Here is a 56,358-nt window from a genome sequence, read left to right as displayed (position 1 = left end):
CCTCCCCTTCTCTTGCGCGCCAGCTGTGTCATTTCGACCGAAGGGAGAAATCTATTCGTTAATAAAAATGTCATTAGTAGCGAAGAATCTATTGTTTTTAAACCGACACCAGTGATTCTGAAAATTAAAATTCACCTTAGGGTTGCATCTGCTTCGAGACTGCGAACCCTTGGACAATCCGACTATTCTCAATTTCTTCTCCAACCTGATTATTCGATTGATTGCCTGCCGGCTGCCGACCGTATCCTGCCGACTGCTTTCTAACCGAAATCATTAAGTTTGCGGCATGAAAATCCTCCACACTTCCGACTGGCATATCGGCCAGCGACTTTATGGCAACGACCGCCACGACGAACACCGGATGTTTTTCGACTGGCTGCTGCAATTTATCCGCCAAGAGCAGGTGGAAGCGCTGCTTGTCTGCGGCGACATCTTTGACATGGCCTACCCCAGCAACCAGGCGCTGCGCAGCTATTACCAGTTGCTGCGTGAGATTTCCGAAACCTCTTGCCGGCAAGTGATCATAACTGGCGGCAACCACGACTCGGTGGGTACGCTGGAGGCGCCACGCGAGGTGCTGCAGGTACTCAACGTTACTATTATTGCCGGCGCTCCCGCCAACCAGCAGGACGAAATTATCGAGCTTCGTGATAAATCCGGAAACTTACAGGCTGTTGTGGGTGCGGTGCCTTTTCTGCGCGACAGAGATATCCGCATTCCGGTGGCGGGCGAGTCGCACGATGAAAAAGTTGAATCCGTGCGGCAGGGCATCCTGAATCATTACCACCAGCTCGCTGAACTTATGCTGCCTTATCGTGAGCAGAATATCCCGCAGATTGTCACCGGTCACCTCTATATGCAAGGATCGCAGTTGTCGGAGAGCGAGCGCGACCTGCAACTTGGCAATCAGGCAGGAGTTAGCGCGGCGGCGTTTCCACCGACTTTCGATTATTACGCACTCGGCCACATCCACCGTCCCCAAACCATCAGCAAGTCGCCGGTGGTAGAATATTGCGGATCGCCACTACCTTTGAGTTTCAGCGAACAACACGACACCAAATTGATGCGCCTGCTGACGGTGGAAAACGGGAAGCTGTCGCACCAAAAAATTACGATCCCCCTTTTCAGGGAGATAAAAACCATCAGAGGTTCCTTTGCGGAGATAAGCAGACAGATTTCGGATTATGAATGTGCTTCTGCTCTGCCTGCCTGGCTTGAGGTGTGCATCGAAGGGCAAAATAGAGACCCAATTTTGCTGCGCGCTGCCGACGATTTTGTGGAACAGATTAACACCGAAAAAGAAAACCTGCACATCATCCGGCACACGATTACCTTCACCGACCGCACGCTTCCGGCTTATCTTACCGGCGACGACCAGCGAACCCTCGACGAGCTGCGCGAAACGGAGGTGTTCGATCAACTACTCGACCAACAAGGAATCGAAGATAGAGAGGAGTTGAAACATACTTTTGATGAATTGCTCGGGATGGTTTATCAAAGTGATAGTGGTAGTGAATAATAATCAAAGCTCAAATGTCCTATAGATTTCTAAAAATCCATCGCGCACCCCCCCCGATCCGCCAGCCGGCGGAGGAGTTGCTACCACACATTCAATGTTTGGGCAGGCTTCCCCTTTAGGGGATTGAGGGGTAGCGGAGGCATTTTCAACAAATTGTGTTTTAAAAAATAGTAGCTAAATAGTGAAAAGCAAATGAAAATCCGCTCGATAAAACTCAAGAATATCCACTCTTTCAAAGGAGAAGTGACCATCGATTTTGAAAATGGCCCGCTGGCGCAAACAGGGCTTTTTGCTATCATCGGCCCTACCGGTTCGGGGAAGAGCACGCTGCTCGACGCCATCACGCTGGCGCTTTACAATGCCACGCCGCGTGCAGGAATTTTGTCGAAAGCTTCTATCGAGAAGACCGGTGCCATCATTACGCGCCATACCGACGACGCCTTCAGTGAGGTGGAATACGAAGCCGGTGGCGAGATTTACCGCGCCCGCTGGGAGATAAGCCGCGCCCGCACCGGCAATTTGCGCGAGTATGAACTTTCGCTGGCCATGAAAGATGCGGAAGGAGTTTTCAGAAATCTCGACCTGAAACGTAAAGACGTAGCTGACCGAAATGCAGCCATAATCGGGCTGACATACGATCAGTTTATGAAATCCATCCTGCTCTCGCAGGGTGAGTTTGCCCGCTTTCTGAAAGCGGCGCCCAAAGAGCGCAGCGCCCTCCTCGAAAAGATTACCGGCACCGGCATTTACCGTCGCATTGGCGCGGCAGCCTTCGAACAGCAAAAACAACAAAAACTGCTGTGTGATCAGTTTCAGCAGCAACTGGGGAGTATTGTAATGATGGATGAAGAGACCCGGTTGCAGACGGAAGGACAGTTGAAGATTTTGCAAAAAGAAGCAATAGTTCATCGTAATTTGTCAGGAAAGATACAGCAACAGATCGAACGGAAAAAGCAGCTTCTGCTTCGCCGAACAACTTTGCAAGAAGTGCGGGAGCAGATTGAAAAATTAACACAAAAAAAGCTGGAACTGCAAGACGATGCCGGGCGACTGAAGTTGCACCAGGCTTTGCTTCCGCTCAAAAGCGACATCGACCGGCTACTGTCGCTCCGGCAGAAGTTGGTCGGAGATCGTGAAGAAGAATCCTTGACGAAACTAAGGCTACAAAAGTTGCGCGATGAAATCAAAAGCTCCAAAGATCAATATACCGTAGCAAAGCAGCAATCCGAAAATTTGAACCTTGAAGTTCAGAAAATGCAGCCGGTTTTTGATGAGGTGCTGCTGCTCGACAAGCAATTGGATACGCATCGCACCAGCTTGCAGCATATCCTAAAACAAATTTTGGAGATTGATAAAGAAACGGGTCAGGCGCAGGAGCAACAGAAAACGCTGGGCAGCACATTGCAGGAAATCGATGAAAAGCTTGCCGGCATTTCGCGATTTCTTGAACAGAATCCTGTGTTGGAAAAGCTTCCCGATGCCTTGCCCGAAATTACAAATGAAATCAAACACGCTACCACCGCAGGGGAGCTATTGATAAAACAAATCAACGAAGCCCTTCTCGGGCATCAACACACAGCGATTACGAGCGGCGACGAAAGAGAAAAACTGCTTTCATCGCAGCATGAGAAACTCGCCACACACCGGCAGCAACTGATCGACGGCATGGGCGGCAAAATTATTACCACCAAAGAAATCCTGGAGCAAATAAGCCGTCTTGAAAAACTCCTTAGCGGGATAATCAAACTGCTGCAACTGCTGGAAGAGAAGGAAACATTGCGCAAAGCTGAAATGAAAACCACGGAGGAGCTGGCGCAGATGAATGAGCAGGTGACGCTGGTAATGAAAAGCTGCGACACCAGCGGCAAAGCCATCGAGATTGCCGAGAGCCGCCTGGCGGAGCTGGAAGCAACCAAAACCCGGCAGGCACTCGAAGCCAACTACGAGCAGGCGCGGCAGCTTTTGCAACCCGGGCAGCCCTGTCCGCTCTGCGGCGCCACCGCGCATCCCTTTGCCGAAGAGCACCCGGCACATATTTCGGAGTTCGATATTTTTATTAAAAAACAAAAAGAGGAAAAAAGTGCGCTGGTCGAAAATCTTAAGGTTCAGCAGAAGCAGCTTAATCTCGCATTTTCGGAAGTAAAAACACGTGAGAATATACAATTAATGCAGCAGAAGCGGAAAAAGGAGCTTGCTGCCGAAATTGAAAAAGCAGAAGATTTGCTGCCGGATGAAGTTGCACCGAAGGATGCTTCGGCATTGCAGTCGCAGCAACAAAAGGCGGAAAAGGATTTGGCTGCAGCCAAAATAAATCTTGAGATCGTTCAGGAGTTTATCGCGCTGGAGCAAAACATCAAAACAGTTGCAGAGCTGAAGGATAAAAACAAAGCCTGGCTTTTGCAGGAGCAAAATCTTGCGCGGCTGCTGGCTCCATTCGCTGTTTATCTTTCGGAGTGTGGAAATGATTATGCAAAAATCAGCAAAACGCTCGAAAATCAGCTTCGTTATTATCGGGAAGCCATCAGATTGCAGCAGGAGAAAAAGGAAGAGAAAACGGCTGTTGATACTAAAATTGAAAACATAATAAAACGCCTGGAAGCGTTAGCGGATGCAAAGAAAAATCTGACCGAAGAGCGGCTGGTGCAGCAAACGAAGTTTACGGAGCTAAACGAACAACGAGTCGGGATTTTTGGTGAGAAGGACGTTGCCACGGCACAGCGCGAACTGACGCAAAAGCAGCGCGCTGCCGAAAGCCAGGCGGCAACGCTTGCCACGCAACTGGCGCGCAGCGAAACGGCCGAAACAAATGAAAGCCGGCAGCTCGCTAAGCTGGGCGAGGAGATAGGAAAGCAAACCAAAGAATCGGAAGCGCTGGCGGCGACGTTGCAGCCGCAGCTTGCCGAAGCAAAAATGGAGACGGTGCAGCAGGCGGCTGATGCGCTGCTCCCTGCCGCCGAAGCGCGCCGCATTGATGAAATGCTGACTGCCCACGACAAGGCTATGAGTCAGGCAGCGTTTCAGCGCAAGACGCTGGAGAAGGAGATCGAAGATTTGCAAAAAGACGACGATGCAACGCTGACGGTGGAGATGCTGGCGGACAAAAAGGCTGCTGCCGACGAGGCGCTCGACCAGAACAACCAGCGCACGGGCGACCTGCGCCGGCGCCTGGAGGAACACGACGAAAATGCAAAACGCCACAGCGTGATTGTGCAGCAACTCAAGGCGCAGCAAAAGGAGTATCAGCGGTGGGACGCCCTCAACAGGGTGATGGGCGACGCGCAGGGCATGCGTTTTTCGCGCTTTGCGCAACGCCTCACGCTGCTGCATCTGCTCGGGCGCGCCAACCAGCACCTGAAAAAGCTCTCGGCACGCTATATCCTCATCAACGAGGGCGACGAGAATGACGACGAGCTTTTTGTGATCGACACACAACACGGCGACGACCGGCGCTCGGTGAATACGCTTTCCGGCGGCGAAAGTTTTATGGTGAGCCTGGCGCTGGCGCTGGGGCTATCGGATCTGGCCGGAAAAAATACGCGCATCAACAGCCTCTTCATCGACGAAGGCTTTGGCAGCCTCGACCAGGAAACCCTCGACACGGCGCTCTCCACACTCGAACGCCTGCAGCACGAAACCAACCGAACGATAGGAATCATCAGCCATGTGGCAGCGCTCAAAGAACGCATCACCACCCAGATAGAACTCACCAAAGACGCCGGCGGGAGGAGCAGCATTACGGTGCGGGGGTGAGGGGGGGAATTGGGAATGTGTTGAGAGGGCAAGGGTTGACGGTATTATCAGAAACGGATTTCAAGCAACGTTTTTATCCATCTTTGATGCGAGTAGGATATTAGAACAATCCTAACAATTTGTTATGCCTTGGTTTTTCTTCGTTTCCCACTAAATTAGATTTATAGTAATCACAGAACATCTTACCTGATTGTTGATAATCAGAGAATTATAGATGCTTAGTCGTAAATCGAATTGTCGTGGAATATAGATTTCTCCCTTCGGTCGAAATGACACGGCTGGCGATAGAGAGGGGGGGCTGGATCGTGCGCTTTGCGCACGATCCAGCCCCCTCCAATCACACCGCAACGCTTGTCATTTCGACTGGAAAATTTGCGTAGCAAATTTGTAGGGAGAAATCTAAAAATCGCGACATGATGATTACGCCGGGTCAGGAGTTTTTTAATCAGTGCATTGTGAAAATGAAAAATCACAACTTAAATTTCAATTATTCACAAAACTTCTTAATAAAGGCTTCCACTTTTTTATTGCCTAATTCCCTTGCTTTGATGAGGTTTAGACAAGCATCTTCAATTTTACCTAATTTATTCAATAAGACTCCTTTTAAATAATATGGATTCATGTACAATGAGTCTAAACTAATTGCTAAATCACAGTCATTTAATGAGTCCTCAAAACGTCCTAATTCTTTAAGTGTTACGGCGCGATTAATATAAATAAAGGGAGTATTTGGGTTGATACTAATTGATTTGTTGTAATCATCTAGAGCATCTTCATAATTTGATAATTCTGCTTTACAATTGCCTCTATTACTATAGTAAAAATGATTGGTAGAATCCAATCCTATGGCTTTGTTATATTCTCGAATTGCACCATAATGATCATGCAAGTTAATTTCTTTTATGTGTCCCTTATTGAAATAAGCGTCCGCATAATTAGGGCTTATTTGTATGGCATTATCTAAATCCTTAAGTGCACTTTTATATTTACCTAAATTTGTCTTGGCTATACTTCTAATATTATAGGCAAAAGTTGACTTTTTATTTTCCTTAATTACTTTGTTCAGAATTTTTATTGCTTCTCTGTTTTTGCCAGATCGAATATCATTAATAGCTATGTCTATTAAATCCCTTTCTGAATTTTGAGAAAAGGATATGATTGATACAAACAGAAATAATAGAGTTAGTAGCTTTTTGAAAACTATCATTTTCCTGAGTTTTAAATTAAAATTCTCTTTTTTATAATGTGCATTCTGGTTGCATGAAGTATAAAGTACCTGTAAAGTTAAGGTGTCTCTATTTACTATCCTCTTCATTTCCGCATCTGTTAAAAGTTCCAGTATTTTTTTAAGAAGCCAAAACTAAACATAATTCCTGGGGAAGAGCATTTCATTATCAAAATTATTCTGAACTTGAAATCAAGTAATATCTTTGTGCCGTAGTCCCGGTAATTCCTCTCCCAGTTTTTTGCTGGTGATGAAGCCGGTTTTTTTGTTTTTCAGTGAATCTCTATTCCGGTTCTTTTTATCTCCTCTAAGAAATTAGCCTGATCAAAATCTTTTTCAATCAAAATAGGTTCAATTCTATCATCAACCTGGCGACGGATTTTCCACAGCAGTGGATTTATTGAAAAAAAATCCCCATCAAAACGATCGACTACGATTGCAACGTCAATATCACTGTCTGTTCTGTTGGTTCCTTTTGCATACGAACCGAAAAGGTAAATACTCTCAAATTGAAAATGGCTTTCCAACAATTGCTTGTAGTCCATGACTTTCTTTATAGCTTCTCTTTGATCCATTGCTGTAGCTTTTTAGTTTCCTGAAGAATTTCAATGCACTTTGCATCTGTGAGACTTTTTAACAATCGTTCTTTGTAAGATGGATAGCGGGCTTCTATATTCAATGGTTCGATTTGATCAATAAAATCCTGTTGCAAAACAGAGAATTTATCATAGAAACCTCCTTTCCTGGCTAAGTATGATAGATTATGAGAAAATGGGGCTGTTTCAGCTTTAAGTTTTGCGTAGTATGCTTTGAATGCCTTTTCAATTGTCTGGTGACACATAAAGCCAACGTACAAGTATCTTTTGCTGTGATACATTGCTTCGGCTGTTTCCAGATCATAATCTGAAATTTCCATCCAATAATTTACGATGTTGTCCATGACGATCTTTTGTTCAAAGATATTAAGATTCCATTAATACGAAATCTAATTTTGGCCTGCTCAAACCGGTAGGCGATCAGGGCATCTCTGTCATATTTCCGTTCGTAGGTTATGTCGCTGTTTAAAATGTATTTGATCAATCCGTGTTTTTTAGCTATAAATATTTCTTTCACGGTAAAGGGTTCCCATTCGTTCTGAAAGTCTTTGAAAGTGAAATGCAAAACATCGGAATATTGAAAGTTATTTACAACATAAATATCAATGATTTCAACCGTGGAGCTGATGGTGACATTGTTTTCGTAGCCATCGTCCGTCATTGTTTTTGATAAATAACCAAATGGGCTGTCGATGCGTGCTACGGTTTTATACTTAAAGTCATAAGCAAATCCAACATTGTCGAGCATGATGAAAATATCATCTCCAAAAGGATCGAAGCCCGCTGTAAGTGATAATGAGAATTGTGTTCCATAACTGGAAGCGAAACTTTGATAGTGATATTCGGTGTTCTGTTTATGCGTTTTAACAAAGAAATAACCGCCTTCAGATTGATTAAAATAGGATGTATTATCCGTCATTGTAAAGCTGGATGAAATGCCATTGTTATCCTGCACGATAAAATTGTCGCCCATTTCAGCGACGATCAGCCAATCTTCATTTTCAGCATCAAAATAGAGTGTTTCTTCTTTTACACAACTTGTAAGAAATAGCAAAAACAGGAATATGCTTACCCTATTCATATATCGTATAGTTTTCTTCATTTGACAAGAATATTTTAATGATTCCTTTTTCATAATTGTAGTACATGCTTTCAACATAAATTGAATCCTGGAAATAGTAATTGTCGTAGTTTGATTTTAATTTAAAAACCTGATAATAATATTCAGAATCAACTTTTACGGAATCAAATATTTCAAAATTCCCTGGGTAAAATTCATTGTTGGTTGGAATGTAAAAACCATACTTCCCAACGGTAGCGAAACAATGAAGATTTAAAGTGTCCAGGTTATCGATCTGGAATTGTAAAGTGAACACTGGATAATCAGGAATAAGTGTGATAGAATTAACCTCATAATGGTACTCATATTTACAACATTCAGAGCAGCCGCTCCACGCTTCGTGCGTTTCTCTGGTTGTGCTATAATTTATAACAAGTCCGTTTGAATGCCGGAATGAATACGTACTTCCATTTTTGTAAGGGACATATTCTAAAGCTGAATCAGGCAATGGCCCATTTTCGACCAGTATTGTATCGCAGGGCCAACAGCCACCCAACGAAAGAGTGATAATCAGATAAATCCATTTTTTCATACGTTCATTTCTCACATTTCATTTTTTGTAAACATGTCCCTAAAACGCGGAAGGATTGTGGTTAATATTGTTTGGCCGGAATAAATATTTCCTGCTTCTGAATCCATGCTCCGGTCGTCAAACATTTCCCTATGCCAGCACGATTATGAAAATTTCTTAAAAGCCGATCTTTTCTTTTCGCAGGCACGACGTAGCCCACCCTTCTTGTGTTTATTAAATTAATTTTGTGTTTTAAAAAAAACGAGCTATTCAAACAAAAATCTGTGGCAACCCGAAAGAAAAAACACATTCTCGTGCGTATCTTCAGCATTCTGTTTACGATTGTTGCAGGAGTGGTTGCTTTGTTGGTTGTGGTTGCGCTTTTGTTGAATGTCCCCGCTATCCAGACATACGTTACCGGTATCGTCACCAACACCCTGCAAAAGAAACTCAACACCGAAATCCGTGTGGGTGAGGTGAAGATAAAGTTGCCGGCGACGGTTCATCTCGGCGACATCTACGTGGAAGACCAGCAGCACGATACGCTGCTTTTCGTGCGGAGCATCGACGTCAGTGCCAACCTGCTGAAACTCATCAGCCAGGAGGTGAAGGTGCGGCGTCTGGAGATTGACCGCCTCACAACGCGCATAAAAAGAGGTGCGCCGGGAGCACCGTTTAATTTCGATTTTATCCTCGAAGCTTTTGCCGGCGACACCACCCAAACCGATACCACCAGCAGTGCCTGGACCATTGGCATCAAAAAAATTGCGCTTTCGCAAATCGATGCTCTTTACACCGACAGCACCACCGGAATGGATGCCCGATTGCTTTTGGGTAAACTGGATTTGAATTTCGATGATTTCGATTTGGATAAACCAACATTTGGTGTGGATGCGCTTTCGCTGAAAAACACCACAGCACGACTGGAACAGTGGGACGTTGCCGGAGCTTCCGCTGAAGTTCCCGCCACCGATGACACCATAAGCAGCAGCTTTCCGGAGATTGGTCTGAAATTATTGGCGCTCGACAGCATCCTGTTGCATTATCAAAATCATAGCTCCGGCATGGCAGCCGATCTCGATCTTGGAAAATTAAGGTTTGAGCCGGAGAAGATTGATCTTAACAATCAGGTTTTGGAACTTGGGACATTAAAAATTTCCAATTCCAAAGCATCGCTCGCCCTCGGGAGAAGCATAAAGTCGCCCCAGGAAGATGAAAGTGTGGGCATCCCGACGACGACGGATCCTTTTTCAGATTTATTGCCGGATTGGGACATTACACTGGAGCAACTGCTGCTTGACGATCTCGATATTTCTTACAACATTCGCAATGCACCATCGGCACCTTTTGGCCTCGACATGAATCATCTCGAGCTGGCTGATCTGAAGCTCGACCTTCGCGACGTCACGATTAACGAAACCGGTGCAGCGGCAAAACTCCGCGAGTTGCGCGGAACCGTCAACGAAAAGGTGCAGGTGAAGAATGTTTCTTTCGGGGCAGCGGTAACGCAAAACATGGTGCAACTCAACGATCTTTCCGTGGCTGTAAATCAAACCAAAATCAATGGCAGCATCAAGGCTGGCTTTGCTTCGTTTGCGCAAATCACCGATAATCCGGGAGCTATCCAAATAGATCTTTCACTAAAAAACACTTCGCTTTACACGCCGGATGTTTATTATCTGGCGGGGCTTAATCCGCGCGACTCTTTGTGGCGACAATACAATCACCTCAACATACAGTTGGCTGCCGATGCGCAGGGAGCCATCGACAAGCTCGACATCCGCAAGCTGATGATTTCGACACTGCGCACCACTTTGCTGGCTTCGGGCGAAGTGACCAATATCACACATCCTGAGCAACTGGCTTTTGATGTGCGGCTCGATACCCTGCGTACTTCGCGCCGCGATCTCTACCGCCTGCTCGACACCACCTTGTTTGCCGGATTCACGCTGCCCGACACCATCGGATTAGCACTTCAGGCGGCCGGCACGATGGATTCGCTTCAGGCAAAACTTAGGTTGGTTTCAAATTTTGGAAATCTAACTGCCGAGGGTTTTTTTGATCGGCGCAGCAAGCTGCAACGCGACACGGCTGACATCCAATTGGATTTGCAACAAATGGCGCTGAACCGATGGCTCAGCGATACCACTTTTGGAACTGCCAATTTGCAGGCTACCGTGCACGCCAATGGAATTACCGCCGATTCGATGGTGGCAGTGGCCGAAGCAACTATCAATAACCTTCGATACAATCGCTATACTTATCGCGACATTGGCCTGCAGGCCACTATGAATGGTGAGCTGGCGGAAGCGCATCTGACAAGTGACGACGTAAATGTGAATTTTACCATCGACGCATTGGCTAAGATCCGGCCCGAGGTAAAAACTGTGGAGGCGGACATCAACATCGACCTGCTAAATCTTTATGCCCTGAACCTCATGGAGGCCAAATTTGCTCTTACCAGCAATATCAATATTAGCGGCGAATTTAGTAGTATCGATAATCTGAAAGCTGAAGTGGTGCTGAAGAACACACAGCTTATCGACGAAATTTCTTCCTACACCATCGATCATATTCGGCTGCATCCGGTATTTACGCCCGACAGCACAACCTTCGACATCGACTCCGACTTTTTGCAACTTCATTATGAAAGTAACATAGCAATGTCAGAAACTGATTCGGTGTTGAGGCTGGCGATGATGAAATATCTTGGCAAAGCAGATACGCTTTCGCTGCCTGCCGATAAACATGCCGAATTTAATTTGGGTCTGCGGCTTCCCGAAGATTTGAAAGCCCAGCTACTTCCGGGGCTTCACAAGGTTGATCTCGATACCATCACCGGGTCGTACAGCAGCAACAACAACCTTCTGCAATTTACCCTGAACGCTCCACGCATCACCTATCAGAAGATTGGTGTGGATAATTTGTTTTTAAATATTAGTGGGCGCAATGATTCACTTTCGCTGAAGGCCGGCTTCGACGAGCTGCAATATGATACGCTGCGCCTACGCCAGATTATCATCGACGAGTTTATCCACGATGGCGAAATGATATCAAAAATCTCGGTTGCCGGCACAGGCATTTCGCCCGATTATCTTTTCGATAATAATATTTCTATAAAAGACAGCGCTACGCGTATTTCTTTTAATAAAAACGGGCTTGTTTTAAAAGGTGAGCAATGGAACATGACGGAGGACAATTTCCTGGAATTTGGCGCTGGGAAGATGCAGGCGCAGGATTTTGTTTTTAATAACGAAAACCAAAAATTCGGGATTATTACCACCGACACCACGCATAAATTTATGGCTGCCGACTTTGGGTTGAGCAACCTCCTCGGCATTATTCAGTGCAAAACAGAGACACAGCTGGTGCGTGGAAACCTGGATGCTGAGGTGGTGATGCCTGTCCATGATCAGTTTTCGGGGATGTTTGCTGATATTCTCATCAAAAACTTTTATTTTTTTGACACGCTGATCGGCGATTTACATTTTAATCTCAAAGAAGCCACCGATGCCCTGGCATTGCAATTTGATCTTACTAACGGAAGCAACTCCATTACTGCCAAAGGCACGATTGAGAAAAGCGACGCGCCACAACCACTCGACATCATTGCCAGCGTGAATTTGAATGACCTGAGTAGTTTCGAGGTGTTTGCGTTGGGTAATCTCAAAGAGGTGCAAGGTGGTCTGAAAGGAGATTTTACCATAAAAGGGAACACACAAGCGCCGGATGTTAAAGGGAAACTTGCTTTTATGAATGCTGAAATGACCATCGTGCCTCTGAACTTCCACGCACGTCTGGCCAACGAAACCATTTCCATCGACAACCGGGGAGTGGCTTTGGATAAATTCACCGTCGTCGATGCCGATGGCAACAAGCTAAGGGTGGATGGGCGGGTGCTCACCGAAAACTTCAAAAACTTTGGTTTTGATTTAAATATCAAAGCAAACGATTTTAAACCCATCAGCTCTACCCGCGACCAAAACAAAATGTATTACGGCTCGCTGGTATTCGATGCCGACATTGGTATAAAAGGCGACATGTTTCTGCCGGTGATTAAAGCTGACGTTACTGTAAAGGGAGGCACCGACTTTACCTACGTGTTGCCTGGCAGCCAGGTCGAAATAATCACCGCCGAAGGTATTGTGCATTTTACCGGCAAGCTGCAACCATCCGATACTCTTTTCCGCAGCGAAACGCTTACCTCCATTGCCGATTCTATCTTGCAAAAGGTGGCAGGAATGGACCTTACGGCAAATTTAAAGCTCGACCCTGAAGCCAAATTCAGACTTTTCATCGATCCGGTTTCCGGCGACTATGTGTGGGTAAGCGGCAAAGCCGACCTCAACATCAGCATCGATCCCAGCGGCACGCAAACCATTACCGGATCTTTTGAAGTTACCGACGGGGAGTATCAGATTTCGTTTTATGGGTTGGTAAAAAAGAACTTTAGTTTCGTCTCCGGGAGTACCATCGTTTTTTCGGGCGACCCGATGAGTGCGCGGATGGATTTTACGGCAAGCCACACGGTACGCACGCAGTCGATAGCACTGGTAAGCAACGAGAGTGCCGGCCTTACTGATGCTGAGAAAAACCTCTTTCGACAGCGGTTGCCTTACGAAGTATTGCTGCATATCAGAGGGCAGCTCGTAGAGCCGGAGGTGAGTTTCGAATTGCACCTGCCCGACAAATACATGGTCAGTTATCCGCAGATAGCCAGCAAACTCAACCAGATAAACTCTGGCAATAATGAATCGGAATTAAACAAGCAGGTTTTTGCCTTGCTGGTTACGGGCAGTTTTATCGCCGACGATCCGTTTGCTTCCAATGGTGGATCGCTCGAAAGCTTTGCCACTACTGCCGCGCGCAACAGCGTAAATGGTATCCTGGCCGAGCAACTCAACAAGCTTTCGAGTAGATTTATAAAAGGAGTGGACGTAACCTTTGGCCTCAACTCGTACGAGGAATATGAAGGCAGCAGCTCGCAAACACGCACGGAGCTTGATGTGCAGGTTAGCAAACGCCTGTTCGACGACCGGCTTATGATAGAAGCATCCGGAACTTTTGACGTCAGCGGCGGCTCGCAGCAATATACCGCACAATCTACCCAGCATACCTACGGCGAGTTTTCGGCCACCTACGACCTCACCAAAAGCGGTGATTATAAACTACGCGCTTATCACGAAAATGCCTACGACCTCTTCGATGGTGAGGTGACCTACGACGGCATTGCCTTCATTATAGAAAAAAGTTTTAATTCACTTTTTGGGCTTCGTGCAAATAAAAAAAAGAAGAGGGGCTGGAAGGATAATCCCAACCAGGAAGGAGTGAAAAATGAAGAGTAGAAATGCTGCCTTTTTGATACTGCTCCTTTGGGTGCTTGGCGCAATAACCGGATGTACCGGCCTGAGAAAGATTCCGGAAGGTGATTATTTGTTTACCGGCGCCGACATCCACATCGATTCCGCATCCGTTTTATCAAATAAGAAAAAAGCACTCGCGCAGACGGAAGCGTTGATTCCATCTACCAACGCAAAGCTTTTCTGGATGCGTCCATTCTTGGCCATTCATAATTTGGTGAAAGAACCAAAAAAAGAAAAAGGCATCCGCTACTGGTTAAGATACAAACTGGGCGAACCGCCGGTGCTGCTGAGCCAAATCAATGCCACCGAGTTGAATGGTGCCATGGAAAATCGTTTGATAAATCTGGGTCATTTTTCGGCCAGCTCCGACTATGAGGTGATAGAGAAAGAAAAAACTGCCCGTCTGATTTTTAATATCAACATCACCAGCGCTTATTATATCAAAAGCATGCACTTCCCTGCTGACAGCTCCAAAGTGCGAGGTGAGATACTTGAAACAAAACCGAAGACGCTGATACTGCCTGATCAACCCTACGATCTTTCGGTGTTTAAGGACGAACGTAATCGTATCGAAAATGTGCTGAAAGACAGCGGCTATTTTTACTTTTCTAAAGATTACCTGCTTTTTGACGCCGACACCTCGGTGGGCAACAAGCAGATAGCCGTCGAACTACAAGTGAAACCAAACACGCCAACGCTGGCGCGGATACCTTTTAGGATGAAAAATATTTATGTGCTCGACGACTATTCGCTCAACGAATATCACCCCGACACCACCCTTATCAAGGATTATTATTACCTATCCGACAATCATTATTACAAACCAAAAACTATTTTGGATGCCGTCTTTTTGAGTATTGACAGTCTTTATTCGCGCAAGGATCATTACAACACGCTCAGCCATCTGATGGGTTTGGGTATTTACAAATATGCCAATGCCCGTTTTGATGTAATCGATACTGTCGGTGGTTTTATGGATGCGCATTTTTATCTAACTCCCCAAAAAAGAATTTCGGTGGGAGCGGAGGTAAGTGCCGCTATCAAAACCAACAATTTTGCAGGGCCGGGACTTAATCTGAGTTTTAAAAACCGAAATACCTTTCGGGGAGCTGAAGCATTTCAGCTTAACCTGGGTGGACGCTTCGAGACACAATACAGCGGGCAATACAAAGGCGAAACCTCCTTCGAGGTGACGCTCAACGCTTCGCTTACTTTTCCGCGTTTTGTGCCATTTCATTTCGGAGCCAACCAATCGCGGCAGTACGTGCCCAAAACCACCATCTCCGCTGGCGGCGGAGTGTTTTCGCGGGTGCGATATTACGAGTTGCATTCATTCAACACAGTATTAGGCTACAACTGGCGTAGCTCCGATCGGTTTGCACAAACATTCAACCCCATCGACATCAGCTATACCAAGTTGGCAAAAAGTTCGGATGTGTTTCAGGAATATCTCGACAACAACCCTACCATCAAAAGGAGCTTCGAGGAGCAATACATCCTCGGAACGAGCTACAGCTTTACCTACAGCACTTTGCATCTGCAAAACAAACATACCTTCCTTGTCACCGAATCGGCTGACGTATCGGGCAACCTGGCACAACTAATTTCTAAAACTTTCCCGGGATTACTGGAGCTGGATGATGGACAGCACAAGATTTTTAATGTGCCTTTTGCACAATTTGCACGCCTGCGCAGCGAAGCGCGTTATTTCATAAATACCGGTAACAAAACGTCCGTTGGTATGCGATTGATAATTGCTACGGGCATTCCCTACGGTAACTCCGAAACGATGCCTTATGCAAAGCAATTTTTTGTGGGTGGCACCAACAGTGTTCGCGCTTTCCGGGCGCGCACTGTAGGCCCCGGCTGTTATAACCCATCCGACACGCTCACCAATCTGTTCGTCGATCAGGCCGGCGACATCAAGCTGGAATATTCTGTCGAATACAGGTTTCCCATCCATAGCTTTCTAAGAGGTGCAATCTTTGTCGATGCTGGTAATATTTGGTTGACAAATGCTGACGACAAGCGGCCGGGAGGGAAGTTTGAATTCGATAGTTTTTATAAAGAACTGGCCATAGGCACAGGCTTGGGGTTGCGGTTGGATTTTGATATTATAGTTGTGCGTTTGGATCTTGCTTTCCCATTACACAAACCCAACTTGCCCGAGGGCGACCGATGGATTTTCAACGATATTCATATGGGAAGCCCAAGTTGGCGCCGCGAAAATTTCACGCTTAATATTGCGATTGGATATCCATTTTAATCAGTTCTCAGCCTGCAGTCTTCAATCGGCAGGCAGCAGCATTCCAATTATTCAGGGAATATCGCCCTGCGCCATGCTCTCCGCGCCATGCTCTTTGCTCCTCGCGCCCCGCGTCTCACATCCGGTTCCCGCCTTTTTTGAGTGTAAAAGCAAAGGTAGTCCCTACACCCAGGCGGCTGCGAACGTTGATGGTTTGGTCGTGGGCATCGATGATGTGTTTCACAATTGCCAGACCCAGTCCGGTGCCTGATTTTTCGCGTGAGCGGGCGCTATGTGTGCGGTAAAAGCGTTCGAAGATTCTCGGTATTTCTTCGGCTGCAATGCCCGGCCCGTCGTCGGTCATCTCCACAAGGATATTTTCGTCGAGGTCAAAAAAACTTAAACGCGTCAGACCTGCTTTTCCGGAGGCATATTTTATCGTATTTTCTACCAGATTGACCAGCACCTGACGGATCCATTTTTTATCGGCAAACACCAAAATGGGTGAATCGTAAATAGCCGCAAAGGTGAGTTCGTGTTTGCGCTTGCGGGCTTTTATCTCCAAAAAATCAAAAACCTCAGCAGCAAGTTCCACGATGTCGAAAGGGGCAAAGTTGAGCGCTATTTGCGAAGTCTCCAGGTTGGAGATGGTCTCCAGATCTTCGACGATGGCGATCATGCGGTTGATGTTTTTGCTGGTGCGCAAAAGATAATCGCGATTGATGGCAGGGTCTTCCAGGCCACCGTCGAGCAATGTGAGCACATAACCCTGGATGTTGAAAATGGGTGTTTTAAGTTCGTGATAAATGTTGCCCAAAAACTCACGCCGGTACTTTTCATTTTGCTTTAGCTGCTCTATCTCCAGTTTACGGCTTTCGCCCCACTCCTGCACTTCCTGGTTTACCGAGTCGATAGTTTTGTTGTCGAAGTAACGCCGCTCGTCTTTGTCGCCTTTTTTGCGTTTCAGGTTGTAAATGGTTTTGTAGATGAGTTTTATCTTTTGATAAATAAAACGCTTTAGGGTGTATTGAAAGGAAATAAAAATCAGTACAAAAAGCACCGCGTCGAGCACAAGCATGGCCACGACATTGAGTGACGGGAACATTTGCCCGGCAACACTTCGGAGTATCGCGAAAATGATAACTATCAACAGTGCGTTGTAAAGCGCAAGTCTCGAAGGACTGGTTTCTTTCATCACGATTCCATTTTGTAACCAACGCCTTTGATGGTGGTGATAATTTCCGAGCCAAGCTTTTCGCGGATTTTACGCACATGCACATCTATGGTTCGGTCGCCTACAATCACGTCGTCGCCCCATACGTTGCTAAAAATTTCTTCACGCGTGAAAACCTTGTTGGGTGTAGAAGCCAACAGCAGCAGGAGTTCAAATTCTTTTTTAGGAAGTGAAATTTCCTGGTCGTCCTTTATAATAAGGTATTGTTGTCGGTCGATGGTTATGTTGTTGAGATTGATTTCTTCGACAGCTATTTCTGGTTCTTTGTAGCGTCGAAGCAACGCTTTGATACGGCTGACAAACACTTTTGGTTTTATGGGTTTGGTGATGTAGTCGTCGGCACCGGCTTCAAATCCTGCTATCTGGCTATAGTCTTCGCCACGCGCTGTAAGGAAAACGATGATGCTGCTGCTGAGTTCCGGAATGTTGCGTATTGCCGTGCAAGTCTCGATGCCGTCCATGCGGGGCATCATCACATCCAGGATAATCAGGCTGGGCTTTTCGCGAATTGCAATTTCGATGGCATCTTTGCCATTGCGTGCTGTACTCACCTGATAGCCTTCTTTTCTCAGGTTGTAACCAAGAAATTCGAGGATATCTTTTTCGTCGTCAACAAGCAGGATTTTAAAACTTTCATTTTTCATAAAAAAATAATGATGTGCTGGTAAAACAAAGCATCATGTATCGCCGGATATCGATTCGTTTTTGACAAAGGACACCAGTTTGCGGCGGCGTTAAAAATAATATTAATTTTACTCCCTCAAAATATCAGGCTATTAACAAATACTATGCAGATGAATAAACACATACTTTTTACATTCGCCATCTTCATAATATCTATGATGACTGTTAGCGCGCAAAAGTTCAACGGGGGTTTTCTGGCGGGAGTAGGCGCAGCAGAAATCTCCGGCGACCGGCTGGAAGGGCCCAACAAAGCGGGTGTGTATGCCGGTGCCTTCGTAAACCGATACTTAACCAAGCGCTCTTCGGCGCAGATGGAACTGAACTTTGTTCAGAAGGGCAGCCGCAAAAATCCTGACTCCCTCGACTTTAGCACCTATTTGCTGCGACTCAACTACGTGGAATTGTTTCTCAATTACAAATGGGATTTCGGCAGGATATTTACCCTTGAAGTGGGGCCATCACTGGGTGTGCTCATCAAAGGCTACGAGGAAGCCGATGGTTTTATCCTCACTGAGCCTCCCTTCAATGCTACTGATCTGAGTGGCAATTTCGGGCTGTTTATCTGGCTTACTGAGCATTTACAATTCAACGTGCGCTATTCCAACTCTATACTGGCGGTGCGGCCACATTATAAAGGGCAAACATATCGATGGAACCGCGGGCAATACAACGAAGTGCTGAGTTTTACATTCCATTACACGTTCTTATAGCTTCAAAAAACTTGTTCGGGTTTTCAAATTATTGACGATTTCAGTTCACTTTATGCACTTTTAAGCGCGGTATTATTGGGAAAAGCGATCTTTTTCATCCTGATAAAAGCAAAGAATGGAATGAATTAAGGTGTTTATTAATTGATGGATAAATAGATACGTGTGAAGAAAAAATAATTTTGTAAAAGTTAAACTAATTTTTCGTTAATTTGTGTGAATTTTAAAGGTGGATGTGAAAGAGTAATAAAATGGTAGAAATTTTATAGTGTATTACATTTTAAATAACAATTAACTAGGGACTTATTTTTAATTATTAACCAATTCTTCAATTATGAGAAAATTTACACTTTTCCTTGCCCTGATGTTCTTCATCGGGATGCAAGTATCACAGGCACAAACCAGGACCATTACCGGTACTGTGACAAATGCTGAGGACGGGACTACCATTCCGGGAGTTTCGGTTGTTGTTAAAGGGACAACCTTTGGAACCACCACCGACCTTCAGGGTAGGTACAACCTAAATGTACCGCCGGAAGCTCAAACGCTGAAGTTCTCTTTTGTTGGGATGCAACTCGTCGAGAGAGACATAGCAGGACAAACTGTTATCAATGTAAGCATGGAACCATCGGCTACAGCCATCGAAGGTGTGGTAGTAACCGCTCTGGGTATTACTAAGGAACGCAAAGCACTGGGATATGCCGTTCAGGAAGTGAAGAGCGAAGACCTTATGCGGTCTGGTTCATCCAGCTTATCATCAGCCCTTCAGGGCAAATTATCCGGCGTCGAAATCAAACCATCGTCGGGTATGCCAGGTGCATCATCACAGCTTATTATCCGTGGTGCACGTTCATTTTCGGGAAACAACACACCGCTGTATGTTGTAGATGGTTTGCCAATTTCATCAACGGCTGACTTCTCTACAGGCAACAGTGTAACTGGTGTCGACATCGCCAACCGTGCTGTCGACATTGACCCCAACGATATTGAGAGCATCAACATCCTCAAAGGTCAGGCCGCTGCAGCCCTTTACGGCATTAGAGCCTCCAATGGTGTGGTAATCATTACCACCAAAAGTGGTAAAGGAAACAAAATTGGCAAACCTGCCATTTCGTTCTCCAACTTTACCAGCTTTGAAAAAGTTTCACGTACACCTGACTTCCAAACCAAGTATGCACAGGGAAGCTATGGTAGCAACGTTCCCAACACTTCTTTCGCCTGGGGGCCAGAAATCACCAAACTGCCCGATGATCCTGACTACGGTGGTAACTCGCAAGGACACCCCGGAATGTATTTTGTTCCACAGCGGGAGCGTGCCGGCCTCGACCCATGGGTAAAACCGCAGGTTTATGATAATTTTGGAGATTTCTTTGATGTTGGTTTTACAACAACAACTTCTCTTAATATTAGCCAGGCCACCGAAAGAGGCAACATCGCTTTTGGTATTGGTAACACCACCCAGGAAGGTATTGTACCTTCGACAGGTATGGACAGATGGAATGCTAAGGCTGCAGGCGAAACCAAACTAAATGAAGCATGGAGAATGGGTTTCTCGGCAAATTATGCCCGGACATCTGTTGATAAACTTCCTGCTGCAAACGATGCTTCGATTTCAGGTGTGTTTGCCGCTCCGCCGAACTACGACCTTGCAGGTATTCCCACCAATCTGCCCACCGATCCTTATGCACAGATTTATTATCGGTCGCTTACTTTTGATAACCCATACTGGGGAGCAGCTCACAACGAATTTACAGAATCAACGGATCGTTTCTTCGGTAACGGATTTGTGGAATACAACCCCTACATCGCAGACAACATGACGCTGAAAACCCGTTATCAAATTGGTACCGACGTCTATACTTCGCACTATCAGGACATCTTTGAATATGGTCACAAAGGCAGCACAGGCGAGATAAATAACTATGGTGTCTCTAATCAAACCATGAACTCACTGCTTACCGTTAATTACAACTGGAAAATAAACGACGATTTTAATTTCTCAGCGTTAGTTGGTAATGAATTTAACGAAAGAAACCGTAAATTCTATGAAGATTACGGAACAGGCTTCAACTTTGGAGGCTGGGCACACATGGGTAATGCCAAAATTCAACAGTCTGACGAGTCGCAATACAAAGATCGTACAGTAGGATTCTTCGGAAACCTTTCTCTTGACTACAAAGGCATGCTGTATTTGAACGCAACAGGCCGTCAGGACTATGTTTCTACCATGCCCCGCGACAACAACTATTTCTTCTATCCTTCGGTATCATTAGGATTTGTAATAACAGAGATAGAAAGCTTGCGCGATATGCCCGTACTCTCATTTGCTAAAGTACGTGTATCGTATGCTGAAGTTGGACAAGCCGGTAGTTATTATCAGAACTTCTTCACCTCGCCAAATTACGGTGGAGGCTTCTGGGGTGCTACTCCTGTTCAATATCCCATTGGTGGTAACAGCGCTTACCTCTCCAACAATGTTCAGTACGACCCGAATCTGAAGCCACAGAACACCCAATCGTACGAAATAGGTACTGAGTTGAAATTTTTCAACAACCGCCTAGGCCTCGATTATAGCTATTCACATCAGTTGGTTACCGATCAGATATTCCAGGTTCCTGTTGCTGCCTCCACAGGCGCTTCAGCGCTGGTGATGAACGGTGGCGAAATTCAAACTAATGTGCATGAAGCCACTGTCTACGCATCGCCGGTAACTGGTCAGGGTTTCAATTGGGATTTCACTCTGAACTTCTCAAAAATCGACAACATGGTGAACGAACTTGCTCCCGGTGTTGAAAGCATTTTTCTGGGTGGTTTCGTAACTCCACAGGTTAGAGCAGGCATTGGTAATACCTTCCCTGTTATTTATGGTAGCTCATTCCTGCGCGACGAGAATGGCAAAATCCTGGTTTATGACGAGCCGGGTGCCTGGTACCATGGTATGCCACAGGATGGCCCTCCGGATGTTATCGGAGAAGTTTCTCCTGACTTCATCCTTGGTTTTTCAAACCGGTTCAGCTACAAAGGCATTTCCCTCACAGCTACACTCGATTGGAAACAAGGCGGTCAAATGTATTCTGGTTCAAACGGTCTGCTCGATCTCTATGGTGTTTCTGCCAATACAGAAGACCGCAGCAGCACATTTATTTTTGATGGAGTAAAACCTGACGGAACACCCAACGATATCGTACGTGGCGGTCCCGAAGATCCGGAAGCTTTCCAGGATTTGATTGCCGATGTACTTACCAACATTGATGAGTACTACATTTATGACAATTCTTTCTTAAAACTTAGAGAAGTAACGCTTAGCTATGCTTTACCCAAAAGTTTTATGAAGGATGTAGGACTTACCATTTCTGTATATGCCCGTAATATCCTGCTTTGGACCGAACTGCCAAACTTCGACCCCGAAGCATCACAGGGTAACAACAACATGGGAGGTGCGTTTGAGCGTTTTTCAATGCCTCAGACTACCAGTTATGGTTTTGGTATCAGCTTAAATTTTTAACCTTTAAACTCAATGAAAATGAACAAAATAATAAAATTTTTAGCCATCCCGGTACTGTTGGCGATAATGGCCGGGTGCACGCAGGATGTGCTTGAAGACATCAACGTCAACAAAAACAATCCTTTAGATGTTCCCTCAAAACTGCTCATCACCGATGTAATGACCAAAACAGCTTTTTCGATTACCGGAAGCGACTTTGCTTTTTATGCATCAGTATATGTTGAGCACAACGTAGGTATCTACAATCAGATGTATGGTGCCGAAATGCGCTCGGGTGAGCCTTCATTGGCTACCACCTACAACAACACCTGGGGCTCTGTTTACGAAAATCTTTACAACCTGAAGATTATCATTAACAAAACCTCCGAAGGTGGCGAAGAAGAAAAAAACATCCACACCAGAGGTATTGCACAAATCTTAACAGCCTACAACCTGGCGATGCTGACCGACCTTATGGGCGATGTTCCTTTTTCGGAAGCGCTGCAGCCGGGTATAATTTTCCAGCCTAAACTCGACAAGCAGGAAGCTCTGTACAAGGAAGTGATTTTCCCCTTGCTGGATGTAGCCCTTGCTAACCTGGATATAGAATCTGCCGAAAAGTTGGGTACACAGGACTTTATCTACGGAGGAAATATTGCCAACTGGAAAAAATTCGCCTGGGGTCTTAAAGCCCGCTATACCGCTCGCCTTGCAATGCGTGAACCTAATTGGGATAAGGTACTCGAATTTGCCAACAACTCTTTTACTTCTGCAGGCCAGGAGGCTAAGTTTGTCTATAACGGATCAACTACCAACAGCCCATTTGAAACCTTCTTTATCGACAGGGATTATTTTGGAGCAAGTACAAGTTTGCATGAAAAACTTATCGAGCGCGACGACCCACGCGATGATGTATTCTTCATTCCCTATCCCGGCGAATCCGATCTGAATTTTGCCCCCAATGGCGGACCTGATCAGCGCCAGGGTTACTATAGCATTTCTGGTATTATGAGCCCTACGGCTCCTACCTATTTGCTTAGCTATCACGAAATCCTTTTCCTCAAAGCAGAAGCTCAGGTACGCAAAGGCAATTTAGCTGACGCAAAAACTATCCTGGAAGAAGCTGTAGAAGCTGCCTTCGCAAAGGTAGAGGTAGGAATGGAACTGGATTCGGCTTACCGTGAGGCTCTTAAGGCGAAGTTCACTTCCAATCCACTCAAAGAGGTGATGACACAAAAGTACTTCTCCTTCTTCGAATCAGAAGCCGTGGAAGCTTACAACGACATCCGCCGCCTGAGAGCAATGGGTGATAATGTTATTGAATTGGCAAACACACTCAAATTCCCGCTGAGGTACTCTTATGGAGCCGATGATGTAACTACCAACCTGAACATTCTCGCAGCTTACGGAACCGGCGCTTATGTTTACACTGATAACGTTTGGTGGGCTGGTGGCACACGCTAAGTTTTTAATTTTAAAAATATAAATAAATAGAACATGAAAACATACAAGATTTTAGCCGTTTTGGCAATAATGGTTCTAACCTTTTCGGCCTGTGAAACCGATGTTGTTGATCCCGCAGGTCAGAGAGGCGAAGGTGTTGTGCCTTCAATTACGAACCTTGACCCTGCTTTTTTTGACGTAAACGATCCTGCAAACACCTTCATTAAGTTTGACGTGGATGCTACTGCTGAGGTAAGTGAGGTAATTTTTGTTGCTTCTTATAATTATGATAAGAAAGGTTTGGTCAGAGTTCCTGTTAGGAATACTACCATATTCCCTGCAAAAGATGTAACAATCTATATGCATGAAGTAGCTACTGCTCTGGGAATCCAACTCGATGCCATTGAGCCTGGTGATGTATTTACTATAGAAGCTTTAACGGTTCAAGAAGGAAAGACGTACAGATCAAATGCAGTAATTAATGCCGCTGCGGTTTGTGCGTATGATCCTGATATTGTTACCGGCGCTTATAAGGCTGTAAGTGATGATTGGGGTGCTGATGGACCTATCACTATCACAACTGATCCTGCTGATGAGTACATACTTTATGTAACAGGATTGGCTGAGCTTGACGGTTTAACTGAAGACCAGGGACCGCTGAAGATGATTGTAGATCCGTTTAACTTTAAAGTTAAGGCAGAAAGAACTGTACTTGCATCTATCGCCTTTCAGTATCACAACATCGCATACGAAGGGTTTGGTGTTCTTAACACTTGTGATGGAACATATCAAATGACTTTCACGATCACTGTTGATGAGGGTTCATTTGGAGCGAATGCCTTTACATTTACTAAGTTGTAAGGATCCATTTGAAATTAAGAAAAGAGGCTGTCTCAAAAACGAGACAGCCTCTTTTTTTTGCGTCAGGCATGTATATCAGTTTTAGGGTGCAAGCTCCAAGAACGCTTTACAGTAGGGAGTGATAGCCAATAGCAAAGGTGTTGTAACTGGTAATTTAGGTCTGCGGAAAATTCTCAATTGTTCTATTTTGGTTGTCGGGTAGGTAGTCTGGCAAAGTACCTCCGTCAAATTGAGGACTGAAAAACCTTATTTTTAATCAAATTCATTACTGACCGGCAAACATAATTTTCTATGGGTTTTAACCGGATACCAACCATTCCGAAATTTGAAATTATTTTTTGATCTTCAAAATCGTAAAGATGCCCGAGCGGGCGTTTATACGAAATATTCCTTTCTAATTTCTACCTTCTAAAAACTACCAACTTTTTCCCAGCTTCCCGTTCAATACTTATCCCTGTGCGTTTCTATGCCGTCCCAGTCGTGAGGCAGTCCAAAGTCGATGATGTTGCGGCAGCGGGCAATGTAAAGGGCAGCAGCATGGTCGTGAGGGTTGCGGTGGTAGATGTTGTCGAACAATTCTAACGCCGGGTCGAATTCCTTGTTTTTATAAAGTTGCATCGCCTTACCAAAATCGGCTTTTGTTTCTATTTTTAATTTCCGGGAAGGCTGGCTCTCGCCATCAAGAATTTCTAAAATATACACGGCTTCTTTTTTCCCTTTCACCTTCACCACGTCCAGAAAACGGTAGTTATAGCGGCCGGGATCCTGAATTTTGATAAGGGTATCCTGCGAGATAATAATGCCGGTTCCGTAAATTTTTGTCAATCCCTCGATCCGCGATGCCAGATTGACGGCGTCCGACACCACCGTGCCATCCATGCGACCGAGCCCGCCTACTACGCCAAGCATAAGTTTTCCGGTATGTATTCCTATGCCGCTGTCGACAGGGTTTTTGCCTTCGAGCTTGCGTTGCAGATTAAAATCGGCCAGGGCTGCACGCATCTCAATGGCTGCATCGATTGCGTTTTCGACGTTGCCCACAAAAAGCGCCATGATGGAGTCGCCGATGTACTTATCGATAAATCCATTATTACGTGCTATGAGCGGCTCCATTACGCCGAGGTATTCGTTAAGAAAATCGAAAGTGCCCTTGGGCGTCATTTCTTCGGAGAGGGAGGTGAAGTCGCGGATGTCGGTAAAGAGCACCGACATCTCCTTCTGCACCTGATCGCCAAGCTGCACTTCGGTAATGCTTTCTTTTCCTAGAAAATCCAAAAACTGTCGGGGTACAAAACGATAATAGGCCATGTTCACCTTTTCGATGTTGGCAATATAGCTTTCAATCTCGCCCGACATGTCGTTGAACCGCTCTGCCAGTTCGCCAATTTCATCGTTGCTGCGCACCACCGTGTAGTTGGTCGGCCCGCCCTTTCCGGTGCGTTGCATGTTGTAAATCAATTCCCTTACGGGATAAACAATTCCCTGAGTGGTCCATTTTACAAACATCAGGATGTAAATCAGCGAGACAAAAATGCCCACGCCAATACCAAAAAACAGCACCAGCCCGTCGATCACATTAACAAAGAAAAGATTTCCAAAATTCCCCATAGGATTTGGATTGATACTACTGCTGAGCATTGGGCTGTAACGTCCAAGTAAAATTTGCATCTGATCCTCGCTGAGCTTTGTGAGTCCCAGTTGATCGATGCGCGACAAGCTCATAATAAGGTAAACCATCACGATGGAGAGTGGCAGCAAGGTTGTCATGGCACTCGACACCCAGAAACGGTAGCGGATTTTGCCTGTATTCTTTTTGAAAACCCGTCGGCGCAGCTCTTCCGGTGAAAACAGGATGTCGATGTATTTGATATGAACCCGATGCTTCTGCCAGAAATACATAAACAATACCGCGAGCAATGCGGAGAAAAACGAGATTACCAAAAAGCGGCTAAACATAGGGACGGCTTCGGTGGATCGGGCTGACAGCACCATCATGTAAATTAGCGTGCCAGCCAAAGCTGATCCTACGATGGCGGCGTTGATCCAATGAGAGAGCAGCAGGTATTTTTTACAAAAATTAAAAAGCCTTTCAGAGATGAAACGTCCTTTGCGTTTTCGCCGGAAATAGCGCTTGAACGGATAATTAAAAATAAATCCTGCGAGAAAGGCAATCGGCAATGCAATTTTCGTCAAAAAATCGAATGAGGAGGAAATCATTTCATTTTGCAAATCTGTTGCCATCTCCCAATGTTCCTCCTGTTTTTCGGCCGCCATCGTGTCGGCAATCGTCAGAGGCGGCGAAGTTAAGGTTGGCAAGCCTCTGTTATCGATACGAACATTTCCGGCACCAAAATTAAACTCGTTGCTTTTCTCGATTAATTTAGGGAGATTTTGCAGCAATAGCAATCCGGCAAAAGGCATTACCAGCAGCAGATACATTAATACCGAAACAATGTAAATGCGTAAACCAAAAAAATGCGGGATCTTTGTTTTACTTCCCATAAGTTATATTCTATTTTGGATGATTTGTCAGGCTTTTTTACCGCGATCGAGCAAACAGTTTTTTATTGTAAAAATGAGTTCATCACTGCACACAGGCTTGGCGATGTATTCGTCACATCCTACATAAAAAGCTTTTTGCCGTTCACCGGAAAACACAAACGCCGTTTGGGCAATGACTGTAATACTGCTATTCATTTTTTTTATTTCGCGTGCCGCATCATAACCGCTGATGCCCGGCAAATGAACATCCATAAGCACCAAATCGATGTTGTTGTCTGCCGCACACATATTGATGGCTTCGGTGCCGGTGCTTGCGTGGACAATGCGTGCTTTGGTTTTTTGCAAGGCCATTTCCATAAATTTGTAGTTGGCTTCTATATCTTCAACCACCAGGATGGTTCGATAGCTCCAATCGACCTCAAAAGTGGATGGATTAAAAACATTATTCATAGTAGGTCAGGATTTTCTAGTTTTAATAAATCGATCTGCCATGCCTCGAATTGACGGCTACCATAAATTCCTTTGGATACAAATACCAAATGAAAAGTAAACAAAAATACAATTAAAACCTTATCGGCGAAAATGAAGGCTTTTTAGTGTGAGATCGCGTAGATTGTTCTTTCGCTGAGCGATCTATAAAATCTATCTTTGCTATCATTCTATTTTTTCTAAAAAATAAACCCGATGAGTACCAAAATCGAAAATCCATGTCTGTCGATATGCACCTACGACGACAAAAGTATTTGTATCGGTTGCCGGCGAACCAAAGAGGAAGCAACCACCTGGTGGCGCATGACAGAAGAAGAAAAGCAGCAGGTGATCGAAAACATCAAAACGCGCCAGAAAAATGAAAGTAACAATTACGATCATTATGCGTAAGCACAAAAGAAAAGTTGTCGGATTGGAAAATTTGCAGATCTCCTGATTCAGATGTAAAACCACCTCTGGTTAGCTAAGCAGTTGCTCGATTACTTTTGGGAAATGTTGGTATTCCAGTTGGTGAATACGCTGTGCGAGGATATCAGCTGTATCATTTGGCACCACCGGGCATCGTGCCTGAAAGAGTATTTTCCCCCGATCGTATTGTGCGTCCACCTGATGGATGGTGATGCCACTCTCAGTTTCGCCGGCATCGATAACCGCCTGATGCACGCGGCTACCATACATTTTTTTTCCGCCATAGTCGGGGAGCAAAGCTGGATGGATATTGATGATTTTTTGCGGGAAAGCATCCAGCAGGGCAGGCGGTACGAGCCATAAAAAACCGGCCAGCACTACGAGTGAAATTTTACGACTTTTGAGCAGAGAAGCTATTCCATCAGGATCGGCAAGTTCCTGCCGTGTAAAAACCCTTGTCGGAATTTGTAAGGCTTCGGCGCGCCTGATCACATAAGCATCCGAACGATTACTCAAAACCATATCCACACCAATGGAAGGATGCGTTGAAAAATAGCGGATGATGCGCTCGGCATTGGTGCCGCTGCCTGAAGCAAGGATGGCAATTTTTTTCATAATAAACTGATAATGATCAAATCATGCAATAGTTTTCAAAGAAACGCTTTTTTGTTCTTTTTAATCCAAAACGTGCTTCGGGAGTGATGCTATCGAAGGTTTGGTCACTTGTAAGAACTTGTAAATCACGCTTTTAAAAACCTTAAAAATCATCAACATAAAAAAATCATTTGGTAAGTATTTAGAAAAGTATTTCCTTTGCGCCCTGTTTAACTTAAATTTTTAAATTATGTCAGATATTGCATCAAGAGTAAAATCGATTATCGTTGATACACTTGGAGTTGATGAAAACGAAGCAACCCTTCAAGCCAGCTTCACCAACGATTTGGGCGCTGATTCACTCGACACCGTTGAGTTGATCATGGAATTCGAAAAAAAATTCAACATTGCTATCCCGGATGATCAGGCCGAAAAAATTGGCACTGTGGGCGACGCCATCAAATACATCGAAGACAACACAAAATAATCTTCCCTCCAATTATGAACTTGAAACGAGTAGTTATAACAGGGTTGGGTGCCATTACCTCGTTAGGCAATACTGTCGATGCTTTTTGGGACGGTTTGCTCAATGGAGTGAGTGGTGCTGCTGATATTACCCGTTTTGATGCTTCAAAATATAAAACGCAATTTGCCTGTGAGATCAAGGGCTACGAGGCTACGAATTATTTCGAACGCAAAGAAGCCCGCAGGCTCGATCCTTATGCACAGTACGCAATGATATCTGCCGATGAGGCAGTAAAAGATGCGGGTTTCGATCCCGAGGCCGTCGATCTGAATCGCGTAGGTGTAATTATGGCAACAGGCATTGGTGGCTTTACCACCTTTTTGTATGATGCAGCAGAATTTGGGCGCAACGAGGATAATCCACGTTTCAATCCTTTCTTTATTCCTAAAATTATAGGCGACATAGCTGCCGGGCATATCTCGATCAAACATGGGTTCAGAGGCCCCAACTATGCCACTACCTCTGCCTGTGCTTCGGCCGGGCACGCCCTGATAGATGCGTTTCATTACATCAAACTGGGCAAGAGCGACATCATCCTGGCCGGTGGATCGGAAGCAGGCATCAATCCCGCTGGCATCGGCGGCTTCAATGCCATGCATGCTATTTCTACCCGCAACGACGACCCCAAAACTGCCTCGCGTCCTTTCGATAAAGACCGCGATGGATTTGTATTGGGCGAAGGTTCTGCTACCATTGTTCTCGAAGAATATGAGCACGCCATTAAGCGCGGCGCAAAAATATACGCTGAACTGGTAGGAGTGGGCAGTACTGCCGATGCTTACCATATTACAGCACCCCATCCCGACGGGCTGGGCGCTTTGCTGGCCATGAAATTTGCCATCGAAGAGGCAGGAATGCAACTTCAGGAAGTTGATCATATCAACACCCATGGCACTTCTACTCCGGTGGGCGATATCGCCGAACCTAAAGCCATCGTCAGTCTTTTTGGCGAGCATGCTTATAAAATCAACCTCAACAGCACTAAGTCGATGCACGGTCACATGTTGGGCGCCGCTGCTGCTGTCGAAATGGTAGCCACTGTACTTACAATCCAAAACGATATTATTCCGCCAACCATCAACCACTTCACCGATGATCCCGACATCGACAACGCCCTGAACTTTACCTACCATAAGGCGCAGAAAAGAGTGGTTAATCTGGCGCTTTCCAATTCCTTTGGTTTTGGTGGTCACAACACCTCTCTGGCTGTGAAAAAATTTAAAGCATAATCCTGTTTTGGTTTTAAATCTTTATAACCGAATTAAAGGTTACTTTTCTGCTGACCGACATTTTATTTTTTCCATACGAAACATTTTCGGGTTCTGTCCCGGAAATGTTTCGTTGTATAAACTAGCTTTCCTGCACCGCAGTGTAGCTGTGCACACCAATGGTCACAAGGTTAGCAATGAGCGTCTCGAGTATTTGGGCGATGCCGTGCTAAGCTCGGTGGTGGCCGATTATCTTTTCAAAAAATTCCCATACAAAGACGAAGGTTTCCTCACGGAGATGCGTAGCAAGATCGTAAGCCGCGAACAGCTCAACAAGCTCTCGCGCAAGTTGGGACTCGACGAATTTATCCAGTCAAACCAGGATTCGCGCAACGTATTCCGCTCGATGAATGGCGATGCTTTTGAGGCATTTATCGGCGCCCTGTATCTAGATCGGGGCTATAAATTTACCCGTCGCATCATTGTGAGCCGCATCATCAAAGTGCATTTTGATATAGATGAGCTGGTAAATACCGAAGCGAACTTTAAAAGCAAACTTATCGAGTGGTCGCAAAAAGAGCACCGTGACCTGTCGTTTGATGTCGTAACAGAAGTAGGCACAGGCAACTCCCGGCAATATATTGTAGAAATAACAGTAGATGGAAAAGTTTGTGCCACCGGCCAGGATTTTTCGATAAAAGGCGCCGAAAAAATTGCTGCCGAAAAAGCATGCAATCATCTGCAGCCTGAGTAAAGTCAGGGTGCTGAGAGCAAGGCACGAAGCGCATGGGAGATTACTGATTGTTGACAGAGGGCTGCCTACTACTTCCTACCAACTATCTACTTTTTTTCACCACTCATCTCTTTTTCCTAACTTCTATTTGAGTCGCTCACGCAAAGCTTCGGTCTGCTTCTCGTAACCGGGTTTTCCCAGCAATGCAAACATATTTACTTTGTATGCCTCAACACCGGGTTGATCGAATGGGTTGACGTCAAGTAAATATCCGCTAAGTGCACACGCAAACTCAAAAAAATAGATCAACTGTCCGAGATAGTATTCGTTTATTTTGGGAATGGTGATGGTTATGTTCGGAACGCCACCGTCGAGATGTGCCAGCATAGTGGCAGTTTGTGCTGTCTGGTTGATTTCATCCACGTGTTTTCCGGTAAGGAAGTTTAGTTGATCGAGATTTTGTTCGTCGGAGGGTACTGTGAGAGGGTTGTCAAAATTTCTGACCGAGAGCACCGTTTCGAAAAGTATGCGCTCGCCTTCCTGGATGTATTGCCCCATCGAATGCAAATCGGTGGTGTTGACTACGCTTGCAGGGAATATTCCTTTGCCTTCTTTGCCTTCACTTTCGCCATAAAGTTGTTTCCAAAATTCGCCGAAATAATAAAGCCCGGGCTGGTAATTCACCATGATCTCCACCTTCTTGCCCTGGCGATAAAGTAAATTGCGCGCTGCTGCGTACTTAGCTGCCGGATTATTGAAAACCGAATCGCTCGCAATCAATTGACTACGCATATCTACAGCTCCTTTCACCAGCTCACGTATGTTGAAGCCGGCGATGGCAATGGGCAACAAGCCCACCGGAGTAAGTACCGAATACCTGCCGCCCACATCATCAGGAACAACGTAGGTAGGATATCCCTGCTCGTCGGATAGTTGCTTCAATGCGCCGCGCTCCTTGTCGGTGGTGGCAACGATTCGTTTACGTGCCTGATCGGCGCCATATTTTTTTTCGAGATGTTCTCTCAGTATTCTGAACGCCACGGCTGGCTCAGTGGTGGTACCCGATTTGGAAATTACATTAACAGAATAATCATACCGGTCGAGCAATCCGAGCAAATCGGAGAGATAATCACCCGAAAGATTCTGACCCACATAAATTACCAAAGGCTTGCGGCGACGATCATTCGGCAGCAGCATGTCGAAGTTGTTTTTGAGTGCTTCGATTACAGCGCGTGCTCCGAGATACGAACCCCCAATACCTATTACCAGTAGTAGATCAGAAATCTCAGAATGGTGCGCTGCAGTAGCCTCGATGCGTTGCAGAAGTTTCTCATCAATTTCTTCAGGCAGATCCATCCATCCCAAAAAATCATTTCCTTTTCCGGTTTTTGCAAGCAGACGTTTATGAACCGCGGTTATCTCAGGCTGCATCGCTTCGAGAGCTGATTTGTCGATGAGCTTACCGTGCAATTCTAATTTCAGCGTTTCCATATTTTTATTGTTTTCAGATTTACTTTCTTAGAAGTTCCTTTTTGGCAATGAAATAAAAAGTGCAGCCGGGGTGACTGCACTTTAAACCAAAAACCAAAATTTATGAATCAGAAATTATTTCTTACAAAAAACATAAGTCGTTCATTTTTATTAAAATGATTTATTGTGATTTACGACAAATTTTCTGTTGGCAAACATAAAAATATGAGGTAGTTTGAGCGGTTAAAGGAGGGTAACAAACGTTAAAGATGGTTAAGCAATTATTTGCGGGAGTTTGAAAAGATAACTTTGTAGGCATCAGGCGCTAAACTAACCTTTCAAAAAAAGCTGCCACAAACAAAATAAATGCTGATCGAAACTCTGCCAGATGAACCGAAATTTGATAACATTAGTCATTGTGATCGTTTCCATTGTGCTGCTAAGTCTTGCTGCAGTGCAGTTTTACTGGGTACGCAATGCCATCAGCATCGAAAGGGTCAATTTTGAGAACAAAGTAAATTCGGCAGCCAAGGAGGTGGTTTACAAGCTTGAGATAATTAAAACCTACCACACCCTTAGCCAGGGCAACCAGACGCGAAATCATTTTATCAATTATCTCTCTATCATCGACTCTCTAAGCCTGGCGCTACCCGCTGATCTTGATTCATTAGAAACCTGTGCCGACCTACACCGATTATTGCAAAAGTCGAACATGGCACAGGAAATTATTGCGGAGATTGTTGACGGAAGCCAACCATTTCAAATCGAAAACCACTTGAATATGGCGGTACTCGATTCGTTATTGATGCACGAATTGCAGATGCACAACATTGCCAACAGCTATGCTTATGGCGTTTATTCCTCGGGAAAAGGCCGGATGATCTACGAAAGTTCTGACGAGTACAAAACCGAACTACTCAAACAGGGCTTCGTCTTCACGCTTTATCCTTACGAATTTTCGCCTAAGCCCGATTACCTGATGATCTATTTCCCTTACGAAATGCGGCTGATACTCAAACAAATGGCTGGGATCATTCTCATTTCGCTAGTGCTGATTTTCATCATTATCATGCTCTTTATTTATGTTCTCAAAATCATTGTTTGGCAAAAACGCCTTTCGGAAATGAAAAATGATTTTATTAATAATATGACGCATGAAATCAAGACGCCTATCTCCACTATTTCGCTGGCCAGCGAAGCCCTGCGCGATGAAACCATAAAACGTAACGAACAGCTTGCAGATAATTATCTGAGGGTAATCAATGACGAAAATAACCGTCTGGCCGCGATTGCCGAAAAAATACTGCAGGCAGCCATCATCGAAAATGAAAATTTTCGGTTCAATCGCGAAAGAGTGAATATTCATGATATGATCAATATGGTGGTTAGTAATCTGCTCATTCAGGTTGAGGTGAAAGATGGTTCTCTGGTATTTAATAAAGGCGCCGAGAAGCCAGTGGTGTCGGGTGACAAAATGCACCTTACCAACGCCATCACCAATCTTATCGATAATGCCAACAAGTATTCTCCCCGCCGCCCGCGCATCCGCATTACCACCGCTAATTATAATGAAGGCGTTAAGATCTGTGTGATGGACAATGGCATGGGCATCAGCCACGAAAATCAGAAAAAGATTTTTGATAAACTTTATCGTGTGCCTACCGGAAATGTGCACGATGTAAAAGGTTTTGGGTTGGGGTTGAGCTACGTACAGACAATAATTGAGCTGCATGGTGGGAGGGTAACCGTAGAAAGTGAACTGAAAAAAGGCTCTAAATTTTGCATCTACATCCCATTCAGCAACAAAAGGAAGCGTGCCTCATAGTAGTCTGTGCATGTGTAATTTAGAAAGAAAAAAATAAAAGAGAGTAATCATCTAAAAAAAAGTTAATTTTACAAATTCAAATAATCCAGAAAACATCAAAATTCCATTACTATGGGAGCTGAAAAAATTAGAGTATTATTGGCCGAAGATGACAAGAATCTTGGAAACGTATTGAAATCGTACCTCGACATCAAAGGCTACGACACAACGCTATGCGTGAATGGACAAGAAGCCATGAATGCTTTTATGCATTCCAACTTCGACTTCTGCATCGTCGACGTAATGATGCCTGTAAAAGATGGTTTTACGCTGGTGAAAGAAATCCGACAAAAAAACAAACGTATCCCTGTTCTTTTTCTCACCGCCAAATCGATGCAGGAGGATAAGCTGAAAGGCTTTTCGCTCGGAGCCGACGACTATCTTACCAAGCCCTTCAGCATGGAGGAACTCCTGGTGCGCATGCAAGCCATCATCCGGCGCGCCAACGCACGACAGGGCCAAACCGCCAATAACATTTTCAGGATCGGGCAGTACACTTTTGATTACAACCGTCAGCTTCTCAAAATCAGCGGCAAAGAACAAAAGCTAACTTCCAAGGAATCGGCTCTGCTGCGACTGTTGGCAATGCACCTTAACGATGTACTCGACAGAAGCCATGCCCTGAAGGAAATATGGAACGACGACAGCTATTTCAACGCACGCAGCATGGACGTGTACATCACCAAGCTCCGCAAATTTTTGAAAGAGGATGAAACCGTGGAGCTAATCAATGTACACGGTATTGGATTTAAGCTGGTTACTAACGACTAAGCCCACCGTTGCAAAGTTGAACAATAAGCTATAACTGGCTATTGTTTTCGCTATCATCGTTTGGTTCCGGTAGCTCGCCGGGTTGTGTCTCCCGTCGTTTTTTTACGTTATAAATATCCAACAAAACGGATGTTATCTGCTCAGCGATCATAATATTACTGGAGATAAGATTGCCATACAAGGAGCCATTGTAGCCGCCCGTAAGCATGGATAAACAATGTTGAAGCGTACGACTACCAAGGCTGTTATCCTCATAAGAAAGCTACCCGATAAATCTAATTAACCAAATAACAAAACACGCAAAGAAAGCTTAAAGCACACAATGAAACTTTTTTTGACTTTTGCGGTTAAAATGAACAAGAATCTTAATTTTAATCATTTTGTTCTTAAATAATTAATTTGTAAATTTTAAAAACATGAAAAATAAGGGACTATGGATTACGCTTGGAATCATTGTAATAATTGTGCTGGTGCTCTACGGAAGCTTCAAAGGCACCTACAACAACATGGTAAAGCTCGATGAGCAGGTACAAGCGGCCTGGTCACAGGTAGTAACGGATTATCAGAGGCGCATGGATCTGATTCCTAACCTGGTGAGCACCGTAAAAGGTTACGCCGATTTTGAACAGGAAACATTGACGCAGGTAATCCAGGCTCGCTCCAATGCCACCAGCGTAAATCTGAACGTTGATAACATGGATGCTGCCACCATCGAAAAGGTACAGCAAACGCAGCAAGCCCTTTCTTCGGCGCTAAGCCGCCTGCTCGTCACCGTGGAGCGCTATCCAGAACTGAAAGCCAACACCAACTTCCTCGAACTGCAAGCACAGCTCGAAGGCACCGAAAACCGGATTGCCAATGCGCGCCGCAAGTTCAACGAAGAAACGAAGACATTCAACAGCTACATCCGGCAGTTTCCGCAGAATATCTTTGCCGGTATGTTTGGCTTTGAGAAGAAGCCCTACTTTGAAGCCGATGCCGGAGCTGAAAAGGCCCCCAAAGTCGAGTTTTAATATTTCTTTTTAAAAACCAAAAAACAGCATCATGCCTGATCACGAAACTCATGATTCATCCAGGCCAATCAATGCCGCCGACGAAGCCGCCATTAAAGCTTCAATTGCCGATGCCGAGCGAGCATCGTCAGGCGAAATACGCGTGCATATAGAGCGCGTTTGCCCCGGCAACATGATGGATCGTGCTGCCTTTATCTTCGAAAAACTCGACATGCACAAGACCGCTTTGCGCAATGGGGTGCTCTTTTATGTGGCTACCAAAGACCGGCAGTTTGCGGTAATCGGCGACAGCGGAATCAATGCAGTGGTAGAAAAAAGGTACTGGGAAAAACTTTCGGCAGAGATTATCGATCGCTTTCATACCGATGGCCTCGCCGACGGGCTTACATTCGGCATAGCAAGCACTGGCGAATATCTCAAGAAACATTTTCCTTATCAGAAAGATGATATCAATGAGCTCTCGGATGAAATATCTTTCGGATAATCCAATTAAACAGCAATTCATGAAAATATTCCGACCGATACCAATATTTGCACTCTTGCTGCTGCTGGCCTTTTCAGCCATTGGTCAGCCACCGTACGAGAACATTCCTCCACGACCCGGTCCGCTGCGTCTTGTCTACGAGAACATTCCTCCACGACCCGTTCCGCCGCGTCTTGTCAACGATTTCACCGGCACGCTGAGCATCAACAATATCGTCAGTCTGGAGCGTAAACTGGTAGCTTTTAACGACACCACTTCCACGCAGATCACCGTAGTGTTGGTGAAGGATTTTGCCGGCTATGACAAAGCTCAATTTGCTGATTTGCTGGGTGAGCAGTGGGGTGTGGGACAAAAAGGTAAAGACAACGGCATAGTGGTACTGGTAAAACCGAAAGTTGCCGATGGGAAGGGCGAAGCATTCATAGCGCCCGGCTATGGTCTTGGAGGCGCGGTGCCCGATGCGGTTGCTAAAAGAATTGTTGAGGAGGAGATGATTCCGCAATTTAGAAACAACAACTATTACCGTGGGCTCGACCGTGGCACCGACGTGCTGATGAAGCTCACCGTCGGCGAATACAGTGCTGATGCGTATATGAACCGTTTGGACGGCGGCGGACTTGGCGCATTTGTCGGGCTCATTATTTTTATCATCGTCATCGCCTGGCTACTATTGCGTGGGCGTGGTACGCGCAACTACAGCGGACGCAGCAGCAACCTGCCTTTCTGGACTGCGATGGTTTTGGCGAACCAAATGGGAAAAAGCTCTAGTGGAAAATGGGGTGACTTCCAGGGTGGCAGCGGCTCTTTTGGAGGTAGCAGCGGAGGAGGAGGATTTGGTGGCTTCGGTGGCGGCAGCTTTGGCGGCGGCGGCGCTGGCGGGAGTTGGTGAGAAGCTAGAAGTTGATTTGTTAGACGCGCAACTGTGCATCTTGTTTTTTGAAAATTGGATCGTAATAGAAATAACATTGCTACATAAAGTTGGATTAAATTTCAAATTTCGAGCTCTGAATTATGAAATTTTGTAAGCTCCATTAGAGCAACAATTCCCTTTATCAATAAGCATTCACTCCCTCAAAACCTCAGTTTTTCTTTGAGCGTTTTCATCCCGGAGCGGCTCACATTGATTTCGCGGCCATCTTTTAGCGTAAGCGAATAGGTGTCTTTGGTGTCGGGTTCTATCTTTTTTATCTGCGCCACCGCCACGATGGCCGAGCGATGTACCCGCACAAATTGCTCTGCCGGCAGGTGCTGCTCAAAGTAAGCCATTGGTTTTTGCTTGAGATAGCGGCGCGTCGGTGTATGTATCTCCACATAATCGTCGGCGGCGGCAATCCAGATCACATCTTGTATGGGAATTACGTGAACCTCTGCTCCATCTTTCACCACGATGCGGTGGAGGGTGTGCGGCACGCGGTCAGCAGCTTCGGTTATTTGCGAAAGAATATCTTGCGTTGGCTTGGCCTGTTCGGTGGCAAGACGCTGCAAGGCACGCTGCACTGCTTCCGAAAAACGGCGTTGGTTGTAGGGTTTTAGCAAATAATCGGCAGCGCTGTATTCGAAAGCTTTTAGGGCATATTCGTCGTGGGCCGTCGAAAAGATGATGATGGGTTTCTCTTCGAGTAATTCCAAAAGCTCAAAGCCATCGATTTTGGGCATTTGAATATCCAGAAAAACAAGCTGTGGCTTCAGCTCCTGAATGGCTTTCAGTCCGCTGAAACCATTTTCGCACTCGGCCACCACTTCTATCTCAGGATGCGCGGCCAGATATTTTATTACTACCCGACGGGCCAGCTCTTCATCATCGATTACAACAGCTTTGACGGTTTTTTCCATAACGGCTATTTTTTATCATTCACCGGTTCGTGCGCCGGAATGCTGATGGTTACTTTAAAATAAAAATTACTTTTCTCGATCTTTATCAGGTCGTTGCGATGGTAATGCAGGCTCAGCCGTTTGCTGATGTTGTCGAGGCCGATGCCTTTGCCGCGTCTCGAAAGATTGCCGGGCGTGTAATTGTTGCCGATGGAGATTTGCATCATTCCATTTTGTACCTGACAGGTTGTGGTAATTACCACTGCATCCGTACTTTCGTTTACGCCATGTTTGATAGCATTTTCATAAACCGGCTGCAGGATCATGTTTGGGATTTTGCATTGGCGACAAGCCTCGCTGATGTTGTTTTCGATCACCAGTCGCTTCCCGAACCGGATCTTTTCGATGTCGAGATATTTGGCAATATGTTCCAGCTCAGTATTCAGGCTCACCAGTTCCTCATGGTTTTGGCGGATGGTATAGCGCAGGAAGTCGGAGAGCTCCAGCAGCATTTCTCCGGCTTTTTCGGCGTCGGTCATGATCAACGAATGGATGCTGTTGAGGCCGTTGAACAAAAAGTGCGGGTTGATTTGCGACTTGAGCAGGTTCAGCTCCGATTCATGAATCAACTGTCGCATGGCCGATTCCTGCAAAAGCTTCTCGTGATAATTGTTGTAATAATTGGCCAGATAATACACCATGACGATAATCGCATACACCAGCAGCAGATAAACAAAGCGCCAGGGCAACGATTGAGAAAGAAACACCCCATAATCAACGTCATTGGCGAAGAGAAACGAAAGCAGATAATATCCTCCGAAAAGCCAAACCGAAACCAGGATGCCGCCGGTAACCAGATGATCGATAACCACAAGATGATATTTCTGATCGCTAATAGCAAGATAGCGCACGATGTACCAGATGCCGATGCCGGTGAGAAAAACCATGCCGGTGTAAATGGTGCTGTCAGCCGCCGACACAAGCAATGGGAAGTTGAAGAACACATAGAGGATCACAAAATGTGCTGCCGTAACAAAAGCCATCGCCAGGGAGTAAACCATAAAGTTTTTTCGGTGAGTCAGCAGCGGGTTGAGCATCTTTTAAAATGTTTTTTACAAATGAAAAATCTTCGCAATGATAGGTTAATTTTTTTGCGATTATTATTAGCTTTTAAAATGATAGTCATTTGCCCGCGCTCACCCCTTGATCCCCTAAAGGGGAAATCCAGCACACTTTTGGTGAGTGGGCGGCTACCCCTTTAGGGGGCCGGGGGGTGTAGGCAAGCGTTTAAAGAACTGAAGATTTTACGAACACTATACTTTTTTTGCGCCAATGATTAATAACTTTTTATCTCACCGCCGCCAAAGAGCACCAGTCCGCTGATGTACAGGATTTTGGTGTCGTCAATCGTAACATCCAGCCGCTTGTAACGCTTGTCGGAAATGCCACCGAAAATAGCCGTAACATTTACCTTTATCTGCCAATCGGGCGGCACAATGAGCGTAGAGCCACCAAAGATAGCGGTTATTTCCAGGTTGTTGTTGCCCGCAGCCAGCTGCGCTTGTGTGAGGTTGATTTCGCTGCCGCCAAAGATGCTGGTAATCTTGCCGCCTCTGAAATTACGGCTGGTGATGATTTTTTCGCTTCCGCTAAATATGCTCACCTCGTCGATGTAGTCGCTGCTTTGGCCGATGCCGTCGGCGATGGGCTCTCCATCGGAGGTAAATCGCTCGGTGTTGGATAGTAGCTGGCGGGTTTTGTTGTGTTTTAAAATAATTGAAACGCCGATGACGATCAGCACCAGCGGCCATATTACCTGCCAGAAGTTATTGTGGATTAAATAGAATTTGTTGATCATAAAAAAGCCACCAACGCCCAGAAGCACGTATCCGACTACCCGTTGTTGACCAGAAAACAAGAAGGAGATGCCTACCACAATCAGCAGCATGGGCCACGAAATCAGTATTCGACGTGCCTCCCAGGGGATGATGCCGAGCCCGGCGAGCAGTAAAATGATACCTGCTGCAATAATTATTACAGCAAAGAAAAATGTGCGTGATCTTGAATTTTCGTTCATAATATGATTTTTTTTAATGATGAAACAATGAATTGATTAATGCGACAAAACTACTTCGGCAACACCATCATTTCCAAACACAAATCGGCGAATGACGGATAAACATCGGCGAATGACGATAAATGACTGTTTGTTGTTTTTAAGTTTCACAGTGTTCTTACACAGAGTGTCACTGTGCAAGTTTTTCATTGTTAGCTGAACCTTCAATCTTGGGTTTCGGGCAAAATATCTTTGTCAAAATCCGGTTATGATTATCAACAAATAAATGGAACAAGCAATTATCACAATTTTTGTAATATGAAAAAACGCATTTTCATTCTGCCTGTCGCTTTGGTATTGGCCGTCGTACTTGTGACCTTTACCGGTTGTGAAGACGACAAGCCCGGAACCACGCCGCTGCAAACCGTTAACGTTGACGTTTACGAAACCATTGACTATGGCGCTAAGTATATCTTCCTGCATTTTGAAACTGACCTCAAAACATATCCCGTCACTTATTCTATCAGAAATGGTGTGAAAAGCAATGGCAACAGTTTTGAAATTAACCTGCCAGATATTGAAAATAGTAATTATAACGACCAGAGCATAAAGAAAGGCTCCGCCACTGCTGATGTAGGCTTGGGAACCCTCGCAAATGGCGTTTATGATATTACCATCAAAGTGGCCCAAAATATTAATACCGGTACCCTCACCGTTGGCGATAGTTTGATGGTGCTGGATTTCCCTTCACTGCAGGCGCTCACTGTAAATCATGACATGGTTCGCCGCATTCCTTTTGGGACGATGTGGGGTTACATCAGTTATAAAGATGTTGCCGATACCGCTATCACCACCGCTGTGCTCGACTCGATGACCAGCATCGGCGTTCTGCCGGCCAGTTATCCCACCGGTTATTACGGTTATTTTTCTATTGACGACACGGGAGCATTCATACAGAATATCCCTGCAGAAATAGAATATTATGAACCCATCTTCCACCGCTACAATGGTGCAGTGAAAACGCTCGACGAGTTGATCACCTTTTATAAAATCAATTATTATAATGATATCGACATCGTGGTGTATTATTTTTACGGATCCGCTGCAAAGTCGGGTGCAATAATTCCTGGACGGCAGGGCGACGGCTTGCGCGAAGAGTTACTCTTTTTCAAATCCCAAAATTAAGCTCCTTTTATTGTGAAATTATTCTATCGCGAATACGGGCAGGGGCAGCCGCTAATTATCCTTCACGGTGTTTTTGGTGTTTCTGACAACTGGGTGTCGTTTGCGCAAAGCATACAGGATCGGTACAATGTGTTTATTCCAGACCAGCGTAATCATGGCCATTCGCCACACGACCCAACGTTTAATTATTTTGCAATGTGTGCCGATCTGGGCGAATTCATCGATGAGCACGATCTCAAAAATCCGATTGTCCTCGGGCACAGTATGGGTGGCAAAGTAGCGATGAATTTTGCGCTCGAAAACCCGGAAGTGCCCGCAGCACTCATCGTCGCCGACGTTAGCCTGCGCGCTTATGAACGGCGTCACCGTCATCTGGATATGATCGACGCCATGATGGCCATCAATTTTGAGAATGTCGAATCGCGCCGTGAGATAGAACAACAACTCGCTGCTACCATCAAAGACAAGCGTGTACGGCAGTTTGCCATGAAAAATCTTTATCGCCGTCCGCACGGTGGCGGTTTTGCCTGGCGTCTTAATCTGGAAGCCATCAATCTTAACATGGACGAAGTATTCGAGGGAATACACTCCACAGCAATTTTCGACAAGCCCGCTTTGTTTATCCGTGGTGCCGAATCCAACTACATTAGCTACGACGACTTCGATCAGATTTACCGCAATTTTCCCAACGCCGACATCAAAACTATCGAACAGGCCGGCCACTGGTTGCATGCCGACCAGCCCGAAGAATTTCTGAAGGTGTTTGATGATTTTGTGAAGAAGATTTAATTTGGAAAGAGAAATTTACACACCAATAATAAAAATATTTGCACAAGCAGCCTTTTTATATATTGATTAGTAATAAAATACAAATTTGCAAAACTGACCAAAGCACGTTTTTTAAAATCTATTTTTCTAAATAGTTTTAATAAACATCTTTTCCAGATAATTATTTACATTTGTTCTTTATTAATCATAAAAACCTAAAGCTATGGCAGGCATAAATAAAGTTATCCTCATTGGAAATCTGGGCAAAGACCCCGATGTAATGACCTTTGAAAATGGTGTGAAACGCGCCAATGTATCGGTAGCCACTACCGAGAGTTACAAAGACAAAGATGGCAATTGGGTGGAGCAAACCGAATGGCACAACGTGGTGCTGTGGCGGTGGCTGGCCGAGAAAAATTTGGTTAAAGGCGACATGGTGTATATCGAAGGCAAGTTGAAAACGCGCAACTGGGACGATAAGGATGGTCTGAAACATTACATCACCGAAATACAGGCTGACAAGATAAACCGGCTAGGGCCGCGCCGCGAGCAGGGAGTTTACCAGGCCCCGCCTCCGGCAACAGCCGAAAATTTCGAGGAGCCGATGCCCGAAGAAGGACCTACCGACGACCTTCCATTCTGACCCAATGCCGGCTAACCACTCCTTTTGCGCAATAAAAACAGGTGCAGAAATTAAATCGTTATTTTTGCACATGTTTTTGCAAACGAATCATTTTGTCGAATTAATCCTACATAATTTTGGAAGATCCTGACGCGGCCTCACTTCTTACGGAAATGCTCCTGTTCAATGAGGTTGTTTTTAGACCAGTTCCGGTGATTTTGGGTATGGTGGTGATGCTCATTCTGCTGTTGATTTCAGCTTTGATCTCCGGATCGGAAATCGCATTTTTTTCGCTTAACCATACCCAGCGCAAACAACTACGTGCGGATCACAACAGCACCCACGATTTGGTAAACCAACTACTTGAACGTCCTAAACGCCTGTTGGCCACCATTCTCATCACCAATAATTTTGTAAACGTTGCCATCATTGTTTTGTCCACTTATGTGTTGGCCAATCTGGTGGATTTAACGCATACTCCGGTGCTGGCTTTTGTGGTGCAGGTGGTGGTGGTAACGTCGCTGCTGCTGATACTCGGTGAGATTATGCCTAAAATTTATGCTTCAACCAAACCATTGAAATTTGCTGTATTTATGGCGCGACCCATGCGAACCCTCATCACCATTGTTTATCCGCTTAGCAGTCTGCTGGTAAAGAGCTCCTCACTCATCGACCGGCGCCTACAGCGTAACCCCGTGCAGATTTCGATGAGTGAACTCTCCGAAGCCATCGAGCTTACCTCCGACAGCAATACCGACGAAGAAGATCGGAAAATTCTGAAAGGCATCGTCAAATTTGGCGATATCGACGCTAAGGAAATCATGAAGCCACGGCTCGACGTTACGGCTGTCGAGATCAATACTTCTTATGCCGAGCTGATGGAGCTTATTTTGGATGCCGGCTACTCGCGCATCCCGGCCTACACCGAAAATTTCGACAAAATTGCAGGTATTCTTTATGTAAAAGATCTGTTACCGCACCTCAATGAACCCGCTGATTTCAACTGGAGCGCGCTGCTGCGGCCGGCTTTCTTTGTTCCCGAAAACAAAAAAATCAACGATCTCTTGCAAGAATTTCAACAAAAGAAAATCCACATGGCCATCATGGTGGACGAATATGGCGGCACCTCTGGAATTGTGACTCTCGAAGATGTTCTTGAGGAAATTGTGGGTGAGATATCCGATGAGTTTGACAGCGAAGAAGACGAGATTGCTTACACCAAAATCGACGACAACAATTATTTGTTTGAAGGGAAAATCCTGTTGAATGATTTCTGCAAAATCCTCAATATTGAAGACCGACTTTTTGAGGATGTCAAAGGCGACAGCGAGACGTTGGCAGGATTGATACTGGAGATAGAAGGTCGCATTCCGCCGGTAAATGCAAGCACTAAATTTTTGAATTATGAGTTTATCATCAAGAAAGTGAGCAGTCGCCGCATCGAAGAAATTCTCACCAAAATATCATAAGTCCTGTCGCATGCTATCATCGTCCAATCGCATTTTCGTTTCTTCTTTTTTTGTTTTAATAATAATAGTTTTGGTGTCGTGCCGCAATGAGCCAACCTATCCCCGGCCACGCGGATACATACGCATCGAATTGCCTCCTCCCGCTTATCAGTCTTTCGACAGCACCTTTCCATACCAATTTGAATATTCGACAGCGGCACATCTGCGTTTCGACGAAGCTAACCAGCAAAATCCATATTGGATGAACATCGATTACCCGGCCTATCGTGCTTCGGTGTATCTGAGCTATAAGCCACTCGACACCATTCTGCTTTACAACTTGCAAAAAGACGCCCACGAAATGGTTTTTAAACATGCTTCCAAGGCTGTTGGCATCAAAGAATCCACTATCAACATGCAAGATCGCAATGTGTACGGGTTGGTATATACCATCGAAGGGCGCGATGTGGCTTCACCGTTTCAGTTTTGGGTAACTGACAGTACGCACAGTTTTTTGCGCGGCGCTTTGTATTTTAATGTTACACCTAACAACGATTCGCTGCAGCCGGTGATCGATTACATTGTGGCTGACATCGATCATTTGGTAGCGACACTGCGGTGGAAGCGCAAAGAGTAATTATTACAAATCTTAAAACCATGGTATAAAAAATACAAGAAAACTCCGCTCATTGTTTTGAAGGAAGGGAAGATTGTGGAGGTTTCACCGGAGAGCATCGATATCACCAAAAATGTGTATTCAAAATAGAATTCTCTTTAGCCGGTATTCGATTACATTGTGACCGACCTGGATCATCTGGTGGAAACCCTCCGTTTGAAGCACCAAAATTAAGTAGCGGTCCCTCTTTCCAAATTGCCAGTTCCAAATCTTTTACGTTTATCTAAATCGAATTTGTTTACTTTTATCGTTTTTACATGATGCAAGTGAGTTACATTTGTATTTTATTTGAAAACTAATACGACTAAAACTTATTAACGATGAAGACAAAGTACATCGACCTGATTGATCAGACCTTTCACTTCCCACAGGAAGAGTTTCACGTAGAAGACAACCAGCTTCACTTTCACGACATCCCGCTGATGGAGATCATCAAGCAATACGGCACGCCGGTGAAGCTTAGCTACCTGCCCAAAATTTCGCAACAGATACAAAAGGCACGGCGCATCTTTAATGTGGCCATGGCCAAAGTGGACTACAATGCCGAGTACCGCTACTGCTACTGCACCAAGAGTTCCCACTTTTCGTTTGTGATGGAAGAGGCGCTGAAAAACAATGTCAACATCGAGACCTCCTCCGCTTTCGACATAAACATCGTAGAAGAGCTCTACAAAAACGGACTCATCAACAAAGATACCTACATCGTTTCTAACGGCTTTAAGCGGGCGCAATACCTCGAAAACATTACCAACCTCATCAACGAAGGATTTGTAAATACCATACCGGTACTCGATAACATGGATGAGCTGAAGTATTACAAGGACCATGTGAAAGGAAAATTCAAGATAGGGCTGCGGATAGCTTCAGAGGAAGAGCCGATGTTTTCGTTTTATACCTCACGGCTGGGCATCCGTTACAACGACATCATCCCGTTTTATCAGGAGCACATCAAAAACAATCCCGACATCGAGCTCAAGATGTTGCATTTCTTTATTAATACAGGTATAAAGGACACGGCCTACTACTGGAACGAACTGAGCAAAAGTATAACGGTTTATGCCGAGCTGAAAAAGGAATGCCCGGAACTTGATTCGCTGAATATTGGCGGTGGCTTCCCTATCAAACGGTCGTTGGGTTTTGAGTACGACTACGAATACATGGCCGAAGAAATTGTAGCACAAATCAAGGCGATATGCGAACAACACAATGTACCCGAGCCAGACATCTTCACTGAGTTTGGTTCATTTACCGTGGGCGAAAGCGCTGCGGTACTCTATTCCATCCTCGACCAGAAGCAACAAAACGACCGTGAAAGATGGAATATGATCGACAGTTCTTTTATGACCACGTTGCCCGACTCTTGGGCCATCAACCAGCGTTTTATTCTCTTGCCTGTCAATCGTTGGGACTATGAGTACGAGCGCGTGTGTCTGGGCGGCCTCACCTGCGACAGCCAGGATTACTACAACGATGAGGCGCACCTCAACGCGGTGTTCCTCCCAAAATATGACAAGGAAGATCCGCTCTACATCGGATTTTTTCATACGGGCGCTTATCAGGAATCGCTTGGCGGATATGGCGGCATCCAACACTGCCTCATCCCGGCTCCCAAGCACATCATCATCGATCTGGACGAAGACGGTACCTATTATCCACGACTTTTTGCCAAAGAACAAAGTTTTAAATCGATGCTCAAAACGTTGGGTTATTGATGAAAATGATTGGGCTAACGTTTTTAAACGATCTGAACCAATACCTTTGTTTTTTTATTAGTTAGTAATATTGGTGTCCGGAGAAGGATCTATTTTAGTAAGGATTTCCTTTACCTGACAACAATGAATTAATAAGATGAAAAAACAGCAATTCAAACCCGATCCGGGTCAGCATCTCGACTATATCATCTTCAGCCTTTCGGCAACGGTGAGGGGTTATCAACTTGCCTTTTGCCTAAACGGAAAGCTTGGTCTAAACCTGGCGCGTAAGCCCGTTCTGAAGGTGTTGGAGTCGGGCGAAACGAAGCTGTACGAATTCTATTTTTTTTGCAACGATCATTCTACCGAATATTATCTGATTGAAGAGCTTGCTGCCGGACAGCAGCTTATGAACCACTATTTCCTTTTGGTACGCAACTTTTTTGGCGAAAGCCAGATAGCGCAGTTTCTTGATGATGCCACTGATATAGCCGAGATTCTTGAGATCAACAGGCTCAAACTCGCGGAAAGCACATTGCTCAAGGGTGGCAACAAAAAAATAATGGAGCGTATGCAAGCCATCCTTTTCGATCTGGAATACCATATGGCAGAGATAAAACAACAGGAAGATCAACACAAAGTAAAGCTGCAAAGCAGCCCAGTATCCATAAAAAAATTGTATAGCCGATGAAGACAAAAATTGTAGCAACCATAGGACCAGCGAGCGATTCGCCAGAAATATTGCGCCAAATGATTGACGCCGGTGCAGACGTTTTCAGACTCAACTTTTCGCATGGCACGCACGACAATTTTCGCCGTGTTATCGCCGACATACACCAGCTCAACGAAAAGCTGGGAACACACGTGGCAATCCTTGCCGACCTGCAGGGTCCCAAGATAAGAATTGGTGACATTGGAGAGGCAGGCAGGAAATTCAAAAAGGATGAATTGCTCGTTTTTACTGTTGTGGCAGAAAACGCTTCGCCGGAAAAGATTTGGATCAATTATGCCAATTTTCCAAAAGATGTTCGTGCGGGCGAAAACATCCTGCTCGACGATGGCAAGATAGCGATGAAAGTGGAGGCTACGATGCCTGAAAAAGGTGAGGTAGTAGCCAAAGCGCTGGCAGCGGGAGTGCTCCATTCGCGCAAGGGTGTGAACCTGCCCGACACCGATGTGTCGCTGCCTTCGCTCTCCCAAAAAGACAAAGACGATCTGGCCTTTATTCTCGACCAGCAGGTGGATTGGATTGGGCTATCGTTTGTGCGCAAAGCCGCCGATGTGGAAGAATTGATAGCGCTGATGAAAACCTATGGCGATAAGTCACCACTTCCCGTGATTGCCAAAATAGAAAAGCCTGAAGCTGTGAAAGACATAGATGCCATCATCCGGGTGTCACAGGGAATCATGGTAGCTCGTGGCGATTTGGGCGTGGAAGTGCCGCTTCAAAATGTACCGGTGATACAAAAAAGAATTGTGAAGAAATGCATCATCGGAGCCAAGCCTGTAATCATCGCCACGCAAATGATGGAAGGCATGATGAACAGCCCACGCCCTACCCGCGCCGAGGTGAACGACGTGGCCAACTCGGTGATCGATGGTGCCGATGCGGTGATGCTTAGTGGCGAGACTTCCGTTGGTAATTTCCCGGTGGAGACTGTAACTACCATGAACAATATCATTAAAGAGGTGGAGCTTTTCGAAGATATCTACGACAAGCAACATTTGCCGGAGGTAAAAAATAACCCACACTTTATCTCTGATGCTGTAATTTATAGCGGTTGTAATCTTGCCCGTGAATCCAAAGCTGATGCTATTGTTTCTGTGGCATCCACGGGTTATTCCACGACCAAAATATCGAGCTACCGACCCAAAGCCACCATCTTTGCTTTTGCTGATAAAGAACAAACATTACGCCGTCTGAACCTGCTCTGGGGTGTGCGTCCACTATTCTTCGATCACTACATCGACACCGACCAAACCATCGCCGATCTGATGAAAAACCTTAAAGAAGCCAACCTGCTTCATCAGGGCGATCTGATTGTGCACATCTCCAACATGCCCATCGATCAACCCGGAAAATCGAATATGATAAAGCTAACACTGGTAGATTGAGGAAGATGATTAGGGCAAAAGCCCTTACTGCGTAATGCGCCGTTTTACCCACAGCCTATCATTATTAGGATTTAGCTAAGCGTTACCTCCTCAAAAAGTCGTGGTACCTGGCAAGACCAGCCGTAGGTATCTTTGATTTTGACGCGCAGCGCATTGGCGCTGTGGGGTTCGCCGTGGGTGATATAAACCTGTTTGGGTTTGTTCTTTATCTTCGACATCCACTGCAAAATTTCACTCTGATCGGCGTGCGACGACATATTGTGCATTTGTTCGATGTTGGCGCGCACATTAATATATCGGCCACGCATTTTTATCTCTGGTTCCCCCTCGGCCAGGCTTCGGCCACGCGTACCGGCAGCCTGAAAACCGGGAATGACTATGGTGGCGTTCGGGTTGTCGAGATGTTCTTCGAGGTATTGCAATATTCGTCCGCCATTCATCATGCCGCTGCCGGCGATGATGATACGTGGATGCTTGTTGCGCGAGAGATTCCTCGTTTCTTCTATTGAGCTAACCATGTGTGTATTTTCAAAAACCTCCTTGAAGACTTGCGGATCAAGACGTTGCCATTCGGGATATTTCAGGAAGAGCTTGCTAACGTCAAGTCCCATTGGGCTGTCGAGATAAACAGGGATGTCGGGGATGCGATTTTCGTTTTTCAGTTTCCAGATCAGATACATAAAATCCTGTGCGCGATCCACGGTGAAGCTGGGCACCAGCAGCGGGCCGTGGTTGTAGATGCTTTTCTGGATGATCTGCAAAAGCTGGTCTTCGGCTAAATTTGTCGGGTGTAGCCGATCGCCGTAGGTTGACTCGACGATGAGATAGTCGGCTTTTTCCGGCTGCTCGGGAGGCAGCAACATAGCATCGCCGGGGCGCCCCAGATCGCCCGAAAAAACGATGCGGATGCCGGCGGCGTCCATCTCTATAAAGGTAGCGCCTGGTATGTGTGCATTTTTGCGAAAGCGAAATTTTATTTCCGGTGAAATCTCCATCCAGGCATTGTCGGCAACGGGATGCAACAGCGGCAGCGTACGTTCCACATCGGCCAGGCTATAAAGTGGCAAAGCCGGGCTGTGGCGCGTGTAGCCATGGTAGTTGGCCTGTTCGGCATCTTCTTCCTGTATCTTCCCGCTGTCTTTCAGGATGATCTCCACCAGATCGGCCGTAGGTTCTGTGCACCAGATTCGCCCGCTGAAACCCTGCTTGATAAACCGCGGCAAATAACCCACATGGTCGAGGTGCCCGTGGGTGAGCAGGATATTTTTGACGTTGGAAGCATCGAGCGGCAATTTCTGCCAGTTGAGCACACGCAACTGTTTAAGCCCCTGAAACAATCCGCAGTCGATCATCAGCTGCTCGTCGCCGAGGGTGAGCAGATATTTGGAACCGGTAACTGTTTCGGCAGCTCCCAGAAATTGAAGCGTAAAATTTCTGTTTTCGTTCATTGTTTTTGTGTTTTAATGTAAGCAGTTAGGTGGTTGGTTTTTATAAATTTACATCAAGTGATAGATACTATAGATTTAGGAAAATCCATCGCGCACCCCCCCGATCCGCCAGCCGGCGGAGGAGTTGCCAACGCACAATCGAAGGTGTGTGGGCTGGCTTCCCCTTTAGGGGAATGAGGGGTAGCGTAGGCTTTTTTATAATAAAGATTCTTATCTGAAACTTGTGTTTTAAAAGACATCAGGCGAACAGTTACGTTTTTTTATAAAGAAATAGTAGCTTGCGAATGTACAGAATAATTTGGAAAAGTGGTGAGAGAGGCAGGAATTTGAGACGTAAACGAGACGTTAATGCGGCGATAAGAGTTGATGAAACGCATCACAATTTAATTTTATAAAACTCTAATAATACTGTTACCCGGTCGTTTTTGGCTTTGCATTAATCAAAGATACTGTTGCCGGTGATTTGCAAGAAAAAAGTCATAATCAAAATCATTAAATCATGAAAAAATTATTTGTAATTCTTGCGGCGTCACTGATATCGGTGAGCTGCTTAGCGCAAAACGGCTTCTATCTTGGCTACGAAAATGGTTTCCTTTTCGACAGGCATCATTATGTAAACAGCAAAGGGTATGAATTATCGCAAGGCTCCATTGGCGGCGTTTATGGTGGTTATGTCGGTTATAAACATAATAGCTACAGCCTGGAAACGGGTTTTTACGGTTACTTTTCAAGCCATGTTTCTATTGACTATGACTACGCTACAGGCATCCCACACAAAACTCTTAATATGGGTTCTGGTGCGGAAAGTTGGATGATCCCCATCCGGTTGGGCAAAGAATTTACTACTTCCAACGAGAAGTTTTTTGCAAAAATAGAGCTGGGCTTTAATACCATTATCTGCCGTGATTATTCCGACGACCAGCCAAATATGGGTTTTGGTCAGAATGTGTCGCCATTTCCAAATACTATTGATCCGAATTTTGTTCCTGTATCGGCCGATTCGACCAGAGGTTATGGCTTCGTCACCTCAAGGGTGAATTTTGGTATCGAACCAGGATTGACCGCCGGTTATCGCTTCAAAAAGAAAGCAGACATTTACATAAAAGGCAGCTATCTGGCAAATTTCAACCCCGTCTATTACGAAACTATGACACACTATTCTGATGCCGAACCGGTATATGCTACCAGTGTCAGCGTAAATGCCCTCCAGTTACAAATCGGATTGAAATACTACTTTGCAAAACGCGAAAAATAGAGTTGCAGGGCGGGAGTTGAAGAGCAATCCTTGACACCAACCTCTGGATAAGTTTTCTTTTACAAATAAAACAAACCAAAACCCCCGAAAATCTCCGGGGGTTTTTGGTTTTAAAAGCGGTCGGTTATTGAAAAGCCTTCTCCAGCAGTCCGTCGCCTTTTAGCGTGAGGCGCTCAAAGTAGGCGGGTACGTGGTTTCCCGTGAGTTTGTCCACATACATTTTGGCCAGGTATTGCCCCAGCATAAAGCCTTGTCCGCGCAGGCCAAGGAAAAGACCTGCTTCCGGGTCGAGGATCATGCGCGGCTCCACATAATAGCCGGCCCACACGGCCTGGAATCCTACCGAGGAGAGTTCGGGCAGCCAATCCACAAATACTTCGGCAGCAATCTCCAGGAAATCTTTGGAGTTAACCTTCAGATTCTTTCCTGCTTCGCGGGGTTCCACCTCGGGTGAAGCGCATCCTATTATCTGACCCGTCTCGCCCAACTGCTGACCATATACTGCCGTGAAGCCTTTGTATTGGCGGCGGTCGATAAGCATGGGCAACGGGATGCCATCCACGCCCATCATGGGCAGCCGGCGGGTGATAAAAGCCTGATGTTTTATGGGATAAGTGCCGGTTTCGTAGCCCAGCATCTTAGCAAACTTATCGCCTTGTGGCCCCAGCGCATTCACGAAATGATCCGCCAGATAGGTGACGTATTTCTTGTCGTGGGTTTTTACGAGCACAAGGTATTTGTCGGCCTCGCGGCGCACATCTATCAGCTCACAATCCTCCTGAATGGTGCCACCACAGCTCATCCCGAATTGCCGGATCATGTCCACCACTTTTCCGGGGTTAGCCTGCCAGCAGTTGTGCGTAACGAGCGCTGCCTGGTATGTGTTGAGGCGTGTGTTAAAATAAGGAGAAATATACTTGCGGAAGTCGGTGGGTTCTATCATCTGTGCATCGCTCCAGACCATCGAAGCTTTCAACGCGTCGAACATGTTTTGGTCGTTGGCAAAAGTTACATAGTCGGCGGGACGAAAGTTGATGTTGTGAATCTGCTGAAGGCTGCGGAATATTTCCCGGTTTTTCTCGGCAATGTCGGAAAGTTCGGGTAGGCTGAAGCTGGGACGCCCGCCGGCGATGTTGCGCCAGGATGATCCGCGTCCACTGTTGATGAGTACGGGTGAAAGACCTGCCTCGGACATGTAGCGGAATAAGGCGCTGCCACCGATGCCGCCACCGGCTACCAAACTTTTCACGGCTATTATTTCGCCTATGTTGCCGTTGAGGGTGGTGATGATTTTCTCGTGTGTTTTGTGCGGATAAAGCTCGCCCATGTTCACCTGGTTGCTCAGCGGGCCGCGCGGTGTAGGCTCGCCAACGATGGAAATCCCCGATCCTGCCAAAGTTTGTTTAAGCCGTTTGATACAGCGCTTTCCGCGACAGGCACCCATGCCCAGGCGGGTGGTGTGCTTCACTTCATCCACAGAGATAAACTTACGGTTGCCGATCACTTCCAGGATTTCGTCGAGCGTTACATCGTCGCAGTGGCACACATAGGTTTCCGATTCTACTTCGATGTGGCTGGATTTAAATTCGATGGGCTCGGGGAAGTTATCTTTTGCGATAAATCCGCGTACCTGCATCAGGTCTTCGCCGTGTAGGTCGAGCGATTTTACACGCGCCACATTGGTTTTGTTGGGCTTGTCCAAAATCTTTTCTATCACACCTTCGCCCAACTTCTTTCCATTATTATCCACCAGGAAAACAGGCGTATTTTCTTCGATATGATATTCGATGGGCAGGAAGAGCCAATCTTTTTTGAGGTTGTAACCAAAGATGGCCAGCCCCGGACATTGATTAACGCAGTTCATGCATCCGATGCACTTGTCGAAGTCGATGCGGGGCACCGTGCTGGTGGAGGTTTTGGTGATGGCGCCGTGAGGGCACGAAAACTCGCATGGGTTGCAGGCAAATCCATAGAGGCAGTCGATGAGTACGAAAGGCTTTTCGGCGGCGCGTTGGGGCGTGGGTGTCATCGGTTTTTCGATGATGCGCGCAGGATGCTGCTGCGAGTCGATGTATTCTTTAGAAACTTCCAAAAACTGATCGTAATTGTAGCGGACGCCCATATCCTCAAGGATTTCGAAAGCAGTCTGGCGGCCGCGCAGCACGGCGCTGGTGCCTTCGCCGATGCGGATGGCGTCGCCGGCACCATACACCTGGCGACCAAAAAGTTCTTTACCTTTTATCAAAAGCTGGTCGTCGGGTACCAGACCCGTACAGATGTTGATGGCGTCGATGCCGTCGATTACCTGCTCGGTGCCGGGGATGGGTTTAAAATTCTCACAGTCGGCGATCACCGCGCCAACGATACCCGTATGGTCTTGGTTAGGAATTGCTTTTAGTAAGATTTTAGAAGTGAGGACGGGAATTCCGAGTCGGCGCACGCGGTTGGCCTGCACTGGAAAGCCGCCCTCGCGGGGCATGGCTTCGATGATCGCTTTAACGCGTGCTCCCGCCTGCATCAGTTGGTAAGAGGTGAGGTAGCCGATGTTGCCGGCGCCCACGGTTAAAATATTTCGGCCAAGCAGTGTCAGCTCGTTGTTCATCATCTTTTGAACTACGGCAGCCGTGAATACGCCGGGCAAGTCGTCGTTCTCGAAAGTGGGCATAAAAGGCACAGCTCCCGAAGCCACCACCAGAAACTCCGCGTCGATATAATAGATCTCTTCGGTGCTAATATTTTTCACGGCCAGGCGCTTGCCTTCCAGAATGTCCCACACGGCAGAGTTAAGAAATATGCCTGTGTGATCGTCGCCGGCAAGGGTGTGGGCAATGTCGAAGCCACGCATGCCGCCAAATTTCTTTTCTTTTTCAAAAAAGAAAAACTGATGGGTCTGCATCAGAAACTGTCCACCAATTTTGTTGTTGTTGTCCACCACGATGCACTGCACATTGTTCTTCAGCAGTTCTTCGCGGCAAGCCAATCCGGCGGGACCTGCACCAACGATGGCCACCTGTGTCTTGTACACTTTTGTCTGGCACTGCTCGTCGCAGGGCTGTGGCTTTGGCGTGTAGTCGTGTGGTATCTCCGATACTTCGTGTACGTCGTCCACTTTGGTGATGCAGATGCGGCGAATGCGTCCGTCCACGAGCATCTCGCAGGCTCCACATTTGCCGATGCCGCATTCGAGCGAGCGGTTGCGGTTGCGCAGGCTGTGGCTGTGCACGGGGTGTCCGGCCTGGTGCAGCGCCGCAGCGATGGTGAAGCCCTTTTCGCCTTCCACCTTTTCGCCGTTAAAAAGGAAAGTAACTTTTTCGACCTGAGGAACATCCAGGATGGGATGTACGGTAATTTTATGCATCTGTCTATGGTTTTGATCCCGACTTTTAAAATATGAAAGTGGTATCAGCAAAATTATTTTTATTCATCTTGCACCGGCTATTATCCACATGAATTAAAGGTGTTGATAGTCAGCCGTGTTAGGAATCGTAAGAAGCTCCAGCGCAATAGTACCGCTAATCTTGCTCCGTAAAGGGCACAAAAAAAGCGTCATCCGAATAGATGACGCTTTTAGATTTTGTTCGGGCTAAAAGTTTTTAACCTTTGAGCGCTTGTTGCAGACTATCAATAATCTTCTTGTTGACTTTGCGCGGGTTTTTAGCTTTAAAAGCCTTGAGTTCGTCGAGGGCAGCTTTTCCAAAATGGTAAAGGCCTTCGGGATTTTTATCGTGGTCGTAGCTGCCAACACAGTAATCGAGCTTGGCCCGGAGGTCGGCATGGGCGTCCAAATTGAGTTTTGCCATCGCTTGCGAAGCGTCGGCACATGCATTTCTTAGATTTTCACTGTTCATTGTAATAGCGATTTTTTTATGATTTGATTTTCAAGGCTGCAAAGATAACCGAAAATTAAAAATGCAAAATTTAGGATGTTAAGAATTTCTAAAGGAAAAGTGGCTACTTTTAGCCCGTACCGCATCATCTTGCATTCCATCTCCTTCTCGTTAGAAATAATAATTTAGAACACCCTACCGCGTGCAACAGACATCTACATCCGAATAGAAGGATTTATCTTTACTGCCAGAAAACAAAACCAATTATTTTCTGCCGAACTGTATGCCGCTGTTACCTGTCCAAATTTAATGACCATCCAAAACAAATAATTTGAAAATGAATCGAACATTTCTTGATTAATATCGAAAAAAATATCATTTTTACCAAAATGATAAATCTATTTTTAATTAAAATTATTATTTAATCATAAAAAAAGGAGGTGACTAATGAAACACAAAGACAAAGGAAACAGGAGAAAGTGGAAAGTAAAATGTTTAAGAGTGGCAACACTTTTAGCTTTTACCTTTACCCTTTCAGTTGCAACAGCACAAGAAGGTATTAACGTTACAGGCGCGAATGCCTCGGGCAGCGGAGGCTCGGCGAGCTACACTGTTGGACAAATGGTGTATCAAACCCACACAGGTACAAAC

The 56,358-nt window shown here is 45.7% G+C and carries 46 protein-coding genes; 28 read left to right on the top strand and 18 right to left on the bottom strand.

The genetic code is table 11. The features are described from left to right. From VFC92_07230 to VFC92_07220, 3 genes are all read left to right on the top strand, one after another. Nucleotides 1–264, top strand: a 264-nt coding sequence (locus VFC92_07230; protein ID HZK07979.1) for a hypothetical protein, incomplete at its 5' end; no start/stop codon positions are given. Nucleotides 265–286: 22 nt separating this feature from the next. Next, complete coding sequence (locus VFC92_07225) at nt 287–1,519, top strand: exonuclease SbcCD subunit D C-terminal domain-containing protein (GenBank protein ID HZK07978.1); 1,233 nt, start codon at nt 287–289, stop codon at nt 1,517–1,519. Nucleotides 1,520–1,711: 192 nt separating this feature from the next. Beyond that, on the top strand, nt 1,712–5,269 hold the full coding sequence (locus tag VFC92_07220; GenBank protein HZK07977.1) for an AAA family ATPase: 3,558 nt from the start codon (nt 1,712–1,714) through the stop codon (nt 5,267–5,269). Nucleotides 5,270–5,756: 487 nt separating this feature from the next. On the opposite strand, the gene VFC92_07215 is transcribed toward VFC92_07220, so the two are convergent. The 5 genes from VFC92_07215 to VFC92_07195 form a co-directional block, all read right to left on the bottom strand. Beyond that, on the bottom strand, nt 5,757–6,584 hold the full coding sequence (locus VFC92_07215; GenBank protein ID HZK07976.1) for a tetratricopeptide repeat protein: 828 nt from the start codon (nt 6,582–6,584) through the stop codon (nt 5,757–5,759). A gap of 182 nt (nt 6,585–6,766) precedes the next feature. Further along, on the bottom strand, nt 6,767–7,069 hold the full coding sequence (locus VFC92_07210; GenBank protein HZK07975.1) for a nucleotidyltransferase domain-containing protein: 303 nt from the start codon (nt 7,067–7,069) through the stop codon (nt 6,767–6,769). Next, nucleotides 7,048–7,434: a HEPN domain-containing protein gene (locus tag VFC92_07205; GenBank protein ID HZK07974.1), complete on the bottom strand. Its 387-nt coding sequence runs from the start codon at nt 7,432–7,434 to the stop codon at nt 7,048–7,050. Before VFC92_07205 ends, VFC92_07210 begins: the two co-directional genes overlap by 22 nt. Continuing rightward, on the bottom strand, nt 7,419–8,171 hold the full coding sequence (locus VFC92_07200; protein HZK07973.1) for a hypothetical protein: 753 nt from the start codon (nt 8,169–8,171) through the stop codon (nt 7,419–7,421). The genes VFC92_07205 and VFC92_07200 overlap by 16 nt, the downstream gene beginning before the upstream one ends. Then, nucleotides 8,164–8,742: a hypothetical protein gene (locus tag VFC92_07195; protein HZK07972.1), complete on the bottom strand. Its 579-nt coding sequence runs from the start codon at nt 8,740–8,742 to the stop codon at nt 8,164–8,166. The genes VFC92_07200 and VFC92_07195 overlap by 8 nt, the downstream gene beginning before the upstream one ends. 263 nt (nt 8,743–9,005) lie before the next feature. Between VFC92_07195 and VFC92_07190 the strand changes: the two genes are divergently transcribed. After that, nucleotides 9,006–14,066, top strand: a complete 5,061-nt coding sequence (locus VFC92_07190) for a translocation/assembly module TamB domain-containing protein (GenBank protein HZK07971.1) — start codon at nt 9,006–9,008, stop codon at nt 14,064–14,066. Next, nucleotides 14,056–16,350, top strand: a complete 2,295-nt coding sequence (locus tag VFC92_07185) for a BamA/TamA family outer membrane protein (GenBank protein ID HZK07970.1) — start codon at nt 14,056–14,058, stop codon at nt 16,348–16,350. Before VFC92_07190 ends, VFC92_07185 begins: the two co-directional genes overlap by 11 nt. Before the next feature lie 115 nt (nt 16,351–16,465). On the opposite strand, the gene VFC92_07180 is transcribed toward VFC92_07185, so the two are convergent. Next, nucleotides 16,466–17,524, bottom strand: a complete 1,059-nt coding sequence (locus VFC92_07180) for an ATP-binding protein (GenBank protein ID HZK07969.1) — start codon at nt 17,522–17,524, stop codon at nt 16,466–16,468. After that, nucleotides 17,524–18,207, bottom strand: a complete 684-nt coding sequence (locus tag VFC92_07175; GenBank protein ID HZK07968.1) for a response regulator transcription factor — start codon at nt 18,205–18,207, stop codon at nt 17,524–17,526. The genes VFC92_07180 and VFC92_07175 overlap by 1 nt, the downstream gene beginning before the upstream one ends. A 150-nt stretch (nt 18,208–18,357) precedes the next feature. On the opposite strand from VFC92_07175, the gene VFC92_07170 reads away from it, so the two are divergent. The 4 genes from VFC92_07170 to VFC92_07155 all read left to right on the top strand — a co-directional run bounded on the left by VFC92_07170 (nt 18,358) and on the right by VFC92_07155 (nt 24,742). Continuing rightward, a complete protein-coding gene (locus VFC92_07170) occupies nt 18,358–18,957 on the top strand; it encodes an outer membrane beta-barrel protein (protein ID HZK07967.1) in 600 nt (199 codons plus the stop codon). Nucleotides 18,958–19,288: 331 nt separating this feature from the next. Further along, on the top strand, nt 19,289–22,459 hold the full coding sequence (locus VFC92_07165) for a SusC/RagA family TonB-linked outer membrane protein (GenBank protein ID HZK07966.1): 3,171 nt from the start codon (nt 19,289–19,291) through the stop codon (nt 22,457–22,459). Nucleotides 22,460–22,477: 18 nt separating this feature from the next. Then, a complete protein-coding gene (locus VFC92_07160) occupies nt 22,478–23,902 on the top strand; it encodes a SusD/RagB family nutrient-binding outer membrane lipoprotein (GenBank protein ID HZK07965.1) in 1,425 nt (474 codons plus the stop codon). 33 nt (nt 23,903–23,935) lie between these two features. Beyond that, nucleotides 23,936–24,742, top strand: coding sequence for a hypothetical protein (locus VFC92_07155; GenBank protein ID HZK07964.1), 807 nt, complete (start codon nt 23,936–23,938; stop codon nt 24,740–24,742). A gap of 441 nt (nt 24,743–25,183) precedes the next feature. Here VFC92_07155 and VFC92_07150 read toward each other — a convergent pair whose 3' ends face one another. Next, nucleotides 25,184–27,244: an adenylate/guanylate cyclase domain-containing protein gene (locus VFC92_07150; protein ID HZK07963.1), complete on the bottom strand. Its 2,061-nt coding sequence runs from the start codon at nt 27,242–27,244 to the stop codon at nt 25,184–25,186. Nucleotides 27,245–27,271: 27 nt separating this feature from the next. After that, a complete protein-coding gene (locus VFC92_07145; GenBank protein HZK07962.1) occupies nt 27,272–27,694 on the bottom strand; it encodes a response regulator in 423 nt (140 codons plus the stop codon). Nucleotides 27,695–27,928: 234 nt separating this feature from the next. On the opposite strand from VFC92_07145, the gene VFC92_07140 reads away from it, so the two are divergent. Further along, nucleotides 27,929–28,123 carry a DUF1289 domain-containing protein gene (locus VFC92_07140; protein ID HZK07961.1) on the top strand — a complete coding sequence of 65 codons (195 nt, stop codon included), beginning with the start codon at nt 27,929–27,931 and terminating at the stop codon, nt 28,121–28,123. A gap of 69 nt (nt 28,124–28,192) precedes the next feature. On the opposite strand, the gene purN is transcribed toward VFC92_07140, so the two are convergent. After that, complete coding sequence (gene purN, locus VFC92_07135; GenBank protein ID HZK07960.1) at nt 28,193–28,759, bottom strand: phosphoribosylglycinamide formyltransferase; 567 nt, start codon at nt 28,757–28,759, stop codon at nt 28,193–28,195. Between the two features lie 226 nt (nt 28,760–28,985). Between purN and VFC92_07130 the strand changes: the two genes are divergently transcribed. From VFC92_07130 to rnc, 3 genes are read left to right on the top strand one after another with little or no spacing between them, the layout of a single operon-like run. Then, nucleotides 28,986–29,222 carry an acyl carrier protein gene (locus VFC92_07130; protein HZK07959.1) on the top strand — a complete coding sequence of 79 codons (237 nt, stop codon included), beginning with the start codon at nt 28,986–28,988 and terminating at the stop codon, nt 29,220–29,222. 14 nt (nt 29,223–29,236) lie between these two features. Beyond that, entirely contained in the window at nt 29,237–30,490 is a 1,254-nt protein-coding gene (gene fabF, locus VFC92_07125; protein ID HZK07958.1) for a beta-ketoacyl-ACP synthase II, read from the top strand. A gap of 7 nt (nt 30,491–30,497) precedes the next feature. Continuing rightward, nucleotides 30,498–31,223 carry a ribonuclease III gene (rnc, locus tag VFC92_07120; protein HZK07957.1) on the top strand — a complete coding sequence of 242 codons (726 nt, stop codon included), beginning with the start codon at nt 30,498–30,500 and terminating at the stop codon, nt 31,221–31,223. Nucleotides 31,224–31,346: 123 nt separating this feature from the next. Here the strand turns inward: rnc and VFC92_07115 are convergent, their stop codons facing one another. Then, nucleotides 31,347–32,693 (bottom strand): glucose-6-phosphate isomerase, encoded by a 1,347-nt coding sequence (locus VFC92_07115; protein ID HZK07956.1) that lies wholly within the window; start codon nt 32,691–32,693, stop codon nt 31,347–31,349. Nucleotides 32,694–33,060: 367 nt separating this feature from the next. Here VFC92_07115 and VFC92_07110 point away from each other — a divergent pair, with 367 nt between their 5' ends. Together VFC92_07110 and VFC92_07105 are read left to right on the top strand one after the other, a co-directional pair. After that, nucleotides 33,061–34,497 (top strand): HAMP domain-containing sensor histidine kinase, encoded by a 1,437-nt coding sequence (locus VFC92_07110; protein HZK07955.1) that lies wholly within the window; start codon nt 33,061–33,063, stop codon nt 34,495–34,497. A gap of 111 nt (nt 34,498–34,608) precedes the next feature. Further along, nucleotides 34,609–35,307, top strand: coding sequence for a response regulator transcription factor (locus tag VFC92_07105; GenBank protein ID HZK07954.1), 699 nt, complete (start codon nt 34,609–34,611; stop codon nt 35,305–35,307). 28 nt (nt 35,308–35,335) lie between these two features. Here the strand turns inward: VFC92_07105 and VFC92_07100 are convergent, their stop codons facing one another. Continuing rightward, nucleotides 35,336–35,515, bottom strand: coding sequence for a hypothetical protein (locus tag VFC92_07100; protein HZK07953.1), 180 nt, complete (start codon nt 35,513–35,515; stop codon nt 35,336–35,338). Between the two features lie 208 nt (nt 35,516–35,723). On the opposite strand from VFC92_07100, the gene VFC92_07095 reads away from it, so the two are divergent. The 3 genes from VFC92_07095 to VFC92_07085 are packed head-to-tail and all read left to right on the top strand — an operon-like array spanning nt 35,724 to nt 37,693. Next, complete coding sequence (locus tag VFC92_07095) at nt 35,724–36,320, top strand: LemA family protein (protein ID HZK07952.1); 597 nt, start codon at nt 35,724–35,726, stop codon at nt 36,318–36,320. A 31-nt stretch (nt 36,321–36,351) separates the two neighbouring features. Continuing rightward, nucleotides 36,352–36,804, top strand: coding sequence for a TPM domain-containing protein (locus VFC92_07090; GenBank protein ID HZK07951.1), 453 nt, complete (start codon nt 36,352–36,354; stop codon nt 36,802–36,804). A gap of 19 nt (nt 36,805–36,823) precedes the next feature. Beyond that, nucleotides 36,824–37,693, top strand: coding sequence for a TPM domain-containing protein (locus VFC92_07085; GenBank protein HZK07950.1), 870 nt, complete (start codon nt 36,824–36,826; stop codon nt 37,691–37,693). A gap of 182 nt (nt 37,694–37,875) precedes the next feature. Here VFC92_07085 and VFC92_07080 read toward each other — a convergent pair whose 3' ends face one another. From VFC92_07080 to VFC92_07070, 3 genes are all read right to left on the bottom strand, one after another. After that, nucleotides 37,876–38,637: a LytTR family DNA-binding domain-containing protein gene (locus tag VFC92_07080; protein ID HZK07949.1), complete on the bottom strand. Its 762-nt coding sequence runs from the start codon at nt 38,635–38,637 to the stop codon at nt 37,876–37,878. A gap of 5 nt (nt 38,638–38,642) precedes the next feature. After that, nucleotides 38,643–39,713 (bottom strand): histidine kinase, encoded by a 1,071-nt coding sequence (locus VFC92_07075; GenBank protein ID HZK07948.1) that lies wholly within the window; start codon nt 39,711–39,713, stop codon nt 38,643–38,645. A 239-nt stretch (nt 39,714–39,952) separates the two neighbouring features. Beyond that, the gene (locus VFC92_07070; protein ID HZK07947.1) at nt 39,953–40,693 is read right to left on the bottom strand and encodes a DUF5668 domain-containing protein; all 741 of its coding nucleotides are present in this window, start codon (nt 40,691–40,693) and stop codon (nt 39,953–39,955) included. Nucleotides 40,694–40,990: 297 nt separating this feature from the next. Here VFC92_07070 and VFC92_07065 point away from each other — a divergent pair, with 297 nt between their 5' ends. From VFC92_07065 to pyk, 8 genes are all read left to right on the top strand, one after another. Further along, complete coding sequence (locus VFC92_07065) at nt 40,991–41,857, top strand: hypothetical protein (protein ID HZK07946.1); 867 nt, start codon at nt 40,991–40,993, stop codon at nt 41,855–41,857. 12 nt (nt 41,858–41,869) lie between these two features. Beyond that, entirely contained in the window at nt 41,870–42,646 is a 777-nt protein-coding gene (locus VFC92_07060; GenBank protein ID HZK07945.1) for an alpha/beta fold hydrolase, read from the top strand. 202 nt (nt 42,647–42,848) lie between these two features. Further along, the gene (ssb, locus tag VFC92_07055) at nt 42,849–43,268 is read left to right on the top strand and encodes a single-stranded DNA-binding protein (GenBank protein ID HZK07944.1); all 420 of its coding nucleotides are present in this window, start codon (nt 42,849–42,851) and stop codon (nt 43,266–43,268) included. A gap of 116 nt (nt 43,269–43,384) precedes the next feature. Continuing rightward, nucleotides 43,385–44,716 (top strand): gliding motility-associated protein GldE, encoded by a 1,332-nt coding sequence (gene gldE / locus VFC92_07050; protein HZK07943.1) that lies wholly within the window; start codon nt 43,385–43,387, stop codon nt 44,714–44,716. 10 nt (nt 44,717–44,726) lie between these two features. After that, nucleotides 44,727–45,332 (top strand): gliding motility lipoprotein GldD, encoded by a 606-nt coding sequence (gldD, locus tag VFC92_07045; protein HZK07942.1) that lies wholly within the window; start codon nt 44,727–44,729, stop codon nt 45,330–45,332. Between the two features lie 359 nt (nt 45,333–45,691). Next, on the top strand, nt 45,692–47,083 hold the full coding sequence (locus VFC92_07040; protein ID HZK07941.1) for an arginine decarboxylase: 1,392 nt from the start codon (nt 45,692–45,694) through the stop codon (nt 47,081–47,083). A 136-nt stretch (nt 47,084–47,219) separates the two neighbouring features. Further along, on the top strand, nt 47,220–47,753 hold the full coding sequence (locus VFC92_07035) for a hypothetical protein (GenBank protein ID HZK07940.1): 534 nt from the start codon (nt 47,220–47,222) through the stop codon (nt 47,751–47,753). Beyond that, nucleotides 47,750–49,177, top strand: coding sequence for a pyruvate kinase (gene pyk, locus VFC92_07030; protein ID HZK07939.1), 1,428 nt, complete (start codon nt 47,750–47,752; stop codon nt 49,175–49,177). Before VFC92_07035 ends, pyk begins: the two co-directional genes overlap by 4 nt. 71 nt (nt 49,178–49,248) lie before the next feature. On the opposite strand, the gene VFC92_07025 is transcribed toward pyk, so the two are convergent. Beyond that, nucleotides 49,249–50,625, bottom strand: a complete 1,377-nt coding sequence (locus VFC92_07025; protein HZK07938.1) for an MBL fold metallo-hydrolase — start codon at nt 50,623–50,625, stop codon at nt 49,249–49,251. Between the two features lie 499 nt (nt 50,626–51,124). Between VFC92_07025 and VFC92_07020 the strand changes: the two genes are divergently transcribed. Beyond that, entirely contained in the window at nt 51,125–51,880 is a 756-nt protein-coding gene (locus VFC92_07020) for a hypothetical protein (protein HZK07937.1), read from the top strand. 124 nt (nt 51,881–52,004) lie between these two features. Here the strand turns inward: VFC92_07020 and VFC92_07015 are convergent, their stop codons facing one another. Together VFC92_07015 and VFC92_07010 are read right to left on the bottom strand one after the other, a co-directional pair. Beyond that, nucleotides 52,005–55,238 carry an FAD-dependent oxidoreductase gene (locus VFC92_07015; protein HZK07936.1) on the bottom strand — a complete coding sequence of 1,078 codons (3,234 nt, stop codon included), beginning with the start codon at nt 55,236–55,238 and terminating at the stop codon, nt 52,005–52,007. 235 nt (nt 55,239–55,473) lie between these two features. Beyond that, complete coding sequence (locus VFC92_07010) at nt 55,474–55,728, bottom strand: hypothetical protein (GenBank protein HZK07935.1); 255 nt, start codon at nt 55,726–55,728, stop codon at nt 55,474–55,476. Nucleotides 55,729–56,154: 426 nt separating this feature from the next. On the opposite strand from VFC92_07010, the gene VFC92_07005 reads away from it, so the two are divergent. Continuing rightward, nucleotides 56,155–56,358 (top strand): hypothetical protein (locus tag VFC92_07005; GenBank protein ID HZK07934.1); only part of this gene is annotated, 204 nt, incomplete at its 3' end.

The organism is Bacteroidales bacterium (assembly GCA_035647615.1).
GTDB lineage: Bacteria > Bacteroidota > Bacteroidia > Bacteroidales > 4484-276 > SABY01.
This window is presented reverse-complemented; position numbering and strand designations above follow the sequence as displayed.

What these genes read in the sequence shown, in the direction of transcription:
- VFC92_07220 (HZK07977.1), top strand. Translation starts at nt 1,712, where the DNA reads ATGAAAATCCGCTCGATAAAACTCAAGAATATCCACTCTTTCAAAGGA.
- VFC92_07065 (HZK07946.1), top strand. Translation starts at nt 40,991, where the DNA reads ATGAAAAAACGCATTTTCATTCTGCCTGTCGCTTTGGTATTGGCCGTC.
- VFC92_07180 (HZK07969.1), bottom strand. Translation starts at nt 17,524, where the DNA reads ATGAAAGAAACCAGTCCTTCGAGACTTGCGCTTTACAACGCACTGTTG.
- VFC92_07115 (HZK07956.1), bottom strand. Translation starts at nt 32,693, where the DNA reads ATGGAAACGCTGAAATTAGAATTGCACGGTAAGCTCATCGACAAATCA.
- VFC92_07155 (HZK07964.1), top strand. Translation starts at nt 23,936, where the DNA reads ATGAAAACATACAAGATTTTAGCCGTTTTGGCAATAATGGTTCTAACC.
- VFC92_07010 (HZK07935.1), bottom strand. Translation starts at nt 55,728, where the DNA reads ATGAACAGTGAAAATCTAAGAAATGCATGTGCCGACGCTTCGCAAGCG.
- VFC92_07080 (HZK07949.1), bottom strand. Translation starts at nt 38,637, where the DNA reads ATGGAAAAAACCGTCAAAGCTGTTGTAATCGATGATGAAGAGCTGGCC.
- VFC92_07040 (HZK07941.1), top strand. Translation starts at nt 45,692, where the DNA reads ATGAAGACAAAGTACATCGACCTGATTGATCAGACCTTTCACTTCCCA.
- VFC92_07020 (HZK07937.1), top strand. Translation starts at nt 51,125, where the DNA reads ATGAAAAAATTATTTGTAATTCTTGCGGCGTCACTGATATCGGTGAGC.
- VFC92_07205 (HZK07974.1), bottom strand. Translation starts at nt 7,434, where the DNA reads ATGGACAACATCGTAAATTATTGGATGGAAATTTCAGATTATGATCTG.
- VFC92_07175 (HZK07968.1), bottom strand. Translation starts at nt 18,207, where the DNA reads ATGAAAAATGAAAGTTTTAAAATCCTGCTTGTTGACGACGAAAAAGAT.
- VFC92_07100 (HZK07953.1), bottom strand. Translation starts at nt 35,515, where the DNA reads ATGCTTACGGGCGGCTACAATGGCTCCTTGTATGGCAATCTTATCTCC.
- VFC92_07015 (HZK07936.1), bottom strand. Translation starts at nt 55,238, where the DNA reads ATGCATAAAATTACCGTACATCCCATCCTGGATGTTCCTCAGGTCGAA.
- fabF (HZK07958.1), top strand. Translation starts at nt 29,237, where the DNA reads ATGAACTTGAAACGAGTAGTTATAACAGGGTTGGGTGCCATTACCTCG.
- VFC92_07195 (HZK07972.1), bottom strand. Translation starts at nt 8,742, where the DNA reads ATGAAAAAATGGATTTATCTGATTATCACTCTTTCGTTGGGTGGCTGT.
- VFC92_07225 (HZK07978.1), top strand. Translation starts at nt 287, where the DNA reads ATGAAAATCCTCCACACTTCCGACTGGCATATCGGCCAGCGACTTTAT.
- VFC92_07090 (HZK07951.1), top strand. Translation starts at nt 36,352, where the DNA reads ATGCCTGATCACGAAACTCATGATTCATCCAGGCCAATCAATGCCGCC.
- VFC92_07170 (HZK07967.1), top strand. Translation starts at nt 18,358, where the DNA reads ATGAATAAACACATACTTTTTACATTCGCCATCTTCATAATATCTATG.
- VFC92_07105 (HZK07954.1), top strand. Translation starts at nt 34,609, where the DNA reads ATGGGAGCTGAAAAAATTAGAGTATTATTGGCCGAAGATGACAAGAAT.
- gldD (HZK07942.1), top strand. Translation starts at nt 44,727, where the DNA reads ATGCTATCATCGTCCAATCGCATTTTCGTTTCTTCTTTTTTTGTTTTA.
- VFC92_07095 (HZK07952.1), top strand. Translation starts at nt 35,724, where the DNA reads ATGAAAAATAAGGGACTATGGATTACGCTTGGAATCATTGTAATAATT.
- pyk (HZK07939.1), top strand. Translation starts at nt 47,750, where the DNA reads ATGAAGACAAAAATTGTAGCAACCATAGGACCAGCGAGCGATTCGCCA.
- VFC92_07165 (HZK07966.1), top strand. Translation starts at nt 19,289, where the DNA reads ATGAGAAAATTTACACTTTTCCTTGCCCTGATGTTCTTCATCGGGATG.
- VFC92_07145 (HZK07962.1), bottom strand. Translation starts at nt 27,694, where the DNA reads ATGAATAATGTTTTTAATCCATCCACTTTTGAGGTCGATTGGAGCTAT.
- VFC92_07070 (HZK07947.1), bottom strand. Translation starts at nt 40,693, where the DNA reads ATGAACGAAAATTCAAGATCACGCACATTTTTCTTTGCTGTAATAATT.
- VFC92_07140 (HZK07961.1), top strand. Translation starts at nt 27,929, where the DNA reads ATGAGTACCAAAATCGAAAATCCATGTCTGTCGATATGCACCTACGAC.
- VFC92_07215 (HZK07976.1), bottom strand. Translation starts at nt 6,584, where the DNA reads ATGAAGAGGATAGTAAATAGAGACACCTTAACTTTACAGGTACTTTAT.
- VFC92_07160 (HZK07965.1), top strand. Translation starts at nt 22,478, where the DNA reads ATGAACAAAATAATAAAATTTTTAGCCATCCCGGTACTGTTGGCGATA.
- VFC92_07035 (HZK07940.1), top strand. Translation starts at nt 47,220, where the DNA reads ATGAAAAAACAGCAATTCAAACCCGATCCGGGTCAGCATCTCGACTAT.
- VFC92_07210 (HZK07975.1), bottom strand. Translation starts at nt 7,069, where the DNA reads ATGGATCAAAGAGAAGCTATAAAGAAAGTCATGGACTACAAGCAATTG.
- VFC92_07150 (HZK07963.1), bottom strand. Translation starts at nt 27,244, where the DNA reads ATGGGAAGTAAAACAAAGATCCCGCATTTTTTTGGTTTACGCATTTAC.
- VFC92_07110 (HZK07955.1), top strand. Translation starts at nt 33,061, where the DNA reads ATGAACCGAAATTTGATAACATTAGTCATTGTGATCGTTTCCATTGTG.
- VFC92_07200 (HZK07973.1), bottom strand. Translation starts at nt 8,171, where the DNA reads ATGAATAGGGTAAGCATATTCCTGTTTTTGCTATTTCTTACAAGTTGT.
- VFC92_07185 (HZK07970.1), top strand. Translation starts at nt 14,056, where the DNA reads ATGAAGAGTAGAAATGCTGCCTTTTTGATACTGCTCCTTTGGGTGCTT.
- VFC92_07025 (HZK07938.1), bottom strand. Translation starts at nt 50,625, where the DNA reads ATGAACGAAAACAGAAATTTTACGCTTCAATTTCTGGGAGCTGCCGAA.
- VFC92_07075 (HZK07948.1), bottom strand. Translation starts at nt 39,713, where the DNA reads ATGCTCAACCCGCTGCTGACTCACCGAAAAAACTTTATGGTTTACTCC.
- VFC92_07085 (HZK07950.1), top strand. Translation starts at nt 36,824, where the DNA reads ATGAAAATATTCCGACCGATACCAATATTTGCACTCTTGCTGCTGCTG.
- ssb (HZK07944.1), top strand. Translation starts at nt 42,849, where the DNA reads ATGGCAGGCATAAATAAAGTTATCCTCATTGGAAATCTGGGCAAAGAC.
- VFC92_07130 (HZK07959.1), top strand. Translation starts at nt 28,986, where the DNA reads ATGTCAGATATTGCATCAAGAGTAAAATCGATTATCGTTGATACACTT.